The following is a 53,787-nucleotide window of genomic DNA, read 5'->3' on the forward strand; positions in this document are numbered from 1 at the left end:
GACACCAAAGGGATTTGCCGAGGCCCAGACCCAAACCATTCGATCACCGAATTAGTGAACTTGCACAGCAATGACGATGTGGAGGGGCGTCACCGTCCGTTGGCGCGCAACAGCCTCTCGCCCTGTTCCGTCACCGCGATGATCAAGCCCATGCCAGGCAGCGTCTCCCGCGCGACGTAGCCGCGGTCGGCGGCGTCCTCCCAGATGGTCAGGCGCGGGCACGACGTCTTCCAGGTCGAAATCACCTCGGCATAGGCGCGCGGCTCGCGCGCGATCCATTCGACGAAATCCAGCACCAGCGGATCTGCGCTGTCAGTCATTGCACACCTCCGTTGTCAAAGGCCGCCATCACGGGCGTTCGGACCAGGAGCCAGCTTCCATAAGCGAGATAGTAGCACGCGATCGTAGTGATCAGCCGCATCGACCAGGCGATGAATTGCTGATCGCTCATCGCCTCCAGGATGCGCCGCGCCAGCGTGGTTCCGAGCATCGAGGCGACGATCGCGACGCCGGCCAGAACGGGATCGAGCGAGGCCGCCTGGTCGATGACGCCGCCGAAATAGATCAGCTTGGTGAAATGGCTCACCACCTGGCACACCGCCTTGGTCGCCACCTTCTCGCGCCGGCCGAATTCGCCGCCTAGAAAAAACGTGTCGAGCAGCGGCCCCGACACGCCGGTCATCAGCATCAATCCCATGCAGATCGTACCGTAGACGGTGCCCTGCCAGACACTGTCGGGATTCGGCTTGATGCCGGACGGCAGCAGCCGGGCCATGAACGGTGTGACGCCGAGCAGGAGCAGCGCGGTCGGCTTGTCCGGCACGTAGCGGGAGATCGACCACGCCGCAAGCGCGACTGCGCAGCCGATCAGATAGACCCCGACCGGCCGCCAGCGGATATGCGAACGCCAGAGCAAGGCGCGCCAGCCATTCGACGCGATCTGCGTGATCGCATGCAGCACCATCGCGGTCGGCAGCGGCATCAGCGCCAGCAGCACGCCGATCAGGATCAGCCCACCCGCCATGCCGAACAACCCCGACAGGAACGCGGTGGCGACCATCAGCAATCCGAGGGCAGCGATCATGATCGGCGTCACGAGAAGTTTCTCCTGTCTCGGCTCGGCAGAGTGAGGGACGCAAGCGGCTTCACTCCCTCGCCCCGCCTGCGGGGAGAGGCGAAGAAGAGGCGGCCTCACTCCAACAAAAAGCGCAAATTGACGTTGCAAGTTGTGCCTCGCTTGTGGAACTCACGCAAACTGAGTTATCTTGGCCTGGCATCAGCTTTCCTGAGGGTATGGTTTTGCGGCGGCTGCTCTTTCTCAACGGCATCAAGGCATTCGAGGCGGCGGCGCGGACCGGCAGCTTTGCCGCCGCAGGCGTCGAGCTGAGCGTCTCGGCCGCCGCGGTCAGCCGCATGGTGCATCTGCTCGAAGAGCGGCTCGGCGTCGCGCTGTTCGAGCGCAAGGCCAACAAGCTCGTGCTCACGCAAGCCGGCCGCGCCTATCAGAGCGGCCTGACACCGATCTTCGACGCGCTGGCCAGCCTCACCGCGCAGGTGACGGCGCCCTCCAGCGTACGCGTGCTGACCATCGGCGTCGGCCACACCTTTGCGATGCGCTGGCTGATCCCGCGTCTCTCCGAGTTCCGCAGCGAGGAGCCGGATATCGAGGTGCGTTTCACCACCGGCGGCGCTGCGGTGCCGTTCGGCGAGGACTGGAGCTGCGGCATCAAGCTCGGCACCGGCGACTGGCCGGGACTGGTCGCCGAGCCGCTGTTTGCCGGCGACCTCACGCCGGTCTGTGTGCCCCGCCTCGCCACATCGCTGAAGCGGCCGGCCGACCTCAGGGGCCCAAGCCTGATCCGCGTCGCGCATTCGCCGGAGGACTGGCCGCTCTGGCTGAAGGCGGCAAATGTCAGCCGCGTCACCGCGCGCGGGCCCGAGTTCCAGTTCTACGGACAGGCGCTCCAGGCCGCGGTCGATGGGCTCGGCATCGCCATGGGCATCCGCCCCTATATCGACGACGATCTCGCCGCTGGCCGGCTGATGGCGCCGTTCGATCTCTCGGTGCCCAAGGGCATGCGCTGGTATCTGGTGTATCGCAGCTTCCAGACCGAGCAGCGCGACTTTACCGCGTTCCGCCGCTGGATCATGCGCGCGGCTGCGGAACCCGCGGCACGCAAGCGCAAGAGCGGGCGCCTCGCTGCGCGCGCCCGAAACGAAAAAGCCGTCCCCATGTGAACCGCTTCACACGCGCTGTCGCGCGGGCGTGGTCTCCTAACCCTCCAACGAGAAATCGGGGACTACCTATGACGACACTTTACGACGGCTTTGACATCGAATCGTTCGAGGCTGGCAAGGGCCTGTGGCACGCCCGCATCCGGCGCGCGGATTTGAGCCTGCTCGCCATCGACGGCGTGCTGTTTCCAGCGATGGAGGTCGGCTTCGCCTGGCCCGATCCGGAAGCCGCGATTGCCGATGCCAAGCACCACATCGACCGCTTCCGGCGGCGCACGGAGGACGAATAAGAGTTTCTCACCAGGACCTTTCGACACAGCACGGCGGAAATTGGGGACTGAAGTCATGTCGCAGATCGAGTTCGAAGAGACGCAACCTCTGGCCCAATCCTGCGAACGCTCCGTGCTGTCGCGCTGCCCGGAATGCAACGGCGAGCTCGCCGTGCTCCGCGTGATCGGTGGCCGTGCCGGCTGCGAGTACTGGACCATGCGGTGCACCCGTTGCGGCGGGATCCATCTCGACATCGTCCAGCCGCAAGCGGCCGTCGGAGACGACGGTTCGCTCCCGGCAGCGTGAGCCTGCTGCCAACCTGCTGTCAGCAGACAGACCCGCGCGGGGGCATTCGCCCTTTCCTGAGCGGCGGACTCGTCCCATATTCGGGGCATGGCGAAGAAACCTGCTCCCCCCGACAAATCCGGCAAATCCCCTAAATCCAAAGCACATCGGCCCGATGTGCAGCCGATCGCGCCGGCGCTGGCCGAGCTGCTCAATCCCGCGATCAATCGCGGCGAGAGCGGCATCGGCTCGTCCACGGGGCTCCAGCCGCCGCCGGATAATTCCCGCGACCGCCGCGCCGGCGGCGAGGCAGCCGCGCATCGCGCGCGGGCCTCGACGCCGAAGGATTTTCCGCAGGATTCGACTCGTGGACCCCCCTCCGCGAAGGGAGGAGGGAGCGGAGAGGCTGGTGCATTGGAGGAAGCGCCGCAGGCCAATTACGGGACCGCAGCAACTGTGCCGTTCCTCGATCCGGAACTGGCGCGGCAGCTTGGGCTGCCCACCGAGGAGGACGATGCCGAGGCGCTTGCGCGTCCCCCGCGCAGCAAGATGGAGGCGCTTGGCGTCAAGGCCACCGCGGACGCGCTGGAGACGCTGATCCGCGAGGGACGACCGGAGTTCCGCAAGGACGATGGCTCGATGCGGGTGTGGACTCCGCACCGGCCGCCGCGTCCGGAGAAGTCCGAAGGCGGTGTGCGCTTCGAGATCAAGTCGGAATACCAGCCCAGGGGCGATCAGCCGACGGCGATCGCCGAGCTCGTCGAAGGTGTCGAGCGCAACGACCGCTCGCAGGTTCTGCTCGGCGTCACCGGCTCGGGCAAGACCTACACCATGGCCAAGGTGATCGAGGCGACGCAGCGCCCCGCCCTGATCCTCGCACCGAACAAGACGCTCGCCGCCCAGCTCTATGGCGAGTTCAGGAATTTCTTCCCCGACAACGCGGTCGAATACTTCGTCTCGTATTACGACTATTACCAGCCCGAAGCCTACGTCCCGCGCACCGACACCTATATCGAGAAGGATTCGTCCATCAACGAGCAGATCGACCGCATGCGCCATTCGGCGACGCGTGCGCTGCTCGAACGCGACGACGTCATCATCGTCGCCTCGGTCTCCTGCATCTACGGTATTGGCTCGGTCGAGACCTATACCGCGATGACCTTCGCGCTGAAGAAAGGCGAGCGCATCGACCAGCGCCAGCTCATCGCCGACCTCGTCGCGCTGCAATACAAGCGCACGCAGGCCGATTTCACCCGCGGCACCTTCCGCGTGCGCGGCGACGTGATCGACATCTTCCCGGCGCACTATGAGGACCGCGCCTGGCGCGTGAATCTCTTTGGCGACACTGTCGAGAATATCGAGGAGTTCGATCCGCTCACCGGCCACAAGCAGGACGAGCTCGAATTCATCAAGATCTACGCCAACTCGCACTATGTGACGCCGCGCCCGACGCTGGTGCAGGCGATCAAGTCGATCAAGTTCGAGCTCAAGCAACGACTCGACCAGCTCCACGACCAGGGACGCCTCCTGGAAGCGCAGCGGCTGGAGCAGCGCACCACCTTCGACCTCGAGATGATGGAGGCGACGGGAAGCTGCGCCGGCATCGAGAACTATTCGCGCTACCTGACCGGACGCCGCCCCGGCGAGCCGCCGCCGACGCTGTTCGAATACGTGCCCGACAACGCGCTGATCTTCGCCGACGAGAGCCACGTCACCATTCCGCAGATCGGTGCCATGTTCCGCGGCGACTTCCGTCGCAAGGCGACGCTCGCCGAATACGGCTTCCGCCTGCCCTCCTGCATGGACAACCGCCCGCTGCGCTTCGAGGAGTGGGACATGATGCGGCCGCAGACGGTCGCGGTTTCGGCGACGCCGTCAGGCTGGGAGCTCAACGAGAGCGGCGGCGTGTTCGTCGAACAGGTGATCCGTCCCACCGGATTGATCGACCCGCCCGTCGATATCCGCCCCGCACGCACGCAGGTCGACGATCTCGTCGGCGAAGTGCGCGCCACCGCGCAGGCCGGCTATCGCTCGCTGGTCACGGTGCTGACCAAGCGCATGGCCGAGGACCTCACCGAATATCTGCACGAGCAGGGCATTCGCGTGCGCTACATGCACTCGGATATCGACACCATCGAGCGCATCGAGATCATCCGCGATTTGCGCTTGGGGGCCTTCGACGCGCTGGTGGGCATCAACCTCTTGCGCGAGGGCCTCGACATTCCCGAATGCGCGCTGGTCGCGATCCTCGATGCCGACAAGGAAGGTTTTCTGCGCAGCGAGACCTCGCTGATCCAGACCATCGGCCGCGCTGCGCGCAACGTCGACGGCAAGGTGATCCTCTATGCCGACAGCGTGACCGGCTCGATGGAGCGCGCAATCGCCGAGACCAACCGCCGCCGCGAGAAGCAGGTCGAGTACAACAACGCCAACGGCATCACGCCGGAGAGCGTGAAGAAGCAGATCGGCGACATCCTCAACTCCGTCTACGAGCGCGATCACGTGCTGGTGGAGGTCGGCGGCCACGACATGACCGACGACGTCATCTCCATCGGCCACAACTTTGAAGCCGTGCTCGCCGATCTCGAGACCCGCATGCGCGAGGCCGCCGCCGACCTGAACTTCGAGGAAGCCGCGCGCCTGCGCGATGAAGTCAAGCGCCTGCGCGCGACCGAGCTCGCGGTGGTCGACGATCCCACCGCAAAGCAGCGCACCGTGCAGGGCAAGGCCGGTGCCTATGCCGGTACCAGAAAATACGGCGACGCCGCCAATCTCCCCGTCAGCGCGATGAAGAAAAAGACCGTAGGCTCCGCGCTCAAGGCGAGCGGTAGCAGCAGCTCGAAGGTCCACAAGCCCCATCTCGACGAGATGCACGGCCCGGAGTCGCTGCCCTATCGGCCGACACGCGCACTGCCGTCAAAACCATTCGGGGGCGAGAGCCGGATCATCCAGCCAACCGACTCGCGGCACTCGGGACCGGAGTTCGGTCCGGCACCGAAGTCGACCGGAGGCGCGCCGGGGCGACGGGGCGGGTGGAAGAAGAGGTAGGGTTGCGCGCTCGCATTCCACCGACGGAGCTAGAGACACCATGGATTCCGGGCTCGCCCCTTTGCGGCGCCCTGAATGACGATGGAAGAGATTGACGCCTCCCGGCACTCGTTACCGCGACAAGCCGACAACAACACATCTTCTCGCTTTACACGCTCTGCTTGCACACACGCTTGTGAAGCCAGAAGTGTGACCTGGCGGCTTGCCGTTGCGGCGAACTTCTCCTTACGATCTCCGCGTTTCAATCAAGAATTGCTGGGGTGGACATTTTAAAGGAGTGATAGTCATGGCAATGGCAGTGAAACGTGGTGCAATTCCGAGCCCGCGACACGAACTGGCAGCGGCGATGCCGCATGTGGCGCTGGCTCATGTCCCCGCCCATCATTTGTTCTTTCCCAAGAAACTTTCGATCTGGCACAACGACGTCCATGGCGACTGCGTGACCGCCGAAGAGGCCTTCGCCAAGGCCTGCCACAAGCCGGAGATATTCATCAGCGACGCCGAGGTGGAGAAATGGGCCAAGGCCTACGGCGTCTACGAGGGCGCGGTGCTCATCAACGTGCTGAAGGCCATGCAGAAGGAAGGCTTCAGCCAGAGCGACCACTCCTATGACGACGGCAACCCGACCACGGTCGACTGGACCAACCCGGCGGTGCTGAAGAGCGCGCTGTATCACGGGCCGGTCAAGATCGGCGTCGCCGCCGACCAGCTCGAGAACACCTGCCGCGCCCACAACTTCAAGACCGGCTGGTTCGCCACCGGCTACACGGCAGACACCAATGAGGATCACTGCGTGAGCCTGTGCGGCTACGGCACCATGAGCTGGCTGGCGCATCAGCTCGACACCTCCGTGCCATCGGGCATCGACGGCACCCAGCCCGGCTACGCCATGTTCACCTGGGGCAGCATCGGCATCATCGACGTGCCGTCGATGGTGGCGATCACCCACGAAGCATGGCTGCGGACACCGACCACCGTCGTGGTCTGATCTGCTATTGGCGAAGATTGGTGGCCTGCCGTTCCGGCGGGCCACCGGTCAGCGCGTAATGACGTTGCCGCTACCCGACGCTCGCCACGATCACGGCAAGAACCGACAGCATCAGCAGAATCATCAACAGTTGCAGCGAGGCGGCCGGCTGCGTGCGCCACTCCGTGATCTTGTCGGACAGCGACAGATCGCCGTCGAAGAACTTTGGCTCGTAGATCATCTTGAACAGGCTCGGGAGCTTCGGCCCCAGCGACACGGCGAACATCGCGTGGACCAGCGAGGCGCCGATCACGAACATTGCGACGCCGGCGTCGCCGACGAGGTCCTTGTTGCCGGCGAGCTTGAGCATCAGCGCGGCGGTCGCAAAGGTCGGAAAGCTCTGCAGGACCGCGGTCAGCGCAAGGCCTTCGAGCAGGTTCTGCAGACGGGATTTTCGAGCGGCGGCAGTCACAGCCATACGCGTCTCCCTGATGACACGCATATGACACTAGCGCTAGCCGGCACCCCCCGATGTGAGCTGGGTCACGAGTCCCCGCTACAGCTTACCCTGCCCGTTCACCTGGCTCTGTTGCTGCTGCTTCTCCTGCCCCTTCGCACGATGCCGGCCGTAGAGGCAGCCGGCCGCGGCGCCGAGCACGCCGTGGTGGCCCGCATAGTGGCCCGCGACGCCGCCGACGACGGCGCCCTTGATGCAGCCCTTGGCATTGGCGGCCGACGGCACGGCGAGCGAGAGCGTGGCGGCGAGGATCAGAAGCGGGAATTTCATGAACTTGTGTCTCCGGAATAGCTGTCGCCTTTCCAACGAGCACAGAGGCGCTGGAGTTCCCGGAGCCATCGGCATGGCATCAGACGCCGCACACTGTCTGTCGCGTCACCACGAAGGCGCATCCCGCGCACAAATCCTTGCAGGAAAGTAGTCACACAATTTGAAATTGCATGCGATGAACCGTGTATTACGCCGCCGCGTCAAAACCTCTGCAATCCTCGGTGTTTTTGCGGATTGTTCGGGTTGGGCAGGCCGCGATAGCGTTTGCTATGTGCGGGCCAATGGGCGGGCGGAGCATGACGGTTGAGAGCTTGAACAGGCAGCGCGTGCTGCATCTCCTCGATACTTTTGCGCGAGGCGATCTCGATGCCGCGCTGGCGTGCTGCACCGACGACGTCGACTTCCTCAGCCACGCGCCGATCGACGTGCTGCCGCACATGGTGCCGCGGCACGGCAAGGCCGAGCTGCGAAAACTCTGGCAGACGGTGTGGTCGCGCTACTCCGAGATCCGCTACGAGGCGGCCCATGTCGTCTCCGAAGGCGAAGAGGTCGCGACATACTTGCGCGCCTTCTTCAAGAAGCGCGCCAACGAGCGCATCGTGCAGTTCGACATGGCCGTGTTCTATCGCTTGCGCGACGGAAAAGTCGCGCAGATCCGCGAGATCATCGATTCCTACGACCTGGTGCAGCAGGTGCTCGAGCGCGAGATCGCCCCGCTGATCGTCGGCGAGCGGGTGGAGGGGTAGCGCTTCTCAGCGGAGACAACGGTGCACTCCCTCTCCCCGTTCTTACGGGGAGAGGGTTGGGGTGAGGGGCCTCTCTCCACACGTTCGACCGCCGCTAGACCTGTCCGCCCTCACCCGGGTCGCAAGAGCGACATAGCCGAAGCTTCGCTTCGGCGTTCTTGGCGAACGGCCGCCGAGGGCGGCCTATGCCTCTCCCCGCAAGCGGGGAGAGATGAAGACGGTGAGCGGTGAAAATTGAACCTCCCTCCTCTCTCCCCCGACCCATCCCGGGGCGTTGTGGACGCCCGCTAACCGAATGCGGGCCGATGAAAATCGCGTTGCTTGGCGTTTTGGGGCTGTTTCTGGGATCGCTGGGCGGGGCTGCGCTCGGCATCGGGGCCGGACTCGCCTGGGTCGAAATCTTCAAGACCACGAATTTCGAGGGCTATAGCGGCATGCTGGTCTTCTTCACCTTCATGCCATTGGGGGCCGGGATCGGCGGGATCACAGGCGCGGTGCTGTTCAGCCTGCTGGCGATGCGCGACGACGCGATCGCCGTCGAACGGGAACCTGTCGCCCGGACCGACCGGTAAATTACGGGGTTCTATTGTAAATTTCACAAAGCGCGTTCAATTGCGCATTGCGAAAACGTGAATTGCGTTTTCGCGAGCAAAGTCTATTTGTTTGTGTACGAACGAATTGGGCAACCCCGCGGCGCCTACTGTGCATGGGGTTGTTTTTCGTTTTTTTGCCAGCCAGTTTCAGGAACGACCCAAATGACGGAGCACAGTCTCTGGCGTTTCTCGCGTGCGTTGCATGGCGCGATCAACGACCGGCAGTTTGAGGATCTCGAGACCCTGATCGACGAGGACGTCGACTGGGCGCTCTATGGCCCGATCGACATGTTTCCGTTTCTCGGCGCGCGCAGGGGCAGGGATGCCGTGCTCGACGTCATCCGCCAGATCGCGGACAATTTCCGCGTCCGCCGCTTCGACCGCGAGACCATCATGCTGGGCGTGGATTCCGCCTCCTCCATGCTGCGCTATTCGCTGACGGCGCTCGATTCCGACAAGCCGATCTCACTGCGGGTGGCGCAGTTCGCGCAGTTCAAGGCCGGCAGACTGCTGAGCATGCGCGTGCTGATCGACAGCTTCGATCTCGTCGAGCAGGCGCTCGGACGTCCCATTCATCTGCCGAAGATAAGCCGGGTGGGGTGAGGGCACCAACGGGTCCCGTCTCTCCCGGGTCCGACGACGTACGCGTGAGCGCCTGGCCACCAGCCCCGCCGGGTCGCTTCCTGTCGCCGGGCGCGCGCTTTGCGCGCGGCCCGTTGGTCTTCGCTATAATGTGACGTTTCGCCCACCCCTTGCCGCCACAATTTTGCGACGATATCTCCGCATCGTGCACGCGGAATGAAGCGCATGACCGTGCCGGAAAACCCCGCACAGTTTTCCCGATCATGCGCTGGGCTTGCGGGCAGGACGATGGAATTCTCGACAGGGTTTGGCCGGACCAGGCTGCCGATTCTGGCGGCCGCGTTCATCTTGGCGTCCATGACGGTGGCGCCGGCGCAGATCATCCCGATGCAGCCCGACCAGGCCGCGGCCGCGCCCGAGGAGGCCGAGGAAACGGCCGACGTCAACGATCCCGACGTGCTCAAGGACATCGACGTCGACAAGCTCGACTGGAGCCAGCTCAACATCGACGCCGCCACGCTCAATGAGTTGATGGCAGCGAAGAAGCGCGCGCAGGCGTCGGCCAGTGGCGGGCCGAACTGGTCGAGCGACCGGCGCGCCAACGGGACATCGGCGGTGACCGTGAAGCAATCGGTCACCCCGTTCTGGGATACCCAGGTCGGCGCCGACATGACGGTGGCGCGCGAGCCCACCACGATGTCCGAGCTCTTGGCGGAGAAGGCCGCCAATGGCGGCAGCGTGCCGCAATCCTCAGGCAGCGCCTGGGCGACGGCGACCGCGCCGGGCGCGGGCTCGATCTGGGACAAGACCGCGGTGGAAGCCCGCGTCGATCCTGGCGCCGAAAGCAGCAAGCTCGGCGCCTCGCTCAGCAAATCGGTGCCGTTGTCGGACGAGCATTCCCTGACGCTGCAGAACGGCTACAGCGTCAACCAGCAGGGCACGACGCCGATCCCCGGCATCGCCGGCCGCACTACGCGCAACTACGGGACCGACCAGTCCGCCAAGGTCACCTTCGGCGCGACCGGTACGAGCATCATCGCCGGCCAGACCATGTCGACATCAGACGACAAATGGCTGCGCAAGGTCGGCGCCGAACAGAAGCTGTTCGACAACGTCACAGTCTCCGGCTCCGTCGGCGAGACCGCGCAGGGCACGACGAACAAGAGCCTGACGGCGGGATTCAAGAAGAGCTGGTGATGGCTTCGCCTCTCTCCACCAGCGAGGAAACGAGGCGCCGCCACGGCAAAGCCGCCGAATGGTCGATCCTTGCCGCATCTCGGCCTATATGCGGTCAAAATCGGACGCACTGATGCTGCTCGCCTTACAGACGTCGTCGTGCGGGGGAGACTCGCGCTGCGCTCAACGCGAACAGGGGAACAACGATGAACGCCATTCGTTCGGAAAAGATTGAATCAACTGAGACCGAGGTCACCGACAGCAACCTCGCTGCGGTCACTGAGGTCGAGGCCGGCATCCGCGACTTCGTGCGCAACGACATTGCCTATCTGCGCCGCCCGGCCGCGGGCGGCGAGCCGGCGCTCGATACGTCGGCGGAAGCCACCGTCACCAACGTCAACTCGCTGATCCAGCGTGTCGCCGGCACTTCGCTCGCCGAGATCGAGAACCTGATCTCCGAGCTCGAGAGCCTGCGCGATCTCCTGCATGCCGAAGGCCAGCGCGTCCAGCGCGAGATCTCCGGCTACGCCCAGCTCAGCCAGGCCGCGATGAAGTCGACCCGCATGATCTCCGACAACGTCGCGCAGTGGAAGCGCGCCGCTGACGGCCTGCGCAATAGCTGATCGCCGCCCACAGCGTCATGACCGCCGCGTTCCCAAGGGAGCGCGGCGGATTTGATTCCGGTAGCGATTTGAACTTTCCATCGCCTCGCCGCGACTAAAGCCTAGCGCGGGCCTCCTTGGCGGGCCCTGGCAGGGGACAGTTTCAGATGGAAAGCATTCGGCCCGAAAATACGGACCCCATCCCGCTGCGCCCCGCGCCGACGCAATTCGGCACGATCATGATCCGCTTTGTCGGGCTGCTGGTGGTCGCGATCGTGATCCTGGCGCTGGTCTACAGCCGCTAAAGCGACTCGCCTCGCGCCAGCGATGTGATGGGTTAATGAACTGTTAGCGATCGGCCGCGACGGTCGAGGCCTCGAGCGTGTAGCCGCCATCGGCATAGCCCCGCACCACCATGCCGGCAATCAGCATCACCGCCAGCGTCGCGGTGGCGAAGATGAATCCGACCAGCTTGAGTGCGCCGCGGTCTGCCATGGTCCTCGTCCCCTGTCCTCTATCCCGTTGGTTCAAATAGACAGCGACAGGTTCACAATTGGTTAGCAAATCAATGGTTCCGCGAATTGCTTCGCGACGAACCGCATGGCGAGGCTTATGGCAGCGCGCGCTAATCCCGTCCATAGCGCGCGAGCAACACTTGCCGCGCATTTTGGCCGTTCAGAATGGAACTGGTCTAACCGCCCTGCCCGCGCATCGGCACGAAAGCGGTCGCGGTGATCGCGTACACCTGCTCGCCACGCTGGTTGGCGCCGGTCGTGGTGGCCTGCAAGATGCCCCAACCGGGACGCGAGGCGGAGACGCGCTTGTCGGTAATGATGCTGACGAAGCTCACGGTGTCGCCCGCGAGCACCGGCTTGATCCAGCGCAGGTCGCGAAAGCCTGGTGACGGCCCCCACACCGCAATCTTCTCGCCGCGCGCAGCAGCCTCCTTCGCAAGACGCTGACCATCTGCGACGAGCAGGCTCATGCAGGCGGAGCCGACATGCCAGCCGGATGCGGCGAGCCCGCCGAACAGCGAGTTCTTGCCCTCCTCCTCGTCGAGATGAAAGCGCTGCGGATCGAATTTCGCAGCGAACTGTTTGATGGCATCTGCGGTGAACGTGTAGGAGCCGATCTCGCGGCGCAGGCCGATCGATATGTCTTCGAAGAACCGCATCACTTCAGCCCTTCGCGCCGCTGGATCAGGATCGGCGAGGTCATCTCGCAGAGCGCCTCGCCTTTCGCGTTGCGCGCGGTGCATTTGAACTTGACGATGCCGAGCTCGGGCCGGCTTTTCGAGGCCCGCGCCTCCACGACATCGACATCGAGGGTCAGTTCGTCGCCCGGGCGCAAGGGAGAGAGCCAGCGCACCTCGTCAACGCCGGGCGAGCCGAGCGAGGCCGCGCGGGTGATGAAGCCGTCGGCCATCATCCGCATCATCAGCGAACACAGATGCCAGCCCGAGCCGGACAGGCCCTTGAGCATGCTTTTGCTGGCAGCCTCCTCGTCGAGGTGCATCGGCTGCGGATCGAACTCGGCGGCAAAGGCCAAGATCTCGTCGCGGCTGACATGGCGCGGGCCGAACGTGCCGAAACGGCCGGGGGGAAAGTCTTCGAAGGTCAGGGTCATCTTGGTAAGATCAGTAAGGAATGACAGATTGTGGCCGCACTTTGCGGCAATCTCAACCCGCCCGCCAGCATGGCTCGTGCTACATTCGATGCGGCGGCGCGTGAGTCGGACTGACGCCGGGTCGGGTCCGATTTGCCGGGGGAGAAAGAATGTTCACGTTCAGCGACCTGTTTCAGTGGGACCGCTTCATCACGCCGACCATCATCAAGACCTTCTACTGGCTGGTGATCGCGCTGATCTGCCTGTTCGGCATCTCCGGCATCTTCTCAGGGCTCGCAGCGATGGCGATCAGCCCGTTCGGCGGATTTCTCGTGGTGCTCTCGTCGATTGCGAGCGTCATCGTCGGCATCGTATTCTCGCGCATCGTCGCGGAATTCATCCTGATCGTGTTCCGCATCAACGAGCATCTCGGCGCCATCCGCGACCAGGGCGGGATGCGGTGACCTCTCGTGTCCCGGACGCGGCGCGGCATAAAATGACGCGACGCAGAGCCGGGACCCATGCATCCACAATAGAGGAATCTGGGCCCCGGCTCTGCAGCGCAGCGCAAAAGCGCTGCGTCCGGGGCACGACAGCTCGTTACGTATTAAACCTGAAATGCATCACGTCGCCGTCGGCAACGGTGTAATCCTTGCCTTCGAGGCGCAGCTTGCCGGCATCGCGAGCGCCGGCTTCGCCGCCCAGCGCAACGTAGTCGTCATAGGCGATGGTCTCGGCGCGGATGAAACCCTTCTCGAAATCGGTGTGAATGACGCCGGCGGCCGCGGGCGCCTTGGTGCCGCGATGGATGGTCCAGGCGCGCGCCTCCTTCGGTCCCACCGTGAAATAGGTGATGAGGTCGAGCAGGGTATAACCGGCGCGGATCAGGCGATCGAGGCCGGCCTCTTCGAGGCCCAGCGTCTCCAGGAAGTCGACGCGCTCTTCGCGCGACAGCGTCGCGATCTCGGACTCGATCTTGGCGGAGATGACGACGGCGACGGCGCCCTCCTTCGCGGCCTGCTCTTCGACTGCCTTGGAGAAGGCGTTGCCGGTGGCGGACGAGCCTTCCTCGACGTTGCAGACATAGAGCACGGGCTTCGACGACAAGAGACCGAGCATCGAGAAGGCGCGCTCCTCCTCCGCCTTGCGCTCGACGAGGCGCGCGGGCTTGCCGTCGCGCAGCAGCACCAGCGTGCGGTTGACGAGGTCGAGCTGCTCCTTGGCGTCCTTGTCGTTGCCCTTGGCCTTCTTGGTGAGGTTGTCGACGCGCTTCTCGAGGCTGTCGAGATCGGCGAGCATCAGCTCGGTCTCGATGGTCTCGATGTCGGCAAGCGGCGCGATCTTGCCCTCGACATGGGTAATGTCGGAATCTTCAAAGCAGCGCACGACGTGCGCGATCGCATCGACCTCGCGGATGTTGGCCAAGAATTGGTTGCCGAGGCCTTCGCCCTTGGAAGCGCCGCGCACGAGGCCAGCGATATCGACGAAGGTCAGGCGCGTCGGGATGATTTGCGCGGATTTCGCGATCGCCGACAGCTTGTCGAGCCGCGGATCAGGCACCGCGACCTCGCCGACATTCGGCTCGATGGTGCAGAACGGATAGTTCGCCGCTTGCGCCGCAGCGGTCTCCGTCAGCGCATTGAACAAGGTCGACTTGCCGACATTGGGCAACCCGACAATCCCGCATTTGAATCCCATCGTGCCCTCTATCCGTAGTCGTCATGGCCGGGCTTGACCCGGCCATCCACGCCTTAACGCGCGGAACGAAGATCGTGGATGCCCGGGACATCTGGCGCGAAGACGCGCTTCGCGCTTCTGTCCGGGCATGACGGAGGAGGCAGAGCAAGCTAACCCTGCTTCTCTCCGTTGTCGTCCTTGGTCAAAAATCCCTTCGCCTGCATGGCGAGATGCACCTTGTTGGCGAAGGTCGCGTCCGCGCCCTTGGCGAGCAGCGCGGCGTGCTCGGCGACCGCGTCACACAACGTCCTCACCCACTCGTCGTCGGCCTTGGCGAAGTCCGCCAGCACATAGCTGTGGACCATCGCCTTGACGCCGGGATGACCGATGCCGAGCCGCACCCGGCGATACTCGTTGCCGATATGCGCCGAGATCGAACGCAGACCGTTGTGGCCGGCGATGCCGCCTCCGATCTTCACCCGCACCTTGCCCGGCGGCAGCTCAAGCTCGTCCTGAAACACGGTGACGTCGCCAGGTGCAATCTTGAAGAAGCTGGAGGCTTCCTGAACGCTGCGGCCCGACTCGTTCATGTAGGTCGTGGGCTTGAGCAGGATGACGCGCTCGGTCCCTAGCGTACCTTCGGAGGTCTCGCCCTGAAATCTGCGGCGCCACGGTGCGAAACCATGACGCCGCGCAATCTCGTCGACGACCATGAAGCCGATATTGTGCCGGTTGCGTGCATATCTCGCGCCGGGATTGCCGAGCCCAACAAAGAGTCGCATGACGCGGCGCGCCCCTCGCCTGGCGCGCGGTCAGAAGCCGCGCGCCAGCGCCTTGAGAGATTACTTCTTCTTGTCGCCGCCGGCGGGAGCCTTGGCAGCCGCTGCCGGAGCAGCACCCGCTGCCGGAGCTGCCGCGCCAGCCGCTGGCGCCGCCGCAGCCGCAGCACCCGGAGCCGCAGCACCGGCCGCAGCCGCAGCCGCCGCCTTCTGCTCTTCGGCGTAGCCGGAGGGCGGCACGATGGTGACGAGGGTTGCATCCTCACGCGTCAGCGCCTTCACGCCGGTCGGCAGCTTGACGTCGGACAGATGCAGGGAGTGACCGATCTCGAGCGAGCCGACGTCGGCCTCGATGTACTGCGGGATGTTCTCGACACCGCACTCAAGCTCGATCGCGTGAGCGACGATGTTGACGGTGCCGCCGCGCTTCACGCCGGGCGAGCCTTCCGCCTTCACGACATGCAGCGGGACGCTGATGCGGATGGTGGCGCCTTCGCCGAGACGCATGAAGTCGACATGGATCGGGAAATCCTTGACCGGGTCGAGGTGGAAGTCGCGCGGAATCACGCGGTGCTTCTTGCCTTCGAGGTCGATGTCCACAAGCGTGGTCAGGAACCGGCCGGCGAGGATGCGCTGGCGCAGTTCGCGATCGTCAACCGAGATCGGGAGCGGGGGCTGGTTGTTACCATAGATCACTCCGGGCACTCTCCCGGCGCGACGCTCAGCCCGGGCGGCCCCCTTGCCGCTCTTCGGACGTGCGGTCGCCTTCAATTCCTTGACGGTCGCCATAACGTTAAGTCCTTGTTTTTGCAAAAGTTAATGGGCCGCAAGGCGGCCCATGGTTTTCGCCGCAGCAAGCCTCCAGGGGTGCGGGGGCCGCGGACGTGGCGGGCTTTTAGCCGGAAGCTGCGGAAATGACAAGGAGAATGGGCGGCCGTCCGGGCTCCGGTAGCCCGGACGGAGCGCAGCGAAATCCGCGGTCGGTGTGGGCGGAACTAGTCCCGGATTGCGCTGCGCTCCATCCGGGCTACTTGAATACAGCTTTCAGGGTGTTCCGCCGAGCTTGGCCTCCAGCGCCGCGATCCGGTTTTTCAGGGCCTCGTTCTCCTCGCGGGCGAGGCGCGCCATGTCCTTGACCGCCTCGAACTCTTCGCGCTTCACGAGGTCCATGTCGCGCAGGAATTTCTCGGCCTGGGTGCGCATCACCGTGTCGAACTCGCGCTTGACGCCCTGGGCGGCACCGGCGGCGTCATTCATGAGGCGTCCGATCTCGTCGAAAAACCGGTTGGTGGTCTGTGTCATGGCGATCTCCGGATGCCTTTGCGCGAACTGAAGCCTGGGAAGACAATGGCAATCCGGACCCCGCCGATCAAGGGCCGGATGAGCGCCTGAGCCGTCCTTGTCATGCCCTGGTTTCCTTGCCATCGTACTGATTGGCTGGGCATAACAAGAATCACAAAGCGAAGCGCGAGACCATGATCGACCAGCAGATCGAGATCCCGACCAAGGACGGCTCGACCACCACCTTCATCACCCATCCCGAGCGCGGCGGCCCGTTTCCGGTCATCATCTTCTACATGGATGCGCCGGCGATCCGCGAGGAGCTGCGCGACATGGCGCGCAGGCTGGCGACGTCTGGCTACTACGTGATGCTGCCCAACCTCTACTACCGCTCCGGCGTGATGGAGATCGGGCCGGTGCCGCCAGACCCGAATGCGCCGGAACGCAAGCGCATGTACGAGCTGATGAACTCGATCAACATCCCCCTGATCATGGATGACACGCACGCGCTGCTCGCCCATGCCGAGGGTCAGGCGGCCGCCAACACCAAGCTGGTCGGGACCGTCGGCTATTGCATGAGCGGCCGTTACGCCATCAATGCCGCCACGCATTTTGCCGAACGTGTGAAGGCCGCGGCCTCGATCTACGGCACGCATCTGGCGACGGACGAATCCAACAGCCCGCATCTCGCGGCGAGCAAGACCAAAGCCGAGCTCTACTTCGCCTGCGCCGAGACCGACGTCTACGCGCCGCAGGAGATCATCGACAAAGTGAAGGAGGGCATGCACGCCGCCAAGGCCGAGGTCGAGATCTATCCGGGCACCCATCACGGCTTCGCCTTCCCCAAGCGCCCGGTCTATCACCGCGACGCCGCCGAGCGGCACTGGGAGCGTCTGCTGGCGCTCTATCGCCGCAATCTTGTCTAGAACCTGGGCACGATGCCGCTTCTTCTGATCAACTTTCCCTCCTTCGACCCGATCGCGATTGCGATCGGGCCGTTCGCCATCCGCTGGTATGCGCTCGCCTATATCGGCGGGATCGTAATCGGCTGGATCTACGCCCGCGCGCTGGTCAAGACCGACAGGCTGTGGAGCGGGCCGGCGCCGATCTCGCTGGTCCAGCTCGACGATTTCATCCTCTGGGTTACGCTCGGCATCATCCTGGGCGGCCGTACCGGCTATGTGCTGTTCTACAACCTGCCCTTCTTCATCGAGCACCCCTCCGCGATCCTCAAATTGTGGGAAGGCGGCATGTCCTTCCATGGCGGCTTCTTAGGCTGCGTCGTCGCGGTGATGTGGTTTGCTCGCCGGAACGGCATCTCGATCCTGTCGCTCGGCGACATCACGACCGCCGTGGGGCCGATCGGCCTGTTCCTGGGGCGCCTCGCCAATTTCATCAATGGCGAGCTATGGGGCCGCGCCGCCGATCCCAGCCTGCCCTGGGCGATGATCTTTCCGACCGGCGGCAACGTGCCGCGCCACCCGAGCCAGCTCTATGAAGCCGGCATGGAAGGCATTTTGCTGTTCACCGTGCTCGCGGTGATGATCCGCCTCGGTGCCTTGAAGCGGCCCGGGATGATCCTCGGCAGCTTCATCCTGATCTACGGCCTCACCCGGATCATCGGCGAGCATTTTCGCGAGCCGGACGCGCAGCTCGGATTTTTGTGGGGCGGGTTAACCATGGGCATGCTGTTGTCGATCCCCATGCTTATCGTCGGCGCCATACTTATTGTATTTGCGGTGCGACGCGGTGCGCCCAGACCGCTTCAAGCCATTCGTTAATTCATTTCGAGAAGACAGGCTGTGACCGACTCGCCGCTGCTGACCGAGATCAAGGCGCTGATCAAATCCTCCGGCCCGATGCCGGTGTGGAGGTACATGGAGCTGTGCCTGATGCATCCGCGTCACGGCTATTACATCTCGCGCGATCCACTCGGGCGCGAAGGCGACTTCACCACCGCGCCGGAAGTCAGCCAGATGTTCGGCGAGCTTCTGGGGTTATGGACGGCATCGGTGTGGAAGCAGATGGGCTCGCCGCAGCTGTTGCGGCTGATCGAGCTCGGGCCTGGCCGCGGCACCATGATGGCGGACGCGCTGCGCGCGCTGCGGGTGCTGCCGCCGCTCTACCAGGCGCTCCAGGTCCACATGGTCGAGGTCAATCCGGTGCTGCGCGAGCGGCAGAAGGCGACGTTGTCGAGCGTACGCAACATCACCTGGCACGACTCGATCGACGACGTGCCCGAAGGCCCTGCGATCATTCTCGCCAACGAATATTTCGACGTACTGTCGATCCACCAGATGGTGAAGCGCGAAAACGGCTGGCACGAGCGCGTCGTCGATATTGATGCGAACGGCAAGCTTCAGTTCGGCGCCGCCGCTGATCCGACACCGCGCTTCGACGTGCTGCTGCCGCCTTTGGTGCGGGTGGCGCCCGCTGGCGCGGTGTTCGAATGGCGGCCCGATGCCGAGATTATGAAGCTGGCAAGCCGCGTGCGCGACCAGGACGGAGCGGCGCTGATCATCGACTATGGCCACTTGCGCAGCGATGCCGGCGATACCTTTCAGGCGATCGCACGCCACACCTTTGCCGATCCCCTGAAGGCGCCAGGCCAGGCCGACGTCACCGCCCATGTCGACTTCCAGGCGCTGTCGCGCGCCGCCGAGGGCGTAGGCGCTCGCGTCCATGGCCCCGTGACGCAGGGCGAGTTCTTGAAGCGCCTCGGCGTCGACACTCGCGCCGCCGCCTTGATGCAGAAGGCAACGCCGGATGTCGCAACCGACATCGCCGCAGCGCTGAAGCGATTGACCGATACGGGCCGCGGCGGCATGGGCTCGATGTTCAAGGTGCTCGCCATCTCCGAACCGCGACTCACCTCGCTCGCGGCCCTGAGCGACCATGTTGAGGAAGGTGACGACGCATCATGACGCTTGGCACGACCCTTGGCTCCTCGCTGCTCTCGGCCGTGCCCGGCCTGCGCCACGCCTTCTTCACCCGCGAGGGCGGCGTCTCCAGCGGCATCTATGCCGCGCTCAATGGCGGGCTCGGCTCCAATGACGACCCAGCCCTTGTCGCGGAGAACCGCCGCCGCATGGCCGAGCATGTCGGTGTTCGGCCCGAGCATTTCATCAGCCTGCACCAGATCCACTCGCCCGACGTGCTCGTCACCGACGGCGCCTGGCCGAGCGGTCCGCGGCCGAAAGGCGATGCGATAGTCACGCGCACGCCTGGCCTCGCGCTCGGCGTCTCCACAGCAGATTGCGGGCCGGTGCTGTTCGTCGACCCGAACGCGCGGGTGATCGGCGGCGCGCATGCCGGCTGGAAGGGCGCGCTGACGGGCGTGCTGGAATCGACCATCGACGCGATGGAAAAGCTCGGTGCCGAACGCGGCCGCATCATCGCTGCGGTCGGCCCCCTGATCCGCCAGGAGAGCTATGAAGTCGGCAACGAGTTCGTCGCGCGCTTCATCGAGGTGGACGCGGACAACGCGGTGTTTTTCATTCCCTCCGTGCGCGAGGGCCACGCGATGTTCGATCTCGCAGGCTTCATCCGCATACGGCTGGAAGCCGCCGGCATCCTGATGATCGACGATCTCGGCCTCGACACCTATGCCGACGAGCGCTTCTTCAGCTATCGCCGCTCGGTGCACCGCAAGGAGCCGGACTACGGCCGGCACATCCATGCGATCGCGCTCGAAGCGTGAACACAACGGCAACACTGTGATTTCCGTCATTCCGGGGCGGCTCGAAGAGCCGAACCCGGAATCTCGCGCCACAACCTCCAGATTCCGGGCTCTCGCTACGCGAGCCCCGGAATGACTGCATTTGGGAGTGTGGCTCCCCCGCCCTAGACGTTAATGCATTTTAACGATATCGCTGCCCTCCATAATGAGGGAAGCGTCATCATTCTTGCGCCGCGCAGGCACGCGCGTGCTGGCGGCTATGTTGCTGGCGGCATCGTGCGCGCTTGGCGGCTGCGCCGGCGGCGGGGCGGCGAGCAACTCCTATGCGATGGCGCCGCCGAGCGGCGGCAGCGGGACCACGGTAGCCTTTGAATCCATCGACGGGCCGCCGCCGCAGGTGTTCGATCGCATGGTCGGCGTGCTCGACAGCGAATCGAAACTTCGCAGCCTGACGGTGGTCTCGCGCGAGGGCACCGCTGCCTACCGCGTACGCAGCTATCTCTCGGCTCAGGTCGTCCGCGGCAAGACCATGATAGCCTGGGTCTGGGACGTCTATGACGCCAACCAGCAGCGTGCGCTGCGCCTGTCCGGTGAGGAACCCGGCAGCAAGGCCGGTCGCGACCCCTGGTCGGCCGCCGACGACCTAGTCCTGCGGAAGATCGCTCAGGCCGGATTCAGCGGACTTTCCAATATGATCAACGGAACGCCGGCGGATTCTCCCGCCTTGCGGGGACCTGCGGTGGCGAGCGTGCTGCCGGGCCCGCTCGCACCGGATATGCCCGCCGCGGCGCTCGGCTACGCCGAGCGATAACCAGCGCTAAACCACGGCCCCAATACCCGGCCAAACCGTTGGCCCGACTCAGGATTTTCGCAGGGAAAACGTAGCACCCCGGGTTGCCAGTGCGGCCTCGGGCCTGATATTTGCTCGCCCGTCGAAACCGTGCTCCATGGGTATCCGAAATGTTGAACGTCGTGTCCAGCAAGGCGCGGGAGGAAGCGACCATGTCGGCCAAAAACGGCTCAATCAAGCTGGTTGCCGGCAATTCCAATCCGGCGCTCGCGCAAGCGATCGCGCAAGGCCTGCATGTGCCGTTGACGAAAGCGGTGGTACGACGCTTCGCCGACATGGAGATCTTTGTCGAGATCCAGGAGAACGTCCGCGGCTCGGACGCCTTCGTCATCCAATCGACCTCGTTCCCCGCGAACGACCATCTGATGGAGCTCCTGATCATCACCGATGCACTGCGCCGCTCGTCGGCGCGTCGCATCACGGCGGTTATCCCCTATTTCGGCTACGCGCGGCAGGATCGCAAATCCGGCTCCCGCACGCCGATCTCGGCCAAGCTGGTCGCGAATCTGCTCACCCAGGCCGGCGTCGACCGCGTCATGACGCTCGATCTGCATGCTACCCAGATCCAGGGCTTCTTCGACATCCCGGCCGATAACCTCTACGCCGCGCCGCTGATGGTGCGCGACATCAAGGAGAGGTTCGACCTCTCCAAGGTGATGGTGATCTCCCCCGACGTCGGCGGCGTGGCGCGTGCGCGCGGGCTAGCCAAGCGCATCAACACCCCGCTCGCTATCGTCGACAAGCGGCGCGAGCGTCCCGGCGAGTCCGAGGTCATGAACGTCATCGGCGACGTTGCCGGCTACACCTGCATTCTCGTGGACGACATCGTCGATTCCGGCGGCACGCTGGTGAACGCAGCCGATGCGCTGATCGCCAAGGGGGCCAAGGACGTCTACGCCTATATCACCCACGGCGTTCTCTCCGGCGGCGCGGCCGCGCGCATCGCCTCCTCGAAGCTGAAAGAACTGGTGATCACGGACTCGATCCTGCCGACTGATGCGGTGATCAAGTCGCCGAACATCCGCACATTGCCGATCGCAAGCCTGATTTCGGATGCGATCGCGCGCACGGCGGCGGAAGAATCGGTGTCGAGCCTGTTCGACTGATTTTCGCCTCTGCACCCTTGGGCGGGCTTTGTAGGGTGGGCAAAGGCGCGAAGCGCCGTGCCCACCTTTTTTGTTGCCGCGAAAGCGGTGGGCGCGCTTTCGCTTTGCCCACCCTACGCTAACCCGCCTCCGCAGCCACCACCCCGGCAAAAGACGCGAAGAACTCGCCGGCGAGCTTCGTGGCGGTGGAGTTGATCAGCCGCGCCCCGAGTTGGGCGAGCTTGCCGCCGATCTGGGCGTCGACATCATAATGCAGCACGGTGCTGTCGGCGCCGTCCGATTCCAGCCGCACTACGGCGCCGCCTTTGGCGAAGCCGGCGACGCCGCCGGAGCCTTCACCCGAAATGCGATAGCTGTTTGGCGGCCGAAGATCGGACAGCGTCACCTTGCCGCCGAAGGTTGCCTTCACCGGGCCGACCCTGAAGACGACGGTGGCGGTCATTTCATTCGGGCCGGTGACCTCGAGCGACTGACAGCCGGGGATGCACTGCTTCAGCACATCGGGATCGTTGAGCGCAGCCCAGACCTTGTCACGGGATGCGGGAATGCGCTGGCTGTCGGTCATCTGCATGGTCGGTCCTCTCCTTGTCTTCAACAGCGGCGGCGCGCTGGCCGCGGCGGCGCACCTGCGTGATCTCGGCGAGGATCGACATCGCGATCTCCTCCGGTGTGATGGCGCCGAGATCGAGCCCGGCCGGCGCCTTGACGCGATCGATCGCAGCGGCGTCGACGCCGTCCGCGATCAGTTTTGAGCGCAGTGCCGCCATCTTGCGGCGGCTGCCGACGAAGGCGTGATAGGCGGCCTCAACAGCGACCGCCGCCCGCAGCGCGACCTCGTCGCCCTTGCCTTGCGTCGAGACCACGACGAAGCGTTTTGCCTCGGTCAATTCGCTCAACCGGTAGCCGTCGATAAGCGTGTCGGCGTCGGGCTGCGAGGCGAGATCGGCCGACGGCGCTGCCAGCGTCACGTGAAAGCCGAGCGTGCGCGCCTGCGCCGCGAGCGACAGCGCCACCGGGCTCGCGCCGAGCACGACGAGCGAGGGATGCGGCAGCACCGGCTCGACGAAGATGTCCATGGTGCCCTTGCTCGGGCACATGTTGCTGGCAAAGCGGATACCGTCACGGCTCTCGCCCGGACTGACGCCGAGCTCGGCGAGCAGATTCTCCGGCTGCACCGAGACCATCCGCGGCACGCCATCGGCGAGCGCCTCGCGCGCCGCCATCAGCACCGCGCCACGGGCGCAGCCGCCGCCGATCCAGCCAGCGACGATGCGGCCGTCGGCCGCGATGATCGCCTTTGCGCCGGCTTTCGCCGCCGTGACCGACACGGTGCGCACCACGGTCGCGAGCACGAAGGCACGCTCGGCGGCCTTCATCTGCGCGACGAGATCGAGCACCTCGACATTCGCTGTCGCTTTACTGATCATTTGGGTGCCTCCGTCAGAGCTTCGCCAGATAGGGTTCGAGCGCGCACAGGCTTTGCAGCGTGTTGGCGGGCGCGTAGAGATCGACATGGGGCAGCGCGGCCTTGATGCCCCTCGCCTCCGGCGCGTAGCCATCCCACGCCATCATCGGATTGAGCCAGACGATGCGCCGGCAACGCCGCGACAACGCTGCCATTTCGCGTCCGAGCAATACCGCATCGCCGGTCTCGTAGCCGTCGGATACGATCATCACGCAACTGCGCGAATGGATCACGCGCTGCGCGTGCCAGCGGTTGAAGCTTTGCAGGCTCTCGCCGATCTTCGTGCCGCCGCCTGCACCCTGCGCCATGATCGAGAGGCGGTCGAGCGCGCGGCCGGCGTCCTTCTCCTTCAACGCATCGGAGACATAGGCAAGCCGCGTGTGGAACAGAAACGCCTCGGCCTCGTGGAATTCGTCGAGCACACCGTGGATGAAGCGTAGGAATACGGATGTGTAGGCGCTCATCGAGCCCGACGCATCAAGCAGCACGATCAGCCGCAGCGGCTTGTTCTTGCGCTGCCGCTTCACCAGGCTGATTGGCACGCCGCCATGGCTGATGTTGCGGTGGATGGTGCGGCGGAGATCGAGCCTGTGGCCGCGCCGCCGAGCAAGATCACGCCGTGTCAGCCGGGTGCGCATCACTTTTGCGAGCTGCGCCGCGGCCTCATGTGCCTGCGCGATCTGGTCGGGATCGCTGAGCTTGCGGAAGTCGACTTCGGCACGGTTCTCCGCACGCGAGGCGCCTTCCATCCGTCCCTCGCCGCCGAGCCCATCCGGCGCATCGTCGGATGACGGGATCTGGTCGGTCAGCGGCTGATCGCCGCCCTGTTCCGTCGTCGTATCCTGCAGGGTCTTGAGTGAAGGGCTGCTCGCGCCTTGCGTCGCGCCGATTATCCGCGAGCGCGAACGCACGCGCTTGCCAAGCCAGAACGCGTCGAACAAACCGTCGAATTTGTCCCAGTCGGACTTGCGCGCCGAGAACAGATGCTTGAACGCTGAACGCAAGAGGCCCGGACGCGCAGCATACCCCACCGACATCAGCGCCGCCGCGTCCTGCCCCTCTGCGAGCCCGACTCGGAATCCGGCGTCGCGCAGCGTACGCAGGAAGGCGGCAAGCCGCGTGGAGACGAGGCGGGAGACCTCGTTGAGGTCCTCGAATTCAGGGCTCGCGCCGCAGCAGCTCATGCGACTCTCCCGAGCAGGCGTTCCGTCACCTCGCGCGTGAAACGCGCGCGGTCCTCATGCGTCTTCAACAGGCAGATCAGCGTCTCATGCACGGTCTCGGGCGCATCGTGGAGATCGCTTATGTCGAGGCCGACAAGCGCTGCCGCCCAGTCCAGCGTCTCCGCGACACCAGGCACCTTCCGCAATTCCTCCTTGCGGACGCCTTCGACCATGCGTGCGATCTGGAGCGACATGGAGGGGCTTGCGCCCGCGATCCGCGCCAGGATGATGCGGGTCTCGCGATCGACGTCGGGATAATCAACATAGTGATAGAGGCAGCGCCGGCGCAACGCATCGGAGAGCTCGCGCGTGGCGTTCGAGGTCAGCACCACCTGCGGGATGGTGGTCGCCGGGATGGTGCCGAGCTCGGGGATCGAAACCTGGAAGTCGGAGAGCAGCTCGAGCAAGAACGCCTCGAACTCGTCGTCGGCGCGATCGATCTCGTCGATCAGCAGCACCGGCGGTTGCGCGCGGCGGATCGCGGCCAGCAGTGGTCGCTCCAGGAGGTACTTTTCCGAGAAGATCTGGTCCTCGATGCTATCAGTGCCGCGATGCGCCTGGATCGCCAGCAATTGGCGCTGGTAGTTCCACTCATAGAGCGCGGAGGACTGATCGAGACCCTCATAGCATTGCAGACGGATCAGCTCGGTCGCATGCACTTTGGCAAGCGCCTTCGCCACTTCCGTCTTGCCGACGCCCGCCTCGCCTTCCAGCAGCAGCGGACGCCGCAACAATTGCATCAGCGAGATCGCGGTCGCGAGCTCCGTGTCGGCGATGTAGCCCGACGCAGCCAGCGCCTGCGCGATCTCGTCACGGCCTTTCATCGCTACGCGACCGCTCCAAGCTGTTTCGCCGCCTTCCAGTTGCGCCAGTAGTCGTGCGGCATCTGGATGTGCGTCGCCCCCAGAAACGCGAACGCGTCGTTGACGGCGTTGGAGAAGGCCGGCACACCGCCGACATTCGGGCTCTCGCCGACGCCCTTGGCACCGATCGGATGATGCGGCGACGGGGTCACGGTGAAGTCGGTCTCCCAATGCGGTGTCTCGACTGCGGTCGGCATGAAGAAGTCCATGAACGAGCCGGTGACGACGTTGCCGGTGTCGTCGTAGCGGATCTCCTGCCCCATCGCGATCGCGAAGGCCTCGGTGAGGCCGCCATGCACCTGGCCCTCGATGATCATCGGGTTGATGCGGGTGCCGCAGTCATCGAGCGCATAGAAGCGCCGGACCTTGTACACGCCGGTATCGACATCGATATCCATCACGCAGAGATAGGCGCCGAACGGATAGGTCATGTTGGGCGGATCGTAGTAGGAGACCGCCTCGAGCCCCGGCTCCATGCCTGGCGGCACCGAGTTGTATGCCGCCCAGCAGATATCCTTCATCGACATGAACCTCTCCGGCAGGCCCTTCACCCGGAACCCATCGATGTCCCATTCGAGGTCGTCCTCGTGGACCTCGAGCTTGTAGGCCGCGATCATCTGCGCCTTGGCCTTGATTTTTCGGGCAGCCATCGCGATCGCGGCGCCGGCCACGGGCGTCGAGCGCGAGCCGTAGGTGCCGAGCCCATAAGGCGCGGTGTCGGTATTGCCCTCCTCGACCTGGATGTTGTCGGCGGGAATGCCGATCTCGGTCGCGATGATCTGGGCCCAGGTGGTCTCGTGCCCCTGGCCCTGACTCTTCGTCCCCATGCGCGCGATGCCGGCACCGGTCGGATGCATGCGGATCTCGCAGGAATCGAACATGGCGATGCCTAGGATGTCGCAATTCTTCGAGGGGCCGGCACCGACGATCTCGGTGAAGAAGGAGACCCCCAAGCCCATGATCTCGCGGGTCTCGCCGCGCGCAAACGCCGCGCGCTTGTCTGCCTGCTCCTTCCGGAGCGCAGCGTAGCCGGTTGTCTCCATCATCTTGCGCATCGCGGTGTGGTAGTCGCCGGAATCGTATTCCCAACCCAAGGCCGAGTGATACGGAAACTGCTCCGGCTTGATGAAGTTCTTCAGTCGCAGCTCGGCCGGATCCATGCCGAGCTTCTGCGCCAGGATGTCCATGGCGCGCTCGATGCAGTAGGCAGCCTCCGTGACGCGGAACGAGCAGCGGTAGGCGACGCCGCCCGGCGCCTTGTTGGTGTAGACGCCATCGACGGCGAGATGCGCTGTCGGGAAGTCGTAGGAGCCGGTGACGATGTTGAAGAAGCCGGCCGGCCATTTCGACGGATCGGCGCAGGCGTCGAACGCGCCGTGATCGGCGAGCACGTGGACGCGCAGGCCGGTGACCTTTCCATCCCTGGTCGCGGCAATTTCAGCGGTCATGTGATAATCGCGCGCGAACGAGGTCGCGGTCAGGTTCTCGATGCGGTCCTCGACCCATTTCACCGGCTTGCCGGTGACGATGGAGGCGACGGCTGCGCAGATGTAGCCGGGATAGGCGCCGACCTTGTTGCCGAAGCCGCCGCCGATATCGGGCGAGATCACGTGGATCTTTTGTTCCGGCAATTTCGCGATCAGCGACACCACGGTGCGGATCACATGGGGCGCCTGGAAGGTACCCCATATCGTCAGCTCGCCCTTGATCTTGTCGAAGGAGCAGACGCACTGGCAGGTCTCGAGTGGCGACGGATGGGTGCGGTGGTAGGAGATCATCTCCTTGATCGTCACCTCGGCCTTCCTAAAGGCTGCGTCGGTCAGATCCTTGTCGCCGACGGTCCATTCGAAGATGTGGTTGTGGTGCTTGCGCGGGCCGTGGGCGCCTGTGGTCTTGCCGGCGAGGTCCTCGCGCAGCACAGGCGCGTCCGGCGCCATCGACTTGAAGGGATCGACCAGCGGGGTGAGCTGCTCATACTCGACGACCACCTTGTTGACGCCGTCGTCGGCGGCATAGCGGTCGGTCGCGACCACGAAGGCGACCTCCTGGTTCTGGAACAGCACCTTGCCGTCGGCCAAAACCATCTGCACGTCGCCGGCAAGCGTTGGCATCCAGGCGAGGTTAACCGTCTTCAGCGTCTCGGCGGTGATCACCGCGAGCACGCCGGGGACCTTCAGTGCTTCGCTGTCGTCGATTTTCTTGACGCGCGCATGCGCGTGCGGCGAGCGGACGAAATCGCCGTGCAGCATGCCCGGCAGCTTGACGTCGTCGACGTAGTTGCCCTTGCCTTGGGTGAAGCGGATGTCCTCGACGCGCTTGCGCTTGCAGCCCATACCTTCGAGCGCGGCCGTGCGTTGTTCCCGCGTGGGAGTTAAGTCGTTCATTCCGCGGCCTCCTTGAATTCGATGCCGTTGAGCTTGGCAGCGGCGTATTGAATCGCCCTGACGATGTTCTGGTAGCCGGTGCAGCGGCAGATGTTGCCGGAGATGCCGATACGGATTTCCTCTTCGGAAGGCGAGGGATTCTCCTTCAGCAGGCGGTGCGCCCGCATGATCATCCCAGGCGTACAGAAGCCGCATTGCAGGCCGTGCATCATGCGAAACCCTTCCTGCAACGCCGACAGCGAGCCGTCGGCATTGGCCATGCCTTCGACGGTCGTGATGTCGCTGCCATTGGCCTGCACTGCGAACATGGTGCAGGACTTCACCGACATGCCGTCGATATCGACGGTGCATGCACCGCAATGGGTGGTCTCGCAGCCGATATGGGTGCCTGTCATCCCGAGGTTCTCGCGGATGAAATGTACGAGCAGCGTCCGCGGTTCGACGAGGCCTTCGACCTCGGCGCCGTTCACCTTCATGGTCACATGTGTTTTTGCCATTTGTCCCTCTCCTAACGCGCGCGGCCGGCGGCGCGTTGCAGCGCCCGCACGACCATGATGCCGCCGACATGCTTGCGATATTCGACCGGCCCGCGGGCGTCCGCCGCCGGCGACATGATTGCTTCCGCCGCAGCGGCCGCGTTCTTCAACGCAGCCATATCGAGGCTCGTGCCGATCACCGCGTTTGCCGCGTCAGTGGCGAGCAGCGGCGTCTCGTGGACATTGGTGAGCCCGATCGCGCAGCTCGCGACCTTGCCGCCCGCCATGGTGAGCACGACGGCTGCGGCCGCGGTCGCGTAATCGCCGACCTTGCGCTTGAGTTTTTCGTAGGCGTAGCCGTGGCCCGCGGCGGGCACTGGGACCGAAACAGCGGTGAGGATCTCGCCGGGCTCGAGCGCGGTGAAATAGGCGCCCTGGTAGAAATCGGCCGCCTTGACCTCGCGGGTGCCGTTCGCGCCTTCGAGGCGATAGGTCGCGCCCAGTGTGAGCATCAGCGCCGGCATGTCGTTGCCGGGATCGCCATTGGCGACATTGCCGCCGACCGTGCCGCGGTAGCGCACCTGCGGATCGGCGATCAAAAGCGCAGCTTCATGGAGGATCGGCACTGATCTTGCGGTCTCCTCGGAGGCGAGCAGATCATGCTGGGTGGTCATCGCGCCGATGACGAGGCTATCGCCGTCGCGGCGGATGCCCTTGAGACCGGCGATGCCGTGGAGGTCGACCAGATGAGCGGGGCTCGCCAGCCGAAGCTTCATCATCGGCACCAGGCTGTGCCCGCCGGCCAGCGGCCGTGCGTCCTCGCCAAGGTCGGATAGCAGTTTGACGGCGTCGGCAACGCTTGCCGGCCGGTGATAGCTGAATGCGCCCGGGATCATCGTCTCCTCCCAATCGTCCTTGCGCACGCTGGCGCGGACGTTGGGCCGGACCGTCTTCCTGAGCGGAGCGAGCCGCAATGGTTGGGGCACAAAGAGGGGGATTTCGCACGAAATGCGGACTAAAACGCACGAATTGCGTCAGCTTGCGCGACCCTTCCTCGCGGCTCGGGTCTACGCGTGTCGCCGCGTCGCCAGCCCCAACCTCGCTTTCACCTCGGCGATTTTGGCGCGACTCACGGGCACGCGGTGTGGGGACGGACCGTCGAGCTCGAGCACGGCGCCGTCGCCCTCCCTGCGGACGAGGGCGACATGGGGAATGCAGACGATGTGGCTGCGGTGCACCCGAAGAAACAGGCTGGGATCGAGCTGCGCCTCGGCCTCCGAGATCGACCACGGGCACATGCGCTCGCGGGTGCCGTCATGCACCCGTGTATAGTGGGCGTCGGCGCGGACACTGCGGACATTGGCGGTATCGATGAAATGCGTGCCGTCGGCGCCTTCGACCGGCAGGCGGGGGACGGGTGCCGCGCGCGGCGGCTGGCCGACGCCGCCGAGCGGCGCCGACACCGGCCGCAGTGGCGCTGCAACAGAAGCTGGCTCGGCCGGGAACGCGACTGCCGGCGCAGTGGGATCGCCGGCCATCGCCGGCACCAGGGTCTGCCGGCGCGGATCCGGCACCAGTGAGAGCAGGAAGCCGGCGGCGATCACGAAGCAAAGCACTGCCACCACGATGGAGAGGATTTGTTGCGACGCCGCAAGGCTGCCGCCGAGATGCTGATGCGCTTCACCTGTGAGCGGCATGAAATGCATGCCGTGCATGGCGGTGTAATGCATCCCGGACACTGCGACGCCGAAGGCGATCGCGCTCACGATCAGGCGAAAGCCTTCCTGCTGCGCGAGGAAGGCGCGCAAGCCGCCATAGGCGGTACCAATCGCCACCACGACCGAGAGCAGCACGATTGGTTCGTCATGCGCGATTGTGAACGGCCCGGAAAGGCCGTGGATGCCCACATAATGCATGCTGCTGATGCCGACGCCGAGCAGCACGGCCGAAGACATCACCCGCTTCAGCGAGGGCTCGCCGATCGAGACGAAGAACAGGGAGATGCCGACCACCAGCGCGCAGATCAGGAACGAGATGATGGTGGGCAGGACGAGATAGACGGTGTCCGGCGGCAGCGGCGCCGCCAGCATGCCGACGAAATGCATGGTCCAGATGCCGACGGCCAGAAATGCCGCCGCGCCCGCCAGCAGCACGCGGTTGCTGACGCCCGGCGTGTTGCGGATGCGCGCCGCAAGCGCAAAGCCGGTATATCCGCCCAGGCTCGCGATCGCGACGGAAAGCGCGACGAGATAGGGATCGTGTCCTTCGAACATGATCTTGCCGGCCGGCCCGTCTCCACGGCCCGGTCTCCTCCCGCCGCCGAGTTTATCAACGCGGCAGCGGGAATGACAATCAGCGGCGTGTGAGACGAAGGTTATACGATCCCCGCCGCGACCTGGCCGCGTAGCCGCTCCAGGCCGTGCAGCGTGTTGGCGCAGGCCTCGGCAACCTCCACGCCCTTGATCGCAAAGTGCTTGCGGAAGAAGTCGTAGTGCACCTCGGTCTCGTGGAATTGCTGCGGCGTCAGCACGGCGGAGAACACCGGCACCTCAGTACGCAGTTGCACGTCCATCAGCGCCTTGATCACGGTATCGGAGACGAACTCGTGGCGGTAGATGCCGCCGTCGACGACGAGGCCGGCCGCAACGATCGCGGTGTAGCGCCGCGTCTTGGCGAGAATCTGCGCGTGCAGCGGGATCTCGAACGAGCCCGGCACCTGGAACACGTCGACATGGGTGAGGTGCCGCGCCTCCGCCTCCTTCAGGAAGGCAAAGCGCGCCTCCTGCACGACATCGTGATGCCAGCAGGCTTCGACGAAGGCGACCCGTTGCGGCTTTGCGAAGCGGGGATGCTCACGCACCAACGGCTCGGGTGGAACCGGCGGAGGTTGGGTTTCCTGGGATGGTTGAAGCTGGGACGCTTCGACTTGCGGATCTTGCAACATCTGATTCATGGCTTTCCTTCTTAAGGACCAGAATCAGGGCATACGGAACGACAAACGGCCGCATCGTCGCGATGCGGACCGCCACCGACCGTTCTCTTTCATCCGGACTTTAACCGTCGGCTTCGGAGTCGCACCGAATCTGCTGACCCTTCCCCCTTGCGGAGGAAGGCGCTCGCGGGCTTGGACCTTTCGGCCCTTACCGCCGGTGGGGACTTTCACCCCGCCCTGAGAACATCGGCTGCTCGGAATGAACAACCTGGATCAAATATGACGCCGGCGGGCGGCCGCAGCAAGCGCCTTCGGCATCGCCAAACCGCATGGTCCCATGCCGCCGGGGCGGTCCGGGCGCCTCGTGGAACGGAATTTTGGGACTGCATTAACGATTGGCGCGCCGGTCGCTCAATCCGATTCCGATTTGTTCTCAAATTAATAATTGTGGCCGAGATGAGCTGTGGACGAGCCTGTCGGACCTTGTGGACGGACTCGCGACGGAGTTGCGCAGATTCCGCAAATCACATCAGTTGATCCCCGACAGGCCCGCGCGATCCGAGGGGATCGCCGCTAGCGACGTTAAGGGAGCGCGCGCCGGGCCAACCGCGTGCGTATCAAGACAACAATAAGGCAAGAGGTCGAGACGGCATGTCCCTGCTCGAAAGCAATATCGATTCCCGCAGCCACCCGCTCTCGGTGGTGGAGGACATCGCCGCTAGTAACAACTGGGCGTTCGAACGTTCCGGCGACGACGAGATCACCATCGTCTCGAAGGGGCAGTGGACCGACTATCAGCTCTCCTTCACCTGGATGAGCGAGATCGAGGCGCTGCATCTGGCCTGCGCATTCGACATGAAGATTCCGCTTGCGCGCCGTCCGGAAGTGCAGCGGCTGGTCGCCGCCATCAACGAGCAATTGTGGGTCGGGCACTTCGATCTGTGGACCCACACTGGCATGATCATGCACCGCCAGGCTCTGATGCTGCCGGGGGGGCTGACCGCATCGACCGCGCAATGCGAGGCCATGCTCGCCGGCGCCATCCACGCCTGCGAGCGCTATTTCCCAGCGTTCCAGTTCGTGGTGTGGGCGGGCAAATCGACCAGCGAGGCGATGGACGCGGCGATGTTCGACACGGCGGGCGAGGCGTAACGCACACCGCCTCCCCAAGGTCGTCCTGGCGAAAGCCAGGATCCATACCGCGTGATTTCACCGTATTGCACGACGCTTGTTGCTCTGCCCTCCATCCACTAGAACCACTCGGGGTAATGGGTCCCGGCTTTCGCCGGGACGACGCTGAGTGAGTGGCAATAGCGATGGCAAACAACAGCGCCTTGAAAGAGATCACCGGCACCATTCTCCTCGCCGGCGCAGGCAAGATGGGCGGCGCGATGCTGACCGGGTGGCTGGCGCAAGGCCTCGATCCGCGCCGCGTCGCGGTGATCGAGCCGCATCTGTCGCCGGAGATCAGCGCGCTCGCTGCGAAGGGCATTGCGCTCAATCCGGATGTGACGAGCGCCGGAAGCGTCGAGACGCTCGTCGTCGCGGTCAAGCCGCAATCCTTCCGCGAGGCCGGCGCCAAGCTGAAGCCCTATGTGTCCGCAGACACCTCGGTGGTCTCGATCATGGCGGGAACCACGATCGCCTCGCTGCAAGAGGTTTGCGGCGGCGCCGTCGTGCGCGCGATGCCCAACACGCCTGCCGCGATCGGCCGTGGCATCACGGTTGCCGTAGCTGCAAACAATGTCAGCAACAAGCAGCGCACAGTCGCCGACGCGCTGCTCCGCGCCACCGGCTCGGTCGAATGGGTCGAGGATGAAGGCCTGATGGATGCGGTCACCGCCGTCTCCGGCTCGGGCCCTGCTTACGTCTTCCTGCTCGCCGAAGAGCTCGCGCGCGCCGGCGTCGAGGCCGGCCTGCCGGAAGCGCTCGCAACCAAACTCGCGCGCGAGACCGTGTCAGGAGCAGGTGAGCTCCTGCACCGCTCGGAACTCGCATCGAGCACGCTACGCCAGAACGTCACCTCACCCGGCGGCACCACCGCCGCGGCGCTCGAAGTGTTGATGGGCGAGCCCGGTCTGCGCGAGCTGATGATCCGTGCGATTGCGGCCGCGACGCGTCGGTCGAAAGAGCTTGCCAAATAACTCGATGCCGTAGGGTGGGCAAAGCGGAGCGTGCCCACCATTTCTGTCGCACACTTGGAGAGATGGTGGGCACGGCGCAAGAGCGCCTTTGCCCACTCTACGGCATCGCCGCTTTACGCGTTCTTCTCTGACGCGCCGAGCCGCTTATTGAACGTCTCGACATTGACGAGGCCGCGAGCGTGGCGGCCTTCGCCGAGCTTGCGCGCGCCCTCGAACGCCTCGACCTCGAAGCGGATCACGCGGCGCTCGACCGCGATTACCTTCGCAGTGGTCCGCACCGTCGCGCCGACGAGGCTTGCCGCGAGATGGCGGATGTCGACCTCCGTGCCGACCGTGACCCAGCCCGGCTGAAGCGCAGAGCGAATCGCATCGCCCGCGGTCATCTCCATCTCCAAAATCATCATCGGCGTCGCATAGACCATCGGCATGCCGGGCACGAAATGCCCGACCGTGCGCTCCGCCGGCACAACCAGCGTGCGCTCCGCGCTCATGCCGATCTTGATGAACTCGCGTGCGTCCATGGTGCCTCACACACGATGTCGTCCCGGACAAGCGAAGCGCAGATCCGGGACCCATAACCACAGGATCAAATTTTGCGAAGGCTGCCGATTAACAGCTTACGCCCACAGCCACTCCCTGTGGTTATGGGTCCTGGCGTTCGCCAGGACGACGGCTGTGTTTGCCGCGCGAGCGAAGACTACTTCTTCGCGGCAGCCGCGCGCTCCACGAAAGTCTTGCCGCCCTTCATCTTGTGGCGAAGCGGAGCTTCGTTGATCTGGATGACGACGGCATCGGCATCGACGCCGAGATTCTTCACCAGCGCCTGCGTGATGTCGCGCATCATGCCGGCCTTCTGTTCGTCGGTGCGGCCTTCGGCCATGCTGATGGTGATCTCGGGCATCGTCTTCTCCCTGCGGCTTTCGCGAGGACCGGGCACATCCCGGTCATTCATGGTCGTTCGCATCAAATAGGACGCAGATGCCCGGGACAAGCCCGGGCATGACGGCTATCGCGAATAGCTAACCCCAGCTCACGTCATGGCGCGCCAGCACCTCGCGCACCTTCGCGACGAGGTCAGCCTCGCTGCACGAGAACTGCGCCGGGCGCGTCTCGCGCCATTCCTGGTTGGAGGCGATCGCGGCCGCGGCCTTGGCGCCTTCGATCAGATCCTTGATCTGCACCTCGCCGCGGGCTTTTTCATCGGAGCCCTGGATGATCACGCAAGGCGAATTGCGGCGATCGGCATATTTGAGCTGGTTGCCCATGTTCTTCGGGTTGCCGAGATAGAGCTCGGCGCGCATGCCCGCGGTGCGCAAGACGCTGACCATTTTCTGATAGTCCGCGACGCGGTCGCGATCGAACACAGTGACGACGACGGGCCCGAATTCGAGCCGCGTGTCGAGCTTGCCGAGCAGCGTCAGAGCAGCCTGAAGCCGCGACACGCCGATCGAAAAACCTGTCGCCGGCACCGGCTCACCGCGAAAGCGCGAGACGAGGCCGTCATAACGGCCACCGCCGCCAACCGAGCCGAAGCGAACCGGGCGCCCCTTCTCGTCCTTGGTGTCGAGCAGAAGTTCGACCTCGTAGACTGGGCCAGTGTAATATTCGAGGCCGCGGACGACGGAGGGGTCGATACGGATGCGACCATCGTCATATCCAGCCGAACCAACAAGCTCGCTGATTTGAGAAAGCTCGGCAATTCCCTCTCGCCCCAACGCATTGTCTTCGACACGCGTTTCGAAATTCGCGATCGTCACGGCGTTGCTCGATAATTGGCTTTGCGCGCCGGAGCCAGGTTCTCCCCACCCAGTGAAATTAACGATGCGAGATATTCCAACGTCGTCAAGGCCTGCCCCTTTGGTGAAGTCGCCCTTGCCAGGCTCACCGCCATCCCACCTGCCGGGGCCCAGCAATTTACAGACTTCGTCCAAGGAAAATTTGTCCAGCTTGTCGATCGCTCTAAGTACCGTAAGCCTACGTCCCGCATTCTCTGCGCCCGCAAGTCCAACGGTCTCCATCAGACCATCGAGCATCTTGCGATTGTTCACCTTCACCACGTAGCTGCCACGGGGAATCCCCAGCGCTTCCATAGCGTCGGCGGCCATCATGCACATTTCGGCGTCGGCGGCCGGCGTGGCCGAGCCAACCGTGTCGGCGTCGAACTGCATGAACTGGCGAAAACGGCCGGGGCCGGGCTTCTCGTTGCGGAAGACGTAGCCGGCGCGGTAGCTGCGATAGGGCTTTGGCAGCGTGTCGAAATTCTCGGCGACGTAACGCGCGAGCGGCGCGGTCAGGTCGTAGCGCAACGAGATCCACTGCTCGTCATCGTCCTGGAACGAGAACACGCCCTCGTTCGGACGGTCCTGGTCCGGCAGGAACTTGCCGAGCGCGTCGGTATATTCCATGGCCGGCGTTTCCACCGGCTCGAATCCGTAGAGTTGGTAGACGGCGCGGATCTTCTCGACCATCTGGCGCGTGGCCTTGATCGCAGCAGGATCGCGATCCTCCAGCCCGCGCGGCAGGCGCGCCTTCAGTTTCAGGGGTTTTTTGGGTTTTTCGGCCATGCGCGGCGTTTACCAGCCGACGCGCCATGCGGCAACCCGGTCGGTGCCCCCGCCTACGGCTGCTCCATCCGCGCCCGCAGCGCGTCGGCGTCGGCCTTCGGCATCGATTTGAGGAGCGGCTTGATGGTCTCGCCGCCGACGATCTTGTCGTTGCGCATGAACATCCAGTCCGAAATGTCGGCGTCGGCGAACTCGACGAGGTCGCCTTCCCGCTTGCCCGGCAGGTCGCGCGGGCGGTTGGCGAACCGTCCGGAATAGGTGCCGTTGGGAAGCTTCTTCACGTCGTCCATCCAGATGTGCTCGGCGCTGTTGCGGCCCGCTGTCGGGAAGCGCACCTTCAGGGAATGCCCGGTCTCCGTCGGCTTTGGCGCATCGTAGGACGCCCAGAACGTCGGCAGCGTATTGCGCGCACGGGCGATCGCGGCGTTCATCTCGGGATTGCTGGAGCGGACGTCGATAACCGGCGAACGGTCCTGGGCCCCGACCTCCGGCACGGGGCCGATCGCCAGAATGCCGAAGACCGAGATGCCGGTGATGGCAGCGAGCACTGCCCATTTCAGGGGTTGAGTGAGCGTGGGAGCCATGATCGCGCTGTCCAAATGCCTCGTTGTCTGGGGCTTTGTCGCGCGGTCGCGTGAGTGCGTTCATAAGGGTCCGCACGTGCGGCAAGACTCGTCATGGCCGGGCTTGTCCCGGCCATCCACGCGCTTCTGCACGGGCGACGCTAACGACGTGGATGCCCGGGACGAGCCCGGGCATGACGGAGAATGCTGCTGGAACAGAAGCCCCAACGAAACGTGGGAGAGCGGCGGAAAGATTCCGCCGCCACTCAAACGACCTTTCGGATCCAGTCGTGCGGGTCGTTGGTCCGGCCGTACTGGATGTCGACGAGCTGCTTGCGCAGCCCCATGGCGACCGGGCCGGCGGCGCCACCGCTGATGAGGAAGTCGCCGCTCGCCGAGCACACCTTGCCGATCGGCGAGATGACGGCGGCGGTGCCGCAGGCGAAAGCCTCCTTCAGCTTGCCGCTGGCCGCATCCTTGCGCCACTGGTCGATCGCGTAGGGCTCCTCGCGCACCACCGTGCCGGCGTCCCTGGCAAGCGCGATGATGGAGTCGCGGGTGATGCCCGGCAAAATGGTGCCGAGCGGCGGGGTGATCAGCGAGCCGTCGTCGAACACGAAGAAGATGTTCATGCCGCCGAGCTCCTCGATATAGCGGCGCTCGACCGCATCGAGGAACACGACCTGGTCGCAGCCATGCTCGATGGCTTCGGCCTGCGCGCGCAGGCTCGCGGCGTAGTTGCCGCCGCACTTGACGGCGCCGGTGCCGCCGACCGCGGCACGCGTGTAGTTCTCCGACACCCAGATCGAGACGGGCGCAGGCCCGCCCTTGAAATAGGAGCCGACCGGCGAAGCGATCACGGCAAAGATGTATTCCGCCGACGGCTTCACGCCGAGGAAGACCTCGTTGGCGATCATGAATGGCCGCAAGTAAAGGCTGCCCTCGCCGCCCGGGATCCAGGCGCGGTCGATCCGCACGAGCTGCTCGACCGCGTCGATGAAGACGTCCTCGGGCAGCGGCGCCATTGCCATGCGCTCGGCCGAGTTCTTGAATCGCCGCGCATTGGCGTCGGGGCGGAACAGGTTCACGCCGCCGTCGTCGCGCTTGTAGGCCTTGAGGCCCTCGAAGATCTCTTGGGCGTAGTGCAGGACGGCGCCGGCCGGATCGAGCTGGAAATTGGCACGGGCTTCGACGTGCGCATCATGCCAACCGCCCTTGGCCTGGCTGTAGCGGACCACGGCCATGTGGTCGGTGAACACCCGGCCGAAGCCAGGGTTTTCAAGCTTTGCCGTGCGCTCCGCCTCGGAGGTCGGAGTGGTGGCAGGCTGGATTTCGAATTTCAGACTCATTTTTCCCTTGCCTCCCGCTGTCGCAATCGGCGCGCGGAATCGCGCCGGCCTGCCTCTTTCGGGCTTGATAACTTAACCAGGTCTGGCCCCGACCGTGACCAGCCTTGTTACGGCCGGTTTCCCGTGGCCAGCATGTCGCGACAGGACATGCTTTTGCGGAGGGCGGAAGTCCAGTATGTTTTGCCGACATGCCGCTCGACAATCGCACGGTAGATCTGGTCCGGCCGGCGCTGCCTGTCCGGCACTTCCCCGGCCGCTTTGGACAACATCATTCCCGAACGAAGCGATCTAAAATTTCGTCCGGGCCGATCGTTTTGTAACATTGAACCCAAGATACGTCAATATGCCTGACATAAATTTCGCACACCCCTCCCCCGATGCCGCCGAGACCAAGCCGGCAGCAAGCGATGCGGGCAATTTGCGCTGGGATATCATCGAGCTCCTGTTCTTCGCCTATCGCGATTTCGTTGGCGATCCCGACCAGGAACTGGAGGCGTTCGGCTTCGGCCGGGCCCATCACCGCGTCATGCATTTCGTCTACCGCTATCCCGGCCTCAAGGTCGCCGACCTGCTCGACGTCCTGCGCATCACCAAGCAGTCGCTCGGGCGCGTGCTCAAGCAACTGCTCGATGAGGGCTATATCGTGCAGAAGACCGGCGATAACGACCGCCGTCAGCGCCTGCTCTATGCGACACCGAAGGGCGAGGCGCTGGTGCAGAAGCTCGCCGGACTCCAGACCACGCGAATCAACCGGGCACTCACCGAGATCGGCCCGCAGGACGCCGAGACCGTGAAACGCTTCCTGCGCGCGATGATCGACCGCGAGGATCCCGACAAGGTGCTGGAGACGATCTTCGCCAACGTCAACCAAGCCACAAAGGAGTGACCGTGCCGCTCGCAGCCACGCTCGCCCGTCCGCCGGTGGAGCCCGCCGACGACGCACCGCATATCCTGCTCGTCGACGACGACCGCCGCATCCGCGATCTTCTGTCGCGCTTCCTCGCCGCAGAAGGCTATCGCGTTTCGACCGCCGCCAGCGCGAGCGATGCCCGCGCCAAGCTCATGGGCCTGCATTTCGATCTGTTGATCCTCGACGTCATGATGCCCGGCGAGACCGGCTTCGAACTCGCCCGCTTCATCCGGACATCCTCCTCGGTGCCGATCGTGATGCTGACGGCGCGCCACGAGGCGGAAGCCCGCATCGAGGGCTTGCAGATCGGCGCAGACGACTATGTGGCAAAGCCCTTCGAGCCGCGCGAGCTTGCACTGCGTATCAACAACATCCTCAAGCGTACCGCCCCGCCGCAGGTCACCACGATCGAGAAGATCGCGTTCGGCCCTTACGTCTTCCATCTCGATCGCGGCGAATTGCGCCAGGGCGAGGAGGTCATCCACCTGACCGACCGCGAGCGCGAGATGCTGCGCATCCTCGCGGACAGCCAGGGCGAGACGGTGCCGCGCGCAGCCCTGACCGGCAATGGCAGCGTCAACGAGCGCGCGGTCGACGTGCAGATCAACCGCCTGCGCCGCAAGATCGAGCGTGACCCCGCCAATCCGCTGTTCCTCCAGGCGGTGCGGGGCATCGGCTACCGGCTGGTGGCCTCGCCATAGAGACCGGATGAAGCGGACGCGATGAGTACAATCGATACCGGCCTGACGCTGCTGAGGAGCGCCGCCGACCGCGTGTCCGCAGCCAATGGCTGGATGGGCAACGCGTTCAAGGGCTGGATGCCGACCGGCCTCTATGCCCGCGCACTCCTGATCATGATCGTCCCGATGGTGGTGCTGCAATCGGTAGTCGCCTTCGTGTTCATGGAGCGGCACTGGAACACGGTGACACGAAGATTGTCGGCAGCGGTGGTGCAGGACGTCGCCGCGCTGATCGACGTCTACAAGGGCTATCCGCAGGACAAGGACCGCGACCAGATCCGACGCATCGCCCAGCAGCGATTGGGGCTGGTGGTGGACTTCCTGCCCGCCGGCGACATGCCGCAGCCAGGACCAAAGCCGTTCTTCTCGCTGCTCGACCAGACGCTCTCGGTGCAGCTCGGCCGCCAGATCGGACGCCCGTTCTGGATCGATACCGTCGGCCGCTCCAACGTCGTCGAGATCCGCATCCAGCTCGACGACGCCATCATGCGCGTGTTCGCGCAGCGTAGCGCGGCTTATGCTTCGAACTCGGAGATTTTCCTGTTCTGGATGGTCGGCACTTCGTCGATCCTTTTGATCGTTGCCGTGCTGTTTCTGCGCAACCAGATCAAGCCGATCCTCAAGCTTGCGGACGCTGCCGAAAGTTTTGGCAAGGGCCGCGATGCGCCCCACTTCCGCCCGCGCGGTGCGCGCGAGGTCCGGCGTGCCGCAATGGCGTTTCTGGAAATGAAATCGCGCGTCGAGCGTTCGATCGAGCAGCGCACCGCGATGCTGGCCGGCGTCAGCCACGATCTGCGCACCATCCTGACTCGCTTCAAGCTGGAGCTGGCCCTGATCGGCGACAATCCCGAGCTCGAGGGCATGCGCAAGGATGTCGACGAGATGTCGATGATGCTCGAGGACTACCTTGCCTTCGCGCGCGGCGATTCCGGCGAGCAGTCGCAGCCGACCGACATGGCGCAGGCGCTCGAGGAATTGCGCAGCGATGCCGAGCGCCACGGCCACACCGCGACCGTCGCGTTCAATGGCCTGCCCGTGGTGACGGTGAAGCCGGCCTCGTTCAAGCGCTGCCTCGCCAACCTCGTCACCAATGCGGCGCGCTACGGCAAGACGATCGCCATCACCGGCCAGCGCGATCACCGTTACCTCACCGTCACCATCGACGACGACGGGCCCGGCATCCCCACGCATTTGCGCGAGGAAGTGTTCAAGCCGTTCTTGCGGCTGGACAACGCCCGCAACCAGGACGAAGGCGGCACCGGCCTCGGCCTTGCGATCGCCCGCGACATCGCCCGCTCGCATGGCGGCGACATCACGCTCGGCGACAGCCCGATGGGCGGATTGCGGGCGTCGGTGCGGATACCGGTGTAAGCTGCGTGGCCCGGATGGAGCCCAGCGCATCCGGAATTCTGCTGGGCGACGACAGACCGGCCCCGGATTTCGCTTTCGCTCCATCCGGGCTACAAGCCAAAAGCGCGATGAGATTCGGCTGAATCATCATCGCGCTTTAGGTTGTTGTTTGAGCATGATCTTTTCGGAAAACCGCTTCACACTTTTCCGGATCATGCTTTAGCTACTTCGGCAGCAGATCCTTCAGCTTCGCGGCGTCCTTGACGTTCATCTTGAAGCCGCCGGGCATCACGATGTCGCCGGGCTTCTGGTCCGCCTTGCACGGGCCGAGCCACTTGGCCTCGATCGTCGTAGTCGAGTCGTGCCCGGCAGTTCCGGCAACGCCGCCCTGGATGTGCGCGGTGCTCTTCACCGTATAGGCAGTGTTGAAGTCGCCGGTGATTTCGGCATGCGAGGTCGTGGTGGCGCCAGCGACGTTGCAGACGGAATCGCTGACGTAACCGCTGGCGGTCTTCTGGATGTCCTGCTTGGTGCAGATCTGCTTGGCCATCGGGGAGACGTTGTTGTTCATCTCCTTGTCGACGCTCTCGTCGGTGCAGTGCTGCATGGTCATTTCCGGCATCGGCCCGCCGGACCGGAGCATCTTCATTTCCCAGAGGCCGGCCTTGCGCACCGGCAGATCCACCGCATGCGCAACCGTCGTCGCCGACACCGCGAGCGCGAAGAGGCTAACGCAGAAAACAACAGGCCCTCGCGTCATGCGCCAAACTCCCGGTCGCCGCTTGCGGTCTTAAAGGATCAGTAAAGCGTGCGCAGCGGCTGCTCGGTCGCGCCATACGGCACCCAGCGGCAGGAGAAGGAGATGTAGCCGCCATCATAGGGCTGCACGGCGAGGAATTTCACCACCTTGCCGTAACGCGCGCAGTGGTCGACCGCGACTTGCCGCGCATCGACCTGAGTCGCCATCGAATAGGCGATGATGCCGCCGGTGTCGTTGCCCTTGAAGGGGGGCAGCGGGAGGATGTCGGCGCGCGCCGGCGCACTCGCCAGCAGTCCCGAGACAACCAGGCTGGCAACAAGGCTCGCGGCCGCAATGATTCGCATTCCCGTCACTCCATTTGGCTGGCGCCAGTCTACGGCGCCGCGAGCGCGCTGAAAAGAACGGAAGGCCTGCGGAACGCGGTCTTACGTGTAACTCGTCGGCGAGTGTTGCCGTGCTGCACTTGACCTCTCCTCCCCTTCACGGCACGGTCGGGTGCCTGTAGCCATGCCTCCTGGATTGCCCATGCGCGACCTCGCCACCTCCCTGAAATCGCTCCGCTTTGCCGCGGTCTTCGGCCTCGTTCTGGGGGCGCTGTCGCTCAGCGAGGCCAAGGCAGCCAATCCGCTGGAGCTGAACTTCTGGCTGGATGGGCCGCGCTATGACGGCCGCGTCGCCGACTGCGACAAGGCGCTGCCCACGATTGCCACCCAGTTCTGGGAGAAGGAAAGCTCCTTCTGGAATTCTTCGTTGAAGATCACGGGCTTCGCCGGCATCCACGAGACCGCCTTCCGGCCCTGGCAGTCCGACAACATTCCGCGCCGCTATTGCACGGGCGAGGCCATGCTCAGCGACGGCAAGGTGCGCAAGGTGCATTTCTCGATCATCGAGGACGGTGGCTTTGCCGGGTTCGGCCAGGGCGTCGAATGGTGCGTGGTCGGTCTCGACCGCAACTGGGCATACAATCCCGTCTGCCGGTCGGCAAAACCCTGATTCGGGCGAATCGTACGCGCCAAAGCGGCGGCGTCAATTTTGTTCTTGAAATGTTCTTGCCGCCTGCTAGGCTCTCTTGCACAGTCTAGTTGAAAGGCGTCGCCATGTTTTATTCCAGATTGCATTCCCTGTCCCGTTTCCTGATCTCCCTCCTGCTCACCGCAGGCCTCGTTGCGCTGGCGGGCAACGCAATGGCGCAGGACAAGCGGCAGAATGCGCCCGGCGAGTTTGATTTCTACGTGTTGTCGCTGTCCTGGTCGCCGTCGTTCTGCGAGGAGGCAGCCGAGCGCGGCGGCCGCTCCCAGATCCAGTGCGGAGGACGGCCCTACGCCTTCGTGGTGCACGGCCTGTGGCCGCAATATGAGAACGGCTTTCCGGAATTCTGCCAACGGCCGGCGCCGCGGCTGAACCGCAACATCGTCTCTTCCATGCTCGATCTGATGCCGGCGCCGGGGCTGATCTTCAACGAATGGGACAAGCACGGCACCTGCTCGGGCCTGACGGACCGCAATTACTTCGAGACCATCCGGAAAGCGCGCGCGGTCATCAAGATTCCTGCCGAATACCTCGATCTGTCGCAGCCCAAGACCGTATCGCCCGCCGATGTCGAGGAGGCCTTCATCAAGGCCAATCCGGGTCTGAGCAGCTCCGGCGTTTCGGTGACGTGCAACCGGACACGGCTGTCGGAGGTGCGCATCTGCCTGAACAAGGACCTGCAATTCCGTTCCTGCGAGGAGCTCGACCGCCGCGCCTGCCGCCGCGATCAGGTGACGATGCCGCCGATCCGCGGCGGTTGAAATCGCAGGTCTGCATCCTCGTGATTGCGGAACGACGCGAGGCGCCTTGTGCGCAACGACAGCAGTTACTTTCATCGCCCGATGTCGTAACTGTCCGAGATGAACTACCGCCACGCCTTTCACGCCGGCAGCTTCGCCGATGTCATCAAGCACATCGTGCTGGCGCGTATCCTGATCTACCTCCAGGACAAGCCGGCCGCATTCCGCGTCATCGACACGCATGCTGGCGCCGGCCTCTACGATCTCGAAGGCGAGGAGGCGCGCCGCAGCGGCGAGTGGCTGACCGGCATCGCGCGCGTCATGCAGGCACGCCTGACCAACGAGGTCGCCGCACTCACAAAGCCGTATCTCGACATCGTCCGCGCCTTCAATCCACGCGGCGAATTGAAGACCTATCCCGGATCGCCGCTGATCGCGCGTGGCCTGTTGCGGCCGCAGGACCGCCTCGTCGCCTGCGAGCTCGAGCCGAAGGCGCGCAAGGCGCTGATCGATGTGCTGCGCCGCGACACGCAGGCGCGCGTGGTCGATCTCGACGGCTGGGTTGCGCTGCCGGCCTTCGTGCCGCCGAAGGAGCGGCGCGGTCTGGTGCTGATCGACCCACCCTTCGAGGCCAAGGACGAGTTCGAGCGGCTCGGAGAGACATTCTCGGAAGCGTTCGCAAAGTGGCCGACCGGCATCTATGTGATCTGGTATCCCGCCAAATCCAGGCGCGCGACCGACGCGCTCGCGCAACAGGTGGCGCGGGCCGCAGCCGCAGCCAAACCTCAGGGCAAATGCCTGCGGCTCGAATTCAGCGTCGCACCGCAAAGTACCGACGCGCCACTCGTCACGACAGGGCTGTTGATCGTCAACCCACCCTTTACGCTGCAGAGCGAGCTCAAGACCATCCTGCCGGAGCTCGAAAAGCCGCTGGGCCAGGGCGGCGCGGCCCGTTTCCGCCTGGAGGTACCAAAGCCCTAAAGTAGTACACCTATTGGGAAAACTATGCATGAACGGTAGTCAATCCGCAAAGAACCGTATTATGCTGTGCCCCGTGACTGGCTTTACGTTCCGCTTCCGCGAATGGTTGCGGCGGAGTGAAGGCCTAACAAGGATCCAGGCGGACTGACGCGTCCGCCCAAGGGTGGCCAGCTCCCCGGGCTCGTATGTCCGGTCATGCCGAGGTGCGGGACTGCATCACGGCGGAGGAGCAATGCGGGGGAGGAGTCCCGATGGCCATGACGGGCACGGTTAAGTTTTTCAACGGCGAGCGCGGTTACGGCTTCATCAAGCCGGACGACGGCGGTCGCGACGTCTTCGTTCACATCACGGCGGTGGAGCGGGCGGGACTGAAGGACCTCACCGAAGGACAGCGTATCACTTTCGAAGTCGAGCCGGACAAGAAGGGCAAGGGACCCAAGGCGGTCAACCTGGTGATCCTTTCTTAGGCGAAGCCTGACGCAAAAAAGTCCCGGCGCGAGGCCGGGAGATTTAGGTCCGGTATTTTCTTCTTAGCTATCAGAAGTGATAGTTCACGCCTGCGCGCACCACGCTGGCGCTATAACCGTTCGACACGCCAGTGATCGCGAACTGGCTCGAGGACAGATCGAGGAAGAGATATTCGATCTTGGCGCTCCAGTTCTGCGCGATGCCGAACTCGGCGCCGACACCTGCAGTCCAGCCCGCCGTGGTGTGCGATTCCGTCCAGCCGAAAGTCTCCGCACGCAACTCGCCGAAGGCAAGACCGGCAGTGCCATAGAACAGGATGTTGTTGAAGGCGTAGCCGGCGCGACCGCGCAACGTTCCGAACCAGGGATTGGAGAACTTCCACGGCGCGAACGTATCGTCGGCGCCGGCCGCCTGGATATCGCCTTCCAGGCCGAACACCCACGGGCCGTTCTGGAAATTGTAGCCGGCCTGGATGCCGCCGACGAAGCCGGCCGGCTTGGCGGGATTATTGCCGACCGAACCCCATTCATAGCCGAGATTGGCGCCGAGATAGGGACCGGCCCAGCTATAGGCATTGAGCGGCTGGTTGACGGTATAGGGTGCACGCTGCCCGTAATTGAGATCGGCGGCCTCTGCCGAAGCGCTCCAGCCCGCTGCAACCAGAGCCACAGCGCCCATAACGAGCCTCTTCATCACACACTCCAACGCAACCGCCGCAAGGCCATCGCGGTCTGCATGCACCGGCGCGCAAGGCAAAACCGCATGGTTACGGAACCAAGAACTTTTCGCGTAGGATTTATCGAGAGTTTTAAGTTAAAGGGTTGTTAAGCGCGGTTACCGCCCGCTTAACAGTCTTAAGGAAGCGTTACCGGGAACACCGCGCGCGGTCCACTTGGCCAGCCCCGGTGAAACTTCAAATCGGCACTCCCAGCGCCTAAATTCGCAATATGGATCACGATTCCTCCGACACCCCGGACACTGCGCGCGCGCGGAAGGTGCGGCGCGGCCCAGCGCCGGACGTCTCGCCGCAGGCGCTGACGCCGCCCGACGTCGATCCCGCGACGAATGGCGGCGACGACGAGGACGAGGCGCGGCTGCCGGACATCCTGGAAGAGACCGGCGCAGTCGGCGAAGGCCCGCTGGCGACCGGACATGACGCGATCGAGCGCGCGGTGCGGTTAGCCCCCACCTCGGCGGGCGTCTATCGCATGCTCAATGCGAACAACGACGTGCTCTATGTCGGCAAGGCCAAGAACGTCAAAAAACGCCTCTCCAACTACGCGCGCCTTAGCGCGCCGCAGCCGGCGCGCATCTTGCGCATGATCGCGGCGACGGTCTCGGTCGAAATCGTCTCGACCACGACCGAGACCGAGGCGCTGCTGCTCGAGGCCAACCTCATCAAGCAGCTCCGGCCGCGCTTCAACGTGCAGCTCCGCGACGACAAGTCGTTTCCCTATATCCTGATCACCGGCGACCATTGGGCGCCGCAGATCCTCAAGCACCGCGGCGCGCAGACCCGGCCCGGGCGCTATTTCGGCCCGTTCGCTTCCGCGGGCGCCGTCAACCGCACCATCACCGCACTGCAACGCGCGTTCCTGATCCGCTCCTGCACCGATTCGTTTTTCGAAAGCCGCAGCCGGCCCTGCCTGTTGCACCAGATCCGCCGCTGCGCCGGCCCCTGCACCCGCGAGATCGACTTCACGGGCTATGCGACGCTGGTGCGCGAAGCGACCGACTTCCTCTCCGGCAAGAGCCACGCCGTGAAGCAGGAGCTTGCCGGCGAGATGGAGAAGGCCTCCGGCGAGCTCGAATTCGAGCGCGCCGCGCTCTATCGCGACCGTCTCGCCGCGCTGTCGGCGATCCAGTCGCAGCAGGGCATCAATCCGCGCACCGTGGAAGAAGCCGACGTGTTCGCGATCCACCAGGAGGGCGGTTTCTCCTGCGTCGAGGTGTTCTTCTTCCGCACCGGGCAGAACTGGGGCAACCGCGCCTATTTCCCGCGCGCGGAGAAGACGTTCACACCGGAGGAGGTGCTCGGCTCGTTCCTCGCGCAGTTCTACGACGACAAGCCACCGCCAAAGCTCATCCTGCTCTCGCACGAGATCGAGGAAAGCGAGCTGCTTGCCAACGCTCTGTCGATCAAGGCCGGCCACAAGGTCGAAGTCTCGACGCCGAAACGCGGCGAGAAGAAGGAGCTCGTCACCCACGCTCTGACCAATGCGCGCGAAGCGCTGGGGCGGAAGCTCGCTGACACGGCGACACAGAGCCGGCTGCTCGAAGCGATGGCCGCCACCCTTACCCTGCCCCATCCGCCGAAACGCATCGAGGTCTACGACAACAGTCATCTCCAGGGCACCAATGCGGTCGGGGCCATGATCGTCGCAGGGCCCGACGGCTTCGTGAAGAACCAGTACCGCAAGTTCAATATCAAGTCGGAAGGGCTCACGCCCGGCGACGACTATGCGATGATGCGGGAAGTCCTGCAGCGCCGCTTCAAGCGGCTGCTCAGTCCGCCCGAAGAAACTACGAAGGCCAAGGACGACGACTTCCCGCAATGGCCCGATCTCGTGATCATCGATGGCGGCCGCGGCCAGCTCAACGCCGTCCGGGAGATTTTCGAGACCCTCGGGCTCACCCAGGTATCACTGATGTCGGTCGCCAAGGGGCCGGAACGCGACGCCGGGCGCGAGACGCTGTTCATGCCGGAACGCGAGGCGATCAAGCTCGAACCGCGCGATCCCGTACTCTATTTCATTCAGAGGTTGCGGGACGAGGCCCACCGCTTCGTCATCGGCTCGCACCGCAAGCTGCGCAAAAAGGACATCCGCGAGGCCGGTTTGCAGGAGATCCCGGGCATCGGCCCGTCACGCAAACGTGCCTTGCTGCATCATTTCGGAACCCTGAAGGAGATCGAGCGGGCGTCGATCGCCGATCTCGGCAAGGTTCCGGGAGTGAGCGCGGAAAGCGCCCGCAAGATTTTCGAGTATTTCCATCCCCAGCCGGGGTGAACTAAAGGGGACAGCAGTCATATGGTCGTCGTCTCCGCACCTCATTGAGGCCGGGACGGTTGACCTGGATGCGGCAGCGGTATTGGTAGAACGAATGAACATCGCCACGACACGGGGGGCCACCAAGAGCTCGATGTCCCTTCCGAACATCCTGACCTACGCCCGGATCGCTGCGATCCCGGTGGTGGTGGGCTGCATCTACGCCCAGTCGATCATGGACGGGCCGCTGTGGCTGCGCTGGGTGGCGGTTGCCATCTTCATCGCGGCAGGGGTGACGGATTACCTCGACGGCTATTACGCCCGGATCTGGAACCAGCAGTCAGCCTTCGGTCGGATGCTCGACCCGATCGCCGACAAACTCCTGGTCGCCTCGTGCCTTCTGATGCTGGCGGCCGACGGCATCATCCACGGCTGGTCGCTGTGGGCCGCCATCGTGATCCTGTGCCGCGAGATCCTGGTGTCGGGCCTGCGCGAATATCTGGCGGCGCTGCGCGTCAGCGTGCCCGTGACCAAGCTCGCCAAATGGAAGACGACGGTCCAGCTCGTTGCGATCGGCTTCCTGCTCGCGGGCGAGGCCGGCGACCAGGTGGTGCCGGTGGTGACCCAGATCGGCCTGCTCCTGCTGTGGGCGTCGGCGCTGCTCACCATGTACACCGGCTATGATTATTTCCGCGCCGGCATCCATCACCTCATCAAGGAGGATGAGGGATGAAGGTGAAGTATTTCGCCTGGGTGCGCGAGCGCATCGGCAAGGCGGAGGAGACGATCGAGCCGCCAGCCAGCGTGCGCACGATCGAGGAACTGATCGCATGGCTCTCCGGCCGGAGCGAAGCCTATGCCTATGCGTTCGAGAAGCCCAAGGTGATCCGCGCCGCGATCGATCACACCCACGTCAAGCCGAATGCGGCGATCGCCGGCGCCCGCGAGATCGCGTTTTTTCCGCCGATGACCGGCGGCTAGCGTCGCGCGCATGTCCGGCCCCGTCACCATCCGCATCCAGCAAGACGATTTCGACGTCGCAAGCGAGATCGCTGCGCTGACGAACGGTCGCACCGATATCGGCGCGGTCGTAAGCTTCTCCGGCATCTGTCGCGGCGACGAGGACAGGGCGAAGATTTCGGCGCTGACGTTGGAACATTATCCGGGCATGGCCGAGGAAGAGATCAAGCGCCACGTCGACGAGGCCACCTCGCGCTGGCCGCTCGACGGCGTCACCGTGATCCATCGCGTCGGCCGGATCACGCCCGGCGAGAACATCGTGCTGGTGGTGACCGCCTCGCAGCATCGCCAGGCGGCATTCCAGGCCGCCGAGTTCCTGATGGATTACTTGAAAACCAGCGCGCCGTTCTGGAAGAAGGAAGAGAGCGCAACGGGTACCGGCTGGGTCGAGGCTAACACCCGCGACGATCAGGCCGCCGCACGCTGGACCAAATCCTGATGGCAAAAGCATCCAAGAAGACCACGCGCGGCCGCGCCGCGCCAAAGCTTGCAAAGGTCGCGGCCGGCGAGCTCGTGACGCTGCTCGATTTCGTCCGCTATGCGGTGAGCCGCTTCGTCGAAACCAAGCTTGCCTTCGCGCATGGCACGACCGATCCGGTGGCAGAGGCTGCCTTCCTGATTTGCGAGGTGCTGCATCTCAATCCCGAGCAGTTCGAGATTTTCGCCAATGCCCGCGTCAGCGCGGCCGAAGGCAAGTCCATCCTTGCTCTGATCGAGGCGCGCATCGCCACGCGCAAGCCAGCCGCCTATCTCGTCAACAAGGTCTACATGCGCGGCCTGCCCTTCTACGTCGACGAGCGCGTGATCGTGCCACGCTCCTTCATCGGCGAGCTCCTGGATTCGCATCTCGGCGGTGACGGCGAGGAAGGCTCGCTGATCGACGATCCCACCGGCGTCGAACGTGTGCTCGATCTCTGCACCGGCTCCGGCTGCCTTGCGATCCTCGCTGCGCAGCATTTCTCGAACGCGCAAGTCGATGCCGTCGACATCTCCAAAGGGGCGATCGAGGTTGCCGCGCGCAATGTCGCCGACTACGGTCTCGAAGACCGCGTCACGCTCCATCGCGGCGACCTGTTCGCGCCGCTCGGCAACGCACGCTACGACCTGATCATCTCCAACCCGCCTTATGTCGATGCGGAAGGGATGAAGTCATTGCCGCCGGAATGCCGTGCCGAGCCGAAGCTCGCCTTCGATGGCGGCGCCGACGGGCTCGATGTCGTGCGCCGCATCCTGCAAGACGCACCTCGCTACCTCACGCCTGGGGGTGGATTGCTGTGCGAGATCGGCCGGGGACGCGAGCGCATCGATGAGGTGTTCCCCGAACTGCCGCTGCTCTGGCTCGACACCGAGGACTCGGAGGGCGAAGTATTCTGGATTGCGGCCGCCGATCTCGGCTGACGCGAGCGGTTGCCGGAACAAGTCAAACGCCTCTACGTTCATCCACCAACAACGCTGTCAGCCACGGCCGCTGGAGGATGTTTCGCATGCTTGCGCCATCGGGCGAATTGCTGCGCGCCGGAGTGGCGCTCAAGCTCAACCACCTCAAGCGCGCCACCCGGTCCTACTTCCGCGACCGAACCAGTCAAGCCACCGGCAAGGCCACGTCCTATGCGGTCGCCGCCGGGCTGTTCGCCGTCGCGGGCCTGTTCGTCATCGCCGCCTTCTTCGTCGGACTGATGGCGCTGTTCCGCTGGGTCGAGCTCACCTACGGAATGTTCTGGGCCTTCGGCGCCGTCGGCGCCGTGCTTCTGGTGCTGGCGGCGATCTGTGCCGGCATCGCGATGGCCCAGATGAAACGTCAGCCCAAAACGGTCGTGCCGCTCGCAAGCCGGCTGCGTGTCGCGATTGCCACGCCCCGGATTCCGCGCGGAACGGTCAAGGAGGCCGTGAAGGAGGTCGCGACCGCGATCCCACTGGTGCCACTCGCGCCGGGCGAAAAGAGCCATCGCAACGGCGGTTCGCCGGCCCGGGGCAACCGTTCGGTGCAGCTCGGCCTGATGCTCGCGGCCATCGGGCTATTGGGTCTGACGGCGGCGCGCCGAAGGCGCCACAGCCATCGATTGGACGCATGATGCTGCCGCGGCGCTCCGAGCAGCTCGACGTTTGGCTGCTTGTCGCCGCCACCACGGTGTTGGTGCTATCGGCGGAACGCTACTTTCAGGGCTACGTCTCGCCGCGATCCGCCGCCGTCGAGGATCGCCGCAACTCGGAAGGCAATTCGCCCGAAACCCATCCCGCTCGCGCCGCCTTGCAGGGCGGCCATGGCCGCCGGTCCAAAAGCCCGTTCAAGATTCCCTTTGCCGGCTGGAAGGACATTCTCTGGCGCACCTACCAGCGCATCGACGAGGATCGCCTGCTCGCGACCGCAGGCGGCGTGGTCTTCTTCGGGCTGCTTGCGATTTTTCCCGCCATCACCGCCCTCGTCTCCTTTTATGGGCTGTTCGCCAACCCCTCGACGATCAGCGCCAACCTGCAGACGCTGGCGATGATGCTGCCCGAGGGAACGTTCCAGATCATCGAGGACCAGATCGGACGGGTGGTGTCCAAGGGCAACACGGCTCTTGGCGCCACCTTCCTGTTCGGCCTCGTGCTGGCGATCTGGAGCGCCAATGCCGGCGTCAAATCCATCATCGACGCGCTCAACGTCGCCTATGAGGAGCGCGAGAAGCGCAGCTTCATCCGGCTCAATCTGGTGTCGCTGGCTTTCACGGTCGGCAGCCTTGTCGCGCTCCTGCTGATGGTCGGCGCCGTGGTCGCCTTACCGCTCGCGCTGAACCATCTCGGCCTCGCTCCGGAGAGCAAGCTGATCGTCGCGATGGCGCGGTGGCCGCTGCTGTTCGTCGTCCTGCTGGTCGCCCTCGCCATCCTCTACCGCTTCGCGCCCAGCCGCGACGCCGCGCGCTGGGAATGGCTCAGCATCGGCGCGGTGACGGCCTCCGTTCTGTGGATCACCGGCTCGGCGCTGCTCTCCTGGTATCTCTCGGAATTCGCCAATTACAACGCCACCTACGGTTCTCTGGGAGCAGCGATCGGATTGATGATGTGGATGTGGGTATCCGCCATCGTCATCATGTTAGGAGCCGAGCTGAACTCGGAGATAGAGCGGCAAACCTTGCGGGATACAACCAAGGGAGAGCCCAAGCCGCTCGGCCTTCGCGAAGCCGTCTCGGCCGATACGGTCGGCGCCGCCGCGCCATCCTAGTCCCGCCGCGTGATCAGGCCGGATATGTTCCGGCCTGATCCAATCTCTCTCGCGCTTAGCGCTTGCTGATCACCACTTCCAGGTATTCGCTGTGCACGACCACCGTACCGTCATCGGCATGGTTGAACTCGCCGACGAGACCCAGGAGATCGCGACGCAGCGCCGCCTGGCCGTTGTCGTCGAGCGCGGCGAATGCCTTCAGCATGGGTCCATAGAACGACTTGAACACGTCGAGCCAGTGCTCGGGTGAACGGTAGCGGAAAACGAACATTCGAGGCTCGGCGACGATCTCCGACGCTTGGCCGCCGAACATCTCCTCGAGCCGGGCCTTTGTGCCCCACAGCGCCGGCGATTTCACCCCGGCCGGCGGCGGCAGGTGCTTGCCGATCGTCTTGAAGAGCTGCCCGATAAAGCCCTGCGGCGTCCAGTTGGCGAGCCCGATCTTGCCGCCTGGGCGGCACACCCGCGCAAGTTCGGAAGCCGCCTTGTCCTGGTTGGGCGTGAACATGACGCCGAAGGTCGAAAGTACAGCGTCGAATGAGGCATCCGGGAACTGCAGCGCCTCGGCGTCCGCCTCACGGAAGGTGACGGTCAGGCGTTCGGCCGCGGCGCGCTCGCGGCCGCGCTCGAGCAGCACCGGCACGTAATCGGTCGAGGTGACATCGCACCAGCGGCGGGCGGCGGCAAGCGTCGCATTGCCGTTGCCGGCGGCAACGTCGAGCACCTTGCTGCCGGCGCGCAGGTCGAGCGCCTCGCAGAGCTGTTCGCCGACGATCTGCAAGGTGGTGCCAACGACGGCATAATCGCCGGACGACCAGGCTCCGTGCTGGCGCTGCTTGAGCGCGGCGAGGTCCGGCTGTGCGTCGGCGGGCTTGCTGAGTGCTGCGGATGTCGACATGGCAATTTCCTCCGGTTGAAGATGCCGGGACGATAGAGCGCAGGCCCGTGACTGGCTTTGAGAGTGCCGTTATTTTACGTTGAGAGCGCCTTGATTTCTGAGCGGGAGCCGGCCGTGGCGTTCCAGTTCGAGGATTTTTCGCTGGATCCCGAACGCCGCGAATTGCGGCGGGCGGACAGCCTCATCGCGCTCGAGCCGCAGGTGTTCGACCTGCTGATGCATCTGATCCGCAACCGCGACCGCGTGGTGACGCGCGACAATCTGCTCGATGCAGTGTGGAACGGGCGCGTCGTCTCCGACTCCACGCTCGCAAGCCGCATCAACGCGGCACGGCGCGCGATCAACGACACCGGCGATGAGCAACGGCTGATCCGCACCGTAGCGCGCAAGGGCGTGCGCTTCGTCGGCGACGTCGTCGAAACGAGCAAAGCTGCCCCGTCGGCGGCGCCGGCCGGGCGGACGCAGCCATCC

At 64.5% G+C, this 53,787-nt stretch carries 64 protein-coding genes and 1 riboswitch (1 of these 65 only partly in view); of the genes, 35 read left to right on the forward strand and 29 right to left on the reverse strand.

Annotation, left to right across the window (positions count from 1 at the left end):
- Positions 1-89: 89 nt before the first annotated feature.
- On the reverse strand, positions 90-320 hold the full coding sequence (locus tag Q3C01_RS28985) for a hypothetical protein (RefSeq protein WP_458148704.1): 231 nt from the start codon (positions 318-320) through the stop codon (positions 90-92).
- A complete protein-coding gene (locus Q3C01_RS28990) occupies positions 317-1,096 on the reverse strand; it encodes a TSUP family transporter (RefSeq protein WP_458148705.1) in 780 nt (259 codons plus the stop codon). Before Q3C01_RS28990 ends, Q3C01_RS28985 begins: the two co-directional genes overlap by 4 nt.
- A gap of 203 nt (positions 1,097-1,299) precedes the next feature.
- On the opposite strand from Q3C01_RS28990, the gene Q3C01_RS28995 reads away from it, so the two are divergent.
- The 5 genes from Q3C01_RS28995 (at position 1,300) to Q3C01_RS29015 (ending at position 6,826) form a co-directional block, all read left to right on the forward strand.
- Positions 1,300-2,238, forward strand: coding sequence for a LysR substrate-binding domain-containing protein (locus Q3C01_RS28995; RefSeq protein ID WP_458148706.1), 939 nt, complete (start codon positions 1,300-1,302; stop codon positions 2,236-2,238).
- Between the two features lie 68 nt (positions 2,239-2,306).
- Complete coding sequence (locus Q3C01_RS29000; protein ID WP_458148707.1) at positions 2,307-2,525, forward strand: hypothetical protein; 219 nt, start codon at positions 2,307-2,309, stop codon at positions 2,523-2,525.
- A 55-nt stretch (positions 2,526-2,580) separates the two neighbouring features.
- Complete coding sequence (locus Q3C01_RS29005) at positions 2,581-2,811, forward strand: hypothetical protein (RefSeq protein WP_458148708.1); 231 nt, start codon at positions 2,581-2,583, stop codon at positions 2,809-2,811.
- An 87-nt stretch (positions 2,812-2,898) separates the two neighbouring features.
- Positions 2,899-5,838, forward strand: coding sequence for an excinuclease ABC subunit UvrB (gene uvrB, locus Q3C01_RS29010; RefSeq protein ID WP_458148709.1), 2,940 nt, complete (start codon positions 2,899-2,901; stop codon positions 5,836-5,838).
- A gap of 286 nt (positions 5,839-6,124) precedes the next feature.
- Entirely contained in the window at positions 6,125-6,826 is a 702-nt protein-coding gene (locus tag Q3C01_RS29015; RefSeq protein WP_458148710.1) for a hypothetical protein, read from the forward strand.
- 70 nt (positions 6,827-6,896) lie between these two features.
- Here the strand turns inward: Q3C01_RS29015 and Q3C01_RS29020 are convergent, their stop codons facing one another.
- Together Q3C01_RS29020 and Q3C01_RS29025 are read right to left on the reverse strand one after the other, a co-directional pair.
- Complete coding sequence (locus Q3C01_RS29020; protein WP_458148711.1) at positions 6,897-7,283, reverse strand: hypothetical protein; 387 nt, start codon at positions 7,281-7,283, stop codon at positions 6,897-6,899.
- A gap of 78 nt (positions 7,284-7,361) precedes the next feature.
- Entirely contained in the window at positions 7,362-7,592 is a 231-nt protein-coding gene (locus tag Q3C01_RS29025; RefSeq protein ID WP_458148712.1) for a hypothetical protein, read from the reverse strand.
- Positions 7,593-7,888: 296 nt separating this feature from the next.
- On the opposite strand from Q3C01_RS29025, the gene Q3C01_RS29030 reads away from it, so the two are divergent.
- The 6 genes from Q3C01_RS29030 (at position 7,889) to Q3C01_RS29055 (ending at position 11,596) form a co-directional block, all read left to right on the forward strand.
- Positions 7,889-8,338, forward strand: a complete 450-nt coding sequence (locus Q3C01_RS29030; protein WP_458148713.1) for a nuclear transport factor 2 family protein — start codon at positions 7,889-7,891, stop codon at positions 8,336-8,338.
- A gap of 305 nt (positions 8,339-8,643) precedes the next feature.
- A complete protein-coding gene (locus Q3C01_RS29035) occupies positions 8,644-8,910 on the forward strand; it encodes a hypothetical protein (RefSeq protein ID WP_458148714.1) in 267 nt (88 codons plus the stop codon).
- A 183-nt stretch (positions 8,911-9,093) separates the two neighbouring features.
- A complete protein-coding gene (locus tag Q3C01_RS29040; RefSeq protein ID WP_458148715.1) occupies positions 9,094-9,534 on the forward strand; it encodes a nuclear transport factor 2 family protein in 441 nt (146 codons plus the stop codon).
- Positions 9,535-9,801: 267 nt separating this feature from the next.
- The gene (locus tag Q3C01_RS29045) at positions 9,802-10,710 is read left to right on the forward strand and encodes a hypothetical protein (RefSeq protein ID WP_458148716.1); all 909 of its coding nucleotides are present in this window, start codon (positions 9,802-9,804) and stop codon (positions 10,708-10,710) included.
- A 185-nt stretch (positions 10,711-10,895) separates the two neighbouring features.
- The gene (locus Q3C01_RS29050) at positions 10,896-11,312 is read left to right on the forward strand and encodes a hypothetical protein (RefSeq protein ID WP_458148717.1); all 417 of its coding nucleotides are present in this window, start codon (positions 10,896-10,898) and stop codon (positions 11,310-11,312) included.
- 146 nt (positions 11,313-11,458) lie between these two features.
- Positions 11,459-11,596: a hypothetical protein gene (locus Q3C01_RS29055; RefSeq protein WP_458148718.1), complete on the forward strand. Its 138-nt coding sequence runs from the start codon at positions 11,459-11,461 to the stop codon at positions 11,594-11,596.
- A 43-nt stretch (positions 11,597-11,639) separates the two neighbouring features.
- On the opposite strand, the gene Q3C01_RS29060 is transcribed toward Q3C01_RS29055, so the two are convergent.
- The 3 genes from Q3C01_RS29060 to Q3C01_RS29070 all read right to left on the reverse strand — a co-directional run bounded on the left by Q3C01_RS29060 (position 11,640) and on the right by Q3C01_RS29070 (position 12,917).
- Positions 11,640-11,786, reverse strand: a complete 147-nt coding sequence (locus Q3C01_RS29060; protein WP_027523110.1) for a hypothetical protein — start codon at positions 11,784-11,786, stop codon at positions 11,640-11,642.
- 196 nt (positions 11,787-11,982) lie between these two features.
- Positions 11,983-12,465 carry a MaoC family dehydratase gene (locus Q3C01_RS29065; protein ID WP_458148719.1) on the reverse strand — a complete coding sequence of 161 codons (483 nt, stop codon included), beginning with the start codon at positions 12,463-12,465 and terminating at the stop codon, positions 11,983-11,985.
- On the reverse strand, positions 12,465-12,917 hold the full coding sequence (locus tag Q3C01_RS29070; protein ID WP_458148720.1) for a MaoC family dehydratase: 453 nt from the start codon (positions 12,915-12,917) through the stop codon (positions 12,465-12,467). Before Q3C01_RS29070 ends, Q3C01_RS29065 begins: the two co-directional genes overlap by 1 nt.
- Before the next feature lie 149 nt (positions 12,918-13,066).
- Here Q3C01_RS29070 and Q3C01_RS29075 point away from each other — a divergent pair, with 149 nt between their 5' ends.
- Positions 13,067-13,360, forward strand: coding sequence for a DUF4282 domain-containing protein (locus Q3C01_RS29075; RefSeq protein WP_458148721.1), 294 nt, complete (start codon positions 13,067-13,069; stop codon positions 13,358-13,360).
- 136 nt (positions 13,361-13,496) lie between these two features.
- On the opposite strand, the gene ychF is transcribed toward Q3C01_RS29075, so the two are convergent.
- From ychF to Q3C01_RS29095, 4 genes are all read right to left on the reverse strand, one after another.
- Positions 13,497-14,594 (reverse strand): redox-regulated ATPase YchF, encoded by a 1,098-nt coding sequence (ychF, locus tag Q3C01_RS29080; protein WP_458148722.1) that lies wholly within the window; start codon positions 14,592-14,594, stop codon positions 13,497-13,499.
- A 149-nt stretch (positions 14,595-14,743) separates the two neighbouring features.
- A complete protein-coding gene (gene pth / locus Q3C01_RS29085) occupies positions 14,744-15,355 on the reverse strand; it encodes an aminoacyl-tRNA hydrolase (protein WP_458148723.1) in 612 nt (203 codons plus the stop codon).
- Positions 15,356-15,415: 60 nt separating this feature from the next.
- Positions 15,416-16,141 carry a 50S ribosomal protein L25/general stress protein Ctc gene (locus tag Q3C01_RS29090; protein WP_458148724.1) on the reverse strand — a complete coding sequence of 242 codons (726 nt, stop codon included), beginning with the start codon at positions 16,139-16,141 and terminating at the stop codon, positions 15,416-15,418.
- A gap of 255 nt (positions 16,142-16,396) precedes the next feature.
- The gene (locus Q3C01_RS29095) at positions 16,397-16,654 is read right to left on the reverse strand and encodes an accessory factor UbiK family protein (protein WP_458148725.1); all 258 of its coding nucleotides are present in this window, start codon (positions 16,652-16,654) and stop codon (positions 16,397-16,399) included.
- Between the two features lie 173 nt (positions 16,655-16,827).
- On the opposite strand from Q3C01_RS29095, the gene Q3C01_RS29100 reads away from it, so the two are divergent.
- From Q3C01_RS29100 to Q3C01_RS29125, 6 genes are all read left to right on the forward strand, one after another.
- On the forward strand, positions 16,828-17,559 hold the full coding sequence (locus Q3C01_RS29100; protein ID WP_458148726.1) for a dienelactone hydrolase family protein: 732 nt from the start codon (positions 16,828-16,830) through the stop codon (positions 17,557-17,559).
- Between the two features lie 12 nt (positions 17,560-17,571).
- Positions 17,572-18,414 (forward strand): prolipoprotein diacylglyceryl transferase, encoded by an 843-nt coding sequence (gene lgt / locus Q3C01_RS29105; protein ID WP_458148727.1) that lies wholly within the window; start codon positions 17,572-17,574, stop codon positions 18,412-18,414.
- 21 nt (positions 18,415-18,435) lie between these two features.
- Entirely contained in the window at positions 18,436-19,557 is a 1,122-nt protein-coding gene (locus Q3C01_RS29110) for a class I SAM-dependent methyltransferase (protein WP_458148728.1), read from the forward strand.
- Entirely contained in the window at positions 19,554-20,333 is a 780-nt protein-coding gene (gene pgeF, locus Q3C01_RS29115) for a peptidoglycan editing factor PgeF (protein ID WP_458148729.1), read from the forward strand. Before Q3C01_RS29110 ends, pgeF begins: the two co-directional genes overlap by 4 nt.
- Before the next feature lie 184 nt (positions 20,334-20,517).
- Positions 20,518-21,123, forward strand: coding sequence for a hypothetical protein (locus Q3C01_RS29120; protein WP_458148730.1), 606 nt, complete (start codon positions 20,518-20,520; stop codon positions 21,121-21,123).
- Positions 21,124-21,314: 191 nt separating this feature from the next.
- Positions 21,315-22,268 (forward strand): ribose-phosphate pyrophosphokinase, encoded by a 954-nt coding sequence (locus tag Q3C01_RS29125; protein WP_458148731.1) that lies wholly within the window; start codon positions 21,315-21,317, stop codon positions 22,266-22,268.
- A 118-nt stretch (positions 22,269-22,386) separates the two neighbouring features.
- Here Q3C01_RS29125 and Q3C01_RS29130 read toward each other — a convergent pair whose 3' ends face one another.
- From Q3C01_RS29130 to Q3C01_RS29170, 9 genes are all read right to left on the reverse strand, one after another.
- Positions 22,387-22,839: an SRPBCC family protein gene (locus Q3C01_RS29130; protein ID WP_458148732.1), complete on the reverse strand. Its 453-nt coding sequence runs from the start codon at positions 22,837-22,839 to the stop codon at positions 22,387-22,389.
- On the reverse strand, positions 22,799-23,695 hold the full coding sequence (locus tag Q3C01_RS29135) for an XdhC family protein (protein WP_458148733.1): 897 nt from the start codon (positions 23,693-23,695) through the stop codon (positions 22,799-22,801). Before Q3C01_RS29135 ends, Q3C01_RS29130 begins: the two co-directional genes overlap by 41 nt.
- A 13-nt stretch (positions 23,696-23,708) precedes the next feature.
- Positions 23,709-24,917 (reverse strand): vWA domain-containing protein, encoded by a 1,209-nt coding sequence (locus Q3C01_RS29140; RefSeq protein ID WP_458148734.1) that lies wholly within the window; start codon positions 24,915-24,917, stop codon positions 23,709-23,711.
- Complete coding sequence (locus Q3C01_RS29145; protein WP_458148735.1) at positions 24,914-25,780, reverse strand: AAA family ATPase; 867 nt, start codon at positions 25,778-25,780, stop codon at positions 24,914-24,916. The genes Q3C01_RS29140 and Q3C01_RS29145 overlap by 4 nt, the downstream gene beginning before the upstream one ends.
- A gap of 2 nt (positions 25,781-25,782) precedes the next feature.
- Positions 25,783-28,203: an aerobic carbon-monoxide dehydrogenase large subunit gene (locus Q3C01_RS29150; RefSeq protein ID WP_458148736.1), complete on the reverse strand. Its 2,421-nt coding sequence runs from the start codon at positions 28,201-28,203 to the stop codon at positions 25,783-25,785.
- A complete protein-coding gene (locus Q3C01_RS29155) occupies positions 28,200-28,700 on the reverse strand; it encodes a (2Fe-2S)-binding protein (RefSeq protein WP_458148737.1) in 501 nt (166 codons plus the stop codon). Before Q3C01_RS29155 ends, Q3C01_RS29150 begins: the two co-directional genes overlap by 4 nt.
- 11 nt (positions 28,701-28,711) lie before the next feature.
- Positions 28,712-29,575, reverse strand: a complete 864-nt coding sequence (locus Q3C01_RS29160) for an FAD binding domain-containing protein (RefSeq protein ID WP_458148780.1) — start codon at positions 29,573-29,575, stop codon at positions 28,712-28,714.
- Between the two features lie 171 nt (positions 29,576-29,746).
- Positions 29,747-30,952, reverse strand: coding sequence for an MHYT domain-containing protein (locus tag Q3C01_RS29165; RefSeq protein ID WP_458148738.1), 1,206 nt, complete (start codon positions 30,950-30,952; stop codon positions 29,747-29,749).
- A 101-nt stretch (positions 30,953-31,053) separates the two neighbouring features.
- A complete protein-coding gene (locus tag Q3C01_RS29170) occupies positions 31,054-31,632 on the reverse strand; it encodes a 6,7-dimethyl-8-ribityllumazine synthase (RefSeq protein ID WP_458148739.1) in 579 nt (192 codons plus the stop codon).
- 77 nt (positions 31,633-31,709) lie between these two features.
- Positions 31,710-31,860: riboswitch (FMN riboswitch) on the reverse strand.
- A 402-nt stretch (positions 31,861-32,262) separates the two neighbouring features.
- On the opposite strand from Q3C01_RS29170, the gene Q3C01_RS29175 reads away from it, so the two are divergent.
- A complete protein-coding gene (locus tag Q3C01_RS29175; protein WP_458148740.1) occupies positions 32,263-32,763 on the forward strand; it encodes a type III secretion system chaperone family protein in 501 nt (166 codons plus the stop codon).
- 164 nt (positions 32,764-32,927) lie between these two features.
- Entirely contained in the window at positions 32,928-33,755 is an 828-nt protein-coding gene (gene proC, locus Q3C01_RS29180) for a pyrroline-5-carboxylate reductase (protein WP_458148741.1), read from the forward strand.
- 113 nt (positions 33,756-33,868) lie between these two features.
- Here proC and Q3C01_RS29185 read toward each other — a convergent pair whose 3' ends face one another.
- From Q3C01_RS29185 to Q3C01_RS29205, 5 genes are all read right to left on the reverse strand, one after another.
- The gene (locus tag Q3C01_RS29185) at positions 33,869-34,276 is read right to left on the reverse strand and encodes a thioesterase family protein (RefSeq protein ID WP_458148742.1); all 408 of its coding nucleotides are present in this window, start codon (positions 34,274-34,276) and stop codon (positions 33,869-33,871) included.
- A gap of 176 nt (positions 34,277-34,452) precedes the next feature.
- Positions 34,453-34,707 (reverse strand): tautomerase family protein, encoded by a 255-nt coding sequence (locus tag Q3C01_RS29190; RefSeq protein WP_458148743.1) that lies wholly within the window; start codon positions 34,705-34,707, stop codon positions 34,453-34,455.
- A 67-nt stretch (positions 34,708-34,774) separates the two neighbouring features.
- Positions 34,775-36,319 carry a histidine--tRNA ligase gene (gene hisS, locus Q3C01_RS29195; protein WP_458148744.1) on the reverse strand — a complete coding sequence of 515 codons (1,545 nt, stop codon included), beginning with the start codon at positions 36,317-36,319 and terminating at the stop codon, positions 34,775-34,777.
- A 53-nt stretch (positions 36,320-36,372) separates the two neighbouring features.
- The gene (locus tag Q3C01_RS29200) at positions 36,373-36,903 is read right to left on the reverse strand and encodes a YegJ family protein (RefSeq protein ID WP_458148745.1); all 531 of its coding nucleotides are present in this window, start codon (positions 36,901-36,903) and stop codon (positions 36,373-36,375) included.
- Between the two features lie 245 nt (positions 36,904-37,148).
- The gene (locus Q3C01_RS29205; protein WP_458148746.1) at positions 37,149-38,231 is read right to left on the reverse strand and encodes a branched-chain amino acid aminotransferase; all 1,083 of its coding nucleotides are present in this window, start codon (positions 38,229-38,231) and stop codon (positions 37,149-37,151) included.
- A gap of 343 nt (positions 38,232-38,574) precedes the next feature.
- Here Q3C01_RS29205 and Q3C01_RS29210 point away from each other — a divergent pair, with 343 nt between their 5' ends.
- Genes Q3C01_RS29210 through Q3C01_RS29220 form a run of 3 tightly spaced genes read left to right on the forward strand, consistent with a single transcriptional unit; the run spans position 38,575 to position 41,252 of the window.
- Positions 38,575-39,117, forward strand: a complete 543-nt coding sequence (locus Q3C01_RS29210; RefSeq protein WP_458148747.1) for a MarR family winged helix-turn-helix transcriptional regulator — start codon at positions 38,575-38,577, stop codon at positions 39,115-39,117.
- Positions 39,114-39,842 (forward strand): response regulator, encoded by a 729-nt coding sequence (locus Q3C01_RS29215; RefSeq protein WP_458148748.1) that lies wholly within the window; start codon positions 39,114-39,116, stop codon positions 39,840-39,842. The genes Q3C01_RS29210 and Q3C01_RS29215 overlap by 4 nt, the downstream gene beginning before the upstream one ends.
- 21 nt (positions 39,843-39,863) lie before the next feature.
- Positions 39,864-41,252 carry an ATP-binding protein gene (locus Q3C01_RS29220; RefSeq protein WP_458148749.1) on the forward strand — a complete coding sequence of 463 codons (1,389 nt, stop codon included), beginning with the start codon at positions 39,864-39,866 and terminating at the stop codon, positions 41,250-41,252.
- 202 nt (positions 41,253-41,454) lie between these two features.
- On the opposite strand, the gene Q3C01_RS29225 is transcribed toward Q3C01_RS29220, so the two are convergent.
- Positions 41,455-41,991, reverse strand: a complete 537-nt coding sequence (locus Q3C01_RS29225; RefSeq protein WP_458148750.1) for a DUF3617 domain-containing protein — start codon at positions 41,989-41,991, stop codon at positions 41,455-41,457.
- Between the two features lie 38 nt (positions 41,992-42,029).
- Positions 42,030-42,335: a hypothetical protein gene (locus Q3C01_RS29230; protein WP_458148751.1), complete on the reverse strand. Its 306-nt coding sequence runs from the start codon at positions 42,333-42,335 to the stop codon at positions 42,030-42,032.
- 181 nt (positions 42,336-42,516) lie between these two features.
- Between Q3C01_RS29230 and Q3C01_RS29235 the strand changes: the two genes are divergently transcribed.
- From Q3C01_RS29235 to Q3C01_RS29250, 4 genes are all read left to right on the forward strand, one after another.
- Positions 42,517-42,984 carry a hypothetical protein gene (locus Q3C01_RS29235; protein ID WP_458148752.1) on the forward strand — a complete coding sequence of 156 codons (468 nt, stop codon included), beginning with the start codon at positions 42,517-42,519 and terminating at the stop codon, positions 42,982-42,984.
- A gap of 104 nt (positions 42,985-43,088) precedes the next feature.
- Positions 43,089-43,781 (forward strand): ribonuclease T2 family protein, encoded by a 693-nt coding sequence (locus Q3C01_RS29240; RefSeq protein ID WP_458148753.1) that lies wholly within the window; start codon positions 43,089-43,091, stop codon positions 43,779-43,781.
- Positions 43,782-43,880: 99 nt separating this feature from the next.
- Positions 43,881-44,741, forward strand: a complete 861-nt coding sequence (locus Q3C01_RS29245) for a 23S rRNA (adenine(2030)-N(6))-methyltransferase RlmJ (protein ID WP_458148754.1) — start codon at positions 43,881-43,883, stop codon at positions 44,739-44,741.
- Between the two features lie 251 nt (positions 44,742-44,992).
- Positions 44,993-45,208: a cold-shock protein gene (locus tag Q3C01_RS29250; protein ID WP_027523068.1), complete on the forward strand. Its 216-nt coding sequence runs from the start codon at positions 44,993-44,995 to the stop codon at positions 45,206-45,208.
- A 70-nt stretch (positions 45,209-45,278) separates the two neighbouring features.
- Here the strand turns inward: Q3C01_RS29250 and Q3C01_RS29255 are convergent, their stop codons facing one another.
- The gene (locus tag Q3C01_RS29255) at positions 45,279-45,902 is read right to left on the reverse strand and encodes an outer membrane protein (protein WP_458148755.1); all 624 of its coding nucleotides are present in this window, start codon (positions 45,900-45,902) and stop codon (positions 45,279-45,281) included.
- Positions 45,903-46,156: 254 nt separating this feature from the next.
- Here Q3C01_RS29255 and uvrC point away from each other — a divergent pair, with 254 nt between their 5' ends.
- The 7 genes from uvrC to Q3C01_RS29290 all read left to right on the forward strand — a co-directional run bounded on the left by uvrC (position 46,157) and on the right by Q3C01_RS29290 (position 52,418).
- Entirely contained in the window at positions 46,157-48,217 is a 2,061-nt protein-coding gene (gene uvrC, locus Q3C01_RS29260; RefSeq protein WP_458148756.1) for an excinuclease ABC subunit UvrC, read from the forward strand.
- A 94-nt stretch (positions 48,218-48,311) separates the two neighbouring features.
- Positions 48,312-48,929: a CDP-diacylglycerol--glycerol-3-phosphate 3-phosphatidyltransferase gene (gene pgsA / locus Q3C01_RS29265; protein WP_449382822.1), complete on the forward strand. Its 618-nt coding sequence runs from the start codon at positions 48,312-48,314 to the stop codon at positions 48,927-48,929.
- Positions 48,926-49,177 (forward strand): molybdopterin converting factor subunit 1, encoded by a 252-nt coding sequence (moaD, locus tag Q3C01_RS29270; protein WP_458148757.1) that lies wholly within the window; start codon positions 48,926-48,928, stop codon positions 49,175-49,177. The genes pgsA and moaD overlap by 4 nt, the downstream gene beginning before the upstream one ends.
- A gap of 10 nt (positions 49,178-49,187) precedes the next feature.
- Positions 49,188-49,655, forward strand: a complete 468-nt coding sequence (locus tag Q3C01_RS29275; protein WP_458148758.1) for a molybdenum cofactor biosynthesis protein MoaE — start codon at positions 49,188-49,190, stop codon at positions 49,653-49,655.
- Entirely contained in the window at positions 49,655-50,614 is a 960-nt protein-coding gene (gene prmB, locus Q3C01_RS29280; protein WP_458148759.1) for a 50S ribosomal protein L3 N(5)-glutamine methyltransferase, read from the forward strand. Before Q3C01_RS29275 ends, prmB begins: the two co-directional genes overlap by 1 nt.
- 86 nt (positions 50,615-50,700) lie before the next feature.
- On the forward strand, positions 50,701-51,288 hold the full coding sequence (locus Q3C01_RS29285) for a phage holin family protein (RefSeq protein ID WP_458148760.1): 588 nt from the start codon (positions 50,701-50,703) through the stop codon (positions 51,286-51,288).
- Positions 51,288-52,418, forward strand: a complete 1,131-nt coding sequence (locus tag Q3C01_RS29290; RefSeq protein ID WP_458148781.1) for a YihY/virulence factor BrkB family protein — start codon at positions 51,288-51,290, stop codon at positions 52,416-52,418. Before Q3C01_RS29285 ends, Q3C01_RS29290 begins: the two co-directional genes overlap by 1 nt.
- 55 nt (positions 52,419-52,473) lie before the next feature.
- Here Q3C01_RS29290 and Q3C01_RS29295 read toward each other — a convergent pair whose 3' ends face one another.
- Positions 52,474-53,316: a class I SAM-dependent methyltransferase gene (locus Q3C01_RS29295; protein WP_458148761.1), complete on the reverse strand. Its 843-nt coding sequence runs from the start codon at positions 53,314-53,316 to the stop codon at positions 52,474-52,476.
- 114 nt (positions 53,317-53,430) lie between these two features.
- On the opposite strand from Q3C01_RS29295, the gene Q3C01_RS29300 reads away from it, so the two are divergent.
- On the forward strand, positions 53,431-53,787 hold the start of the coding sequence (locus Q3C01_RS29300) for a winged helix-turn-helix domain-containing tetratricopeptide repeat protein (RefSeq protein WP_458148762.1). The gene runs 1,200 nt beyond the window's last position; only the first 357 of its 1,557 coding nucleotides appear in the window; it begins with the start codon at positions 53,431-53,433; the stop codon falls past the right edge of the window.

It is taken from the genome of Bradyrhizobium sp. UFLA05-109 (assembly GCF_054185165.1).

Coding starts and splice junctions, on each gene's coding strand:
- Q3C01_RS29155 (WP_458148737.1), bottom strand. CDS start 28,700: ATGGCAAAAACACATGTGACCATGAAGGTGAACGGCGCCGAGGTCGAA.
- Q3C01_RS29285 (WP_458148760.1), top strand. CDS start 50,701: ATGCTTGCGCCATCGGGCGAATTGCTGCGCGCCGGAGTGGCGCTCAAG.
- lgt (WP_458148727.1), top strand. CDS start 17,572: ATGCCGCTTCTTCTGATCAACTTTCCCTCCTTCGACCCGATCGCGATT.
- Q3C01_RS29250 (WP_027523068.1), top strand. CDS start 44,993: ATGGCCATGACGGGCACGGTTAAGTTTTTCAACGGCGAGCGCGGTTAC.
- Q3C01_RS29255 (WP_458148755.1), bottom strand. CDS start 45,902: ATGAAGAGGCTCGTTATGGGCGCTGTGGCTCTGGTTGCAGCGGGCTGG.
- Q3C01_RS29150 (WP_458148736.1), bottom strand. CDS start 28,203: ATGAACGACTTAACTCCCACGCGGGAACAACGCACGGCCGCGCTCGAA.
- Q3C01_RS29100 (WP_458148726.1), top strand. CDS start 16,828: ATGATCGACCAGCAGATCGAGATCCCGACCAAGGACGGCTCGACCACC.
- Q3C01_RS29130 (WP_458148732.1), bottom strand. CDS start 22,839: ATGCAGATGACCGACAGCCAGCGCATTCCCGCATCCCGTGACAAGGTC.
- Q3C01_RS29030 (WP_458148713.1), top strand. CDS start 7,889: ATGACGGTTGAGAGCTTGAACAGGCAGCGCGTGCTGCATCTCCTCGAT.
- Q3C01_RS29145 (WP_458148735.1), bottom strand. CDS start 25,780: ATGAAAGGCCGTGACGAGATCGCGCAGGCGCTGGCTGCGTCGGGCTAC.
- Q3C01_RS29055 (WP_458148718.1), top strand. CDS start 11,459: ATGGAAAGCATTCGGCCCGAAAATACGGACCCCATCCCGCTGCGCCCC.
- Q3C01_RS29230 (WP_458148751.1), bottom strand. CDS start 42,335: ATGCGAATCATTGCGGCCGCGAGCCTTGTTGCCAGCCTGGTTGTCTCG.
- Q3C01_RS28985 (WP_458148704.1), bottom strand. CDS start 320: ATGACTGACAGCGCAGATCCGCTGGTGCTGGATTTCGTCGAATGGATC.
- Q3C01_RS29065 (WP_458148719.1), bottom strand. CDS start 12,465: ATGCGGTTCTTCGAAGACATATCGATCGGCCTGCGCCGCGAGATCGGC.
- Q3C01_RS29060 (WP_027523110.1), bottom strand. CDS start 11,786: ATGGCAGACCGCGGCGCACTCAAGCTGGTCGGATTCATCTTCGCCACC.
- Q3C01_RS29290 (WP_458148781.1), top strand. CDS start 51,288: ATGCTGCCGCGGCGCTCCGAGCAGCTCGACGTTTGGCTGCTTGTCGCC.
- Q3C01_RS29090 (WP_458148724.1), bottom strand. CDS start 16,141: ATGGCGACCGTCAAGGAATTGAAGGCGACCGCACGTCCGAAGAGCGGC.
- Q3C01_RS29235 (WP_458148752.1), top strand. CDS start 42,517: ATGCGCGACCTCGCCACCTCCCTGAAATCGCTCCGCTTTGCCGCGGTC.
- prmB (WP_458148759.1), top strand. CDS start 49,655: ATGGCAAAAGCATCCAAGAAGACCACGCGCGGCCGCGCCGCGCCAAAG.
- Q3C01_RS29070 (WP_458148720.1), bottom strand. CDS start 12,917: ATGACCCTGACCTTCGAAGACTTTCCCCCCGGCCGTTTCGGCACGTTC.
- Q3C01_RS29200 (WP_458148745.1), bottom strand. CDS start 36,903: ATGGCTCCCACGCTCACTCAACCCCTGAAATGGGCAGTGCTCGCTGCC.
- Q3C01_RS29120 (WP_458148730.1), top strand. CDS start 20,518: ATGAGGGAAGCGTCATCATTCTTGCGCCGCGCAGGCACGCGCGTGCTG.
- Q3C01_RS29025 (WP_458148712.1), bottom strand. CDS start 7,592: ATGAAATTCCCGCTTCTGATCCTCGCCGCCACGCTCTCGCTCGCCGTG.
- uvrB (WP_458148709.1), top strand. CDS start 2,899: ATGGCGAAGAAACCTGCTCCCCCCGACAAATCCGGCAAATCCCCTAAA.
- Q3C01_RS29000 (WP_458148707.1), top strand. CDS start 2,307: ATGACGACACTTTACGACGGCTTTGACATCGAATCGTTCGAGGCTGGC.
- Q3C01_RS29165 (WP_458148738.1), bottom strand. CDS start 30,952: ATGTTCGAAGGACACGATCCCTATCTCGTCGCGCTTTCCGTCGCGATC.
- Q3C01_RS29275 (WP_458148758.1), top strand. CDS start 49,188: ATGTCCGGCCCCGTCACCATCCGCATCCAGCAAGACGATTTCGACGTC.
- pth (WP_458148723.1), bottom strand. CDS start 15,355: ATGCGACTCTTTGTTGGGCTCGGCAATCCCGGCGCGAGATATGCACGC.
- Q3C01_RS29140 (WP_458148734.1), bottom strand. CDS start 24,917: ATGAGCTGCTGCGGCGCGAGCCCTGAATTCGAGGACCTCAACGAGGTC.
- Q3C01_RS29040 (WP_458148715.1), top strand. CDS start 9,094: ATGACGGAGCACAGTCTCTGGCGTTTCTCGCGTGCGTTGCATGGCGCG.
- Q3C01_RS29295 (WP_458148761.1), bottom strand. CDS start 53,316: ATGTCGACATCCGCAGCACTCAGCAAGCCCGCCGACGCACAGCCGGAC.
- Q3C01_RS29220 (WP_458148749.1), top strand. CDS start 39,864: ATGAGTACAATCGATACCGGCCTGACGCTGCTGAGGAGCGCCGCCGAC.
- Q3C01_RS29095 (WP_458148725.1), bottom strand. CDS start 16,654: ATGACACAGACCACCAACCGGTTTTTCGACGAGATCGGACGCCTCATG.
- hisS (WP_458148744.1), bottom strand. CDS start 36,319: ATGGCCGAAAAACCCAAAAAACCCCTGAAACTGAAGGCGCGCCTGCCG.
- Q3C01_RS29015 (WP_458148710.1), top strand. CDS start 6,125: ATGGCAATGGCAGTGAAACGTGGTGCAATTCCGAGCCCGCGACACGAA.
- Q3C01_RS29005 (WP_458148708.1), top strand. CDS start 2,581: ATGTCGCAGATCGAGTTCGAAGAGACGCAACCTCTGGCCCAATCCTGC.
- Q3C01_RS29160 (WP_458148780.1), bottom strand. CDS start 29,575: ATGATCCCGGGCGCATTCAGCTATCACCGGCCGGCAAGCGTTGCCGAC.
- Q3C01_RS29045 (WP_458148716.1), top strand. CDS start 9,802: ATGGAATTCTCGACAGGGTTTGGCCGGACCAGGCTGCCGATTCTGGCG.
- Q3C01_RS29020 (WP_458148711.1), bottom strand. CDS start 7,283: ATGGCTGTGACTGCCGCCGCTCGAAAATCCCGTCTGCAGAACCTGCTC.
- pgsA (WP_449382822.1), top strand. CDS start 48,312: ATGAACATCGCCACGACACGGGGGGCCACCAAGAGCTCGATGTCCCTT.
- Q3C01_RS29125 (WP_458148731.1), top strand. CDS start 21,315: ATGTCGGCCAAAAACGGCTCAATCAAGCTGGTTGCCGGCAATTCCAAT.
- proC (WP_458148741.1), top strand. CDS start 32,928: ATGGCAAACAACAGCGCCTTGAAAGAGATCACCGGCACCATTCTCCTC.
- uvrC (WP_458148756.1), top strand. CDS start 46,157: ATGGATCACGATTCCTCCGACACCCCGGACACTGCGCGCGCGCGGAAG.
- Q3C01_RS29075 (WP_458148721.1), top strand. CDS start 13,067: ATGTTCACGTTCAGCGACCTGTTTCAGTGGGACCGCTTCATCACGCCG.
- Q3C01_RS29035 (WP_458148714.1), top strand. CDS start 8,644: ATGAAAATCGCGTTGCTTGGCGTTTTGGGGCTGTTTCTGGGATCGCTG.
- Q3C01_RS29225 (WP_458148750.1), bottom strand. CDS start 41,991: ATGACGCGAGGGCCTGTTGTTTTCTGCGTTAGCCTCTTCGCGCTCGCG.
- pgeF (WP_458148729.1), top strand. CDS start 19,554: ATGACGCTTGGCACGACCCTTGGCTCCTCGCTGCTCTCGGCCGTGCCC.
- Q3C01_RS29245 (WP_458148754.1), top strand. CDS start 43,881: ATGAACTACCGCCACGCCTTTCACGCCGGCAGCTTCGCCGATGTCATC.
- Q3C01_RS29185 (WP_458148742.1), bottom strand. CDS start 34,276: ATGGACGCACGCGAGTTCATCAAGATCGGCATGAGCGCGGAGCGCACG.
- Q3C01_RS29190 (WP_458148743.1), bottom strand. CDS start 34,707: ATGAATGACCGGGATGTGCCCGGTCCTCGCGAAAGCCGCAGGGAGAAG.
- ychF (WP_458148722.1), bottom strand. CDS start 14,594: ATGGGATTCAAATGCGGGATTGTCGGGTTGCCCAATGTCGGCAAGTCG.
- Q3C01_RS29170 (WP_458148739.1), bottom strand. CDS start 31,632: ATGAATCAGATGTTGCAAGATCCGCAAGTCGAAGCGTCCCAGCTTCAA.
- Q3C01_RS29205 (WP_458148746.1), bottom strand. CDS start 38,231: ATGAGTCTGAAATTCGAAATCCAGCCTGCCACCACTCCGACCTCCGAG.
- moaD (WP_458148757.1), top strand. CDS start 48,926: ATGAAGGTGAAGTATTTCGCCTGGGTGCGCGAGCGCATCGGCAAGGCG.
- Q3C01_RS29210 (WP_458148747.1), top strand. CDS start 38,575: ATGCCTGACATAAATTTCGCACACCCCTCCCCCGATGCCGCCGAGACC.
- Q3C01_RS29050 (WP_458148717.1), top strand. CDS start 10,896: ATGAACGCCATTCGTTCGGAAAAGATTGAATCAACTGAGACCGAGGTC.
- Q3C01_RS29240 (WP_458148753.1), top strand. CDS start 43,089: ATGTTTTATTCCAGATTGCATTCCCTGTCCCGTTTCCTGATCTCCCTC.
- Q3C01_RS29175 (WP_458148740.1), top strand. CDS start 32,263: ATGTCCCTGCTCGAAAGCAATATCGATTCCCGCAGCCACCCGCTCTCG.
- Q3C01_RS29135 (WP_458148733.1), bottom strand. CDS start 23,695: ATGATCAGTAAAGCGACAGCGAATGTCGAGGTGCTCGATCTCGTCGCG.